General features: G+C 59.5%; 53 protein-coding genes and 1 tRNA gene (1 of these 54 cut by a window edge). 24 read left to right on the forward strand and 30 right to left on the reverse strand.

What is annotated here, in order from left to right; all coding sequences use genetic code 11:
* Positions 1-76: 76 nt before the first annotated feature.
* Both CO671_RS08495 and gmd read right to left on the reverse strand, forming a co-directional pair.
* Entirely contained in the window at positions 77-1,030 is a 954-nt protein-coding gene (locus CO671_RS08495) for a GDP-L-fucose synthase (protein ID WP_097605567.1), read from the reverse strand.
* On the reverse strand, positions 1,031-2,092 hold the full coding sequence (gmd, locus tag CO671_RS08500; RefSeq protein ID WP_097605568.1) for a GDP-mannose 4,6-dehydratase: 1,062 nt from the start codon (positions 2,090-2,092) through the stop codon (positions 1,031-1,033).
* 650 nt (positions 2,093-2,742) lie between these two features.
* On the opposite strand from gmd, the gene CO671_RS08505 reads away from it, so the two are divergent.
* The 7 genes from CO671_RS08505 (at position 2,743) to CO671_RS08535 (ending at position 9,561) form a co-directional block, all read left to right on the forward strand.
* Entirely contained in the window at positions 2,743-3,942 is a 1,200-nt protein-coding gene (locus tag CO671_RS08505; protein WP_097605569.1) for a glycosyltransferase family 1 protein, read from the forward strand.
* Positions 3,930-4,880: a glycosyltransferase family 2 protein gene (locus tag CO671_RS08510; RefSeq protein ID WP_245424958.1), complete on the forward strand. Its 951-nt coding sequence runs from the start codon at positions 3,930-3,932 to the stop codon at positions 4,878-4,880. Before CO671_RS08505 ends, CO671_RS08510 begins: the two co-directional genes overlap by 13 nt.
* Before the next feature lie 28 nt (positions 4,881-4,908).
* Complete coding sequence (locus CO671_RS08515) at positions 4,909-5,343, forward strand: hypothetical protein (RefSeq protein WP_016734708.1); 435 nt, start codon at positions 4,909-4,911, stop codon at positions 5,341-5,343.
* The gene (locus CO671_RS08520; RefSeq protein WP_097605571.1) at positions 5,340-6,449 is read left to right on the forward strand and encodes a DegT/DnrJ/EryC1/StrS family aminotransferase; all 1,110 of its coding nucleotides are present in this window, start codon (positions 5,340-5,342) and stop codon (positions 6,447-6,449) included. Before CO671_RS08515 ends, CO671_RS08520 begins: the two co-directional genes overlap by 4 nt.
* Positions 6,446-7,216, forward strand: a complete 771-nt coding sequence (locus CO671_RS08525) for a class I SAM-dependent methyltransferase (RefSeq protein ID WP_097605572.1) — start codon at positions 6,446-6,448, stop codon at positions 7,214-7,216. The genes CO671_RS08520 and CO671_RS08525 overlap by 4 nt, the downstream gene beginning before the upstream one ends.
* A gap of 3 nt (positions 7,217-7,219) precedes the next feature.
* On the forward strand, positions 7,220-8,428 hold the full coding sequence (locus CO671_RS08530) for a glycosyltransferase family 1 protein (protein ID WP_245424959.1): 1,209 nt from the start codon (positions 7,220-7,222) through the stop codon (positions 8,426-8,428).
* 167 nt (positions 8,429-8,595) lie between these two features.
* A complete protein-coding gene (locus CO671_RS08535; RefSeq protein WP_245424960.1) occupies positions 8,596-9,561 on the forward strand; it encodes a glycosyltransferase family 2 protein in 966 nt (321 codons plus the stop codon).
* A gap of 330 nt (positions 9,562-9,891) precedes the next feature.
* On the opposite strand, the gene CO671_RS34145 is transcribed toward CO671_RS08535, so the two are convergent.
* Positions 9,892-10,251, reverse strand: a complete 360-nt coding sequence (locus tag CO671_RS34145; RefSeq protein ID WP_245424961.1) for a hypothetical protein — start codon at positions 10,249-10,251, stop codon at positions 9,892-9,894.
* A 919-nt stretch (positions 10,252-11,170) separates the two neighbouring features.
* On the reverse strand, positions 11,171-12,058 hold the full coding sequence (locus CO671_RS08545) for a class I SAM-dependent methyltransferase (RefSeq protein ID WP_245424964.1): 888 nt from the start codon (positions 12,056-12,058) through the stop codon (positions 11,171-11,173).
* A 239-nt stretch (positions 12,059-12,297) separates the two neighbouring features.
* Between CO671_RS08545 and CO671_RS08550 the strand changes: the two genes are divergently transcribed.
* The 6 genes from CO671_RS08550 to CO671_RS08575 all read left to right on the forward strand — a co-directional run bounded on the left by CO671_RS08550 (position 12,298) and on the right by CO671_RS08575 (position 18,949).
* A complete protein-coding gene (locus CO671_RS08550) occupies positions 12,298-13,176 on the forward strand; it encodes an ABC transporter permease (RefSeq protein WP_097605735.1) in 879 nt (292 codons plus the stop codon).
* Entirely contained in the window at positions 13,176-14,459 is a 1,284-nt protein-coding gene (locus tag CO671_RS08555) for an ABC transporter ATP-binding protein (RefSeq protein ID WP_097605577.1), read from the forward strand. Before CO671_RS08550 ends, CO671_RS08555 begins: the two co-directional genes overlap by 1 nt.
* A gap of 44 nt (positions 14,460-14,503) precedes the next feature.
* On the forward strand, positions 14,504-15,898 hold the full coding sequence (locus CO671_RS08560) for an FkbM family methyltransferase (protein ID WP_097605578.1): 1,395 nt from the start codon (positions 14,504-14,506) through the stop codon (positions 15,896-15,898).
* A 104-nt stretch (positions 15,899-16,002) separates the two neighbouring features.
* Entirely contained in the window at positions 16,003-16,842 is an 840-nt protein-coding gene (locus tag CO671_RS08565; RefSeq protein ID WP_280953323.1) for a glycosyltransferase family 2 protein, read from the forward strand.
* The gene (locus CO671_RS08570; protein ID WP_097605580.1) at positions 16,839-17,864 is read left to right on the forward strand and encodes a class I SAM-dependent methyltransferase; all 1,026 of its coding nucleotides are present in this window, start codon (positions 16,839-16,841) and stop codon (positions 17,862-17,864) included. Before CO671_RS08565 ends, CO671_RS08570 begins: the two co-directional genes overlap by 4 nt.
* Before the next feature lie 296 nt (positions 17,865-18,160).
* Positions 18,161-18,949 carry a glycosyltransferase family 2 protein gene (locus CO671_RS08575; protein ID WP_097605581.1) on the forward strand — a complete coding sequence of 263 codons (789 nt, stop codon included), beginning with the start codon at positions 18,161-18,163 and terminating at the stop codon, positions 18,947-18,949.
* A 42-nt stretch (positions 18,950-18,991) separates the two neighbouring features.
* On the opposite strand, the gene CO671_RS08580 is transcribed toward CO671_RS08575, so the two are convergent.
* Genes CO671_RS08580 through CO671_RS08590 form a run of 3 tightly spaced genes read right to left on the reverse strand, consistent with a single transcriptional unit; the run spans position 18,992 to position 20,973 of the window.
* Positions 18,992-19,792: a Fis family transcriptional regulator gene (locus tag CO671_RS08580; protein WP_097605582.1), complete on the reverse strand. Its 801-nt coding sequence runs from the start codon at positions 19,790-19,792 to the stop codon at positions 18,992-18,994.
* Positions 19,789-20,394, reverse strand: coding sequence for an RNA polymerase sigma factor (locus tag CO671_RS08585; protein WP_097605583.1), 606 nt, complete (start codon positions 20,392-20,394; stop codon positions 19,789-19,791). The genes CO671_RS08580 and CO671_RS08585 overlap by 4 nt, the downstream gene beginning before the upstream one ends.
* A 42-nt stretch (positions 20,395-20,436) precedes the next feature.
* Positions 20,437-20,973, reverse strand: a complete 537-nt coding sequence (locus tag CO671_RS08590) for a tetratricopeptide repeat protein (protein WP_097605584.1) — start codon at positions 20,971-20,973, stop codon at positions 20,437-20,439.
* 167 nt (positions 20,974-21,140) lie between these two features.
* Between CO671_RS08590 and CO671_RS08595 the strand changes: the two genes are divergently transcribed.
* From CO671_RS08595 to CO671_RS08605, 3 genes are all read left to right on the forward strand, one after another.
* Positions 21,141-22,193 (forward strand): type III polyketide synthase, encoded by a 1,053-nt coding sequence (locus tag CO671_RS08595; protein WP_097605585.1) that lies wholly within the window; start codon positions 21,141-21,143, stop codon positions 22,191-22,193.
* Positions 22,190-22,678 (forward strand): isoprenylcysteine carboxylmethyltransferase family protein, encoded by a 489-nt coding sequence (locus CO671_RS08600; RefSeq protein WP_097605586.1) that lies wholly within the window; start codon positions 22,190-22,192, stop codon positions 22,676-22,678. Before CO671_RS08595 ends, CO671_RS08600 begins: the two co-directional genes overlap by 4 nt.
* A 78-nt stretch (positions 22,679-22,756) precedes the next feature.
* Positions 22,757-24,004, forward strand: a complete 1,248-nt coding sequence (locus CO671_RS08605) for an FAD-binding oxidoreductase (RefSeq protein WP_097605587.1) — start codon at positions 22,757-22,759, stop codon at positions 24,002-24,004.
* Here the strand turns inward: CO671_RS08605 and CO671_RS08610 are convergent.
* From CO671_RS08610 to CO671_RS08635, 6 genes are all read right to left on the reverse strand, one after another.
* The gene (locus CO671_RS08610; protein ID WP_097605588.1) at positions 23,994-24,533 is read right to left on the reverse strand and encodes a gluconokinase; all 540 of its coding nucleotides are present in this window, start codon (positions 24,531-24,533) and stop codon (positions 23,994-23,996) included. The two genes, CO671_RS08605 and CO671_RS08610, sit on opposite strands and share 11 nt — an antisense overlap.
* A gap of 27 nt (positions 24,534-24,560) precedes the next feature.
* Positions 24,561-25,514 carry a peptide ABC transporter ATP-binding protein gene (locus CO671_RS08615; RefSeq protein ID WP_097605589.1) on the reverse strand — a complete coding sequence of 318 codons (954 nt, stop codon included), beginning with the start codon at positions 25,512-25,514 and terminating at the stop codon, positions 24,561-24,563.
* Positions 25,511-26,527 (reverse strand): ABC transporter ATP-binding protein, encoded by a 1,017-nt coding sequence (locus tag CO671_RS08620; RefSeq protein ID WP_097605590.1) that lies wholly within the window; start codon positions 26,525-26,527, stop codon positions 25,511-25,513. Before CO671_RS08620 ends, CO671_RS08615 begins: the two co-directional genes overlap by 4 nt.
* Positions 26,527-27,417: an ABC transporter permease subunit gene (locus CO671_RS08625; RefSeq protein ID WP_097605591.1), complete on the reverse strand. Its 891-nt coding sequence runs from the start codon at positions 27,415-27,417 to the stop codon at positions 26,527-26,529. Before CO671_RS08625 ends, CO671_RS08620 begins: the two co-directional genes overlap by 1 nt.
* 9 nt (positions 27,418-27,426) lie before the next feature.
* Positions 27,427-28,431 carry an ABC transporter permease subunit gene (locus CO671_RS08630; protein WP_097605592.1) on the reverse strand — a complete coding sequence of 335 codons (1,005 nt, stop codon included), beginning with the start codon at positions 28,429-28,431 and terminating at the stop codon, positions 27,427-27,429.
* A gap of 87 nt (positions 28,432-28,518) precedes the next feature.
* Entirely contained in the window at positions 28,519-30,114 is a 1,596-nt protein-coding gene (locus CO671_RS08635) for an ABC transporter substrate-binding protein (protein WP_097605736.1), read from the reverse strand.
* Here CO671_RS08635 and CO671_RS33320 point away from each other — a divergent pair.
* Positions 30,113-30,445: a hypothetical protein gene (locus tag CO671_RS33320; protein ID WP_141514459.1), complete on the forward strand. Its 333-nt coding sequence runs from the start codon at positions 30,113-30,115 to the stop codon at positions 30,443-30,445. The genes CO671_RS08635 and CO671_RS33320 overlap by 2 nt on opposite strands.
* Before the next feature lie 2 nt (positions 30,446-30,447).
* On the opposite strand, the gene rirA is transcribed toward CO671_RS33320, so the two are convergent.
* The 4 genes from rirA to CO671_RS08655 all read right to left on the reverse strand — a co-directional run bounded on the left by rirA (position 30,448) and on the right by CO671_RS08655 (position 34,814).
* A complete protein-coding gene (rirA, locus tag CO671_RS08640) occupies positions 30,448-30,930 on the reverse strand; it encodes an iron-responsive transcriptional regulator RirA (protein ID WP_097605593.1) in 483 nt (160 codons plus the stop codon).
* 110 nt (positions 30,931-31,040) lie between these two features.
* Positions 31,041-32,090 carry a M48 family metallopeptidase gene (locus tag CO671_RS08645; protein ID WP_097605594.1) on the reverse strand — a complete coding sequence of 350 codons (1,050 nt, stop codon included), beginning with the start codon at positions 32,088-32,090 and terminating at the stop codon, positions 31,041-31,043.
* Positions 32,080-33,162, reverse strand: a complete 1,083-nt coding sequence (locus CO671_RS08650; protein ID WP_097605595.1) for a DUF898 family protein — start codon at positions 33,160-33,162, stop codon at positions 32,080-32,082. The genes CO671_RS08645 and CO671_RS08650 overlap by 11 nt, the downstream gene beginning before the upstream one ends.
* A 155-nt stretch (positions 33,163-33,317) precedes the next feature.
* Positions 33,318-34,814 (reverse strand): CoA-acylating methylmalonate-semialdehyde dehydrogenase, encoded by a 1,497-nt coding sequence (locus CO671_RS08655; protein WP_097605596.1) that lies wholly within the window; start codon positions 34,812-34,814, stop codon positions 33,318-33,320.
* Between the two features lie 173 nt (positions 34,815-34,987).
* Between CO671_RS08655 and CO671_RS08660 the strand changes: the two genes are divergently transcribed.
* Complete coding sequence (locus tag CO671_RS08660) at positions 34,988-35,302, forward strand: putative quinol monooxygenase (protein WP_010034625.1); 315 nt, start codon at positions 34,988-34,990, stop codon at positions 35,300-35,302.
* Positions 35,299-36,180, forward strand: a complete 882-nt coding sequence (locus CO671_RS08665; RefSeq protein ID WP_097605597.1) for a LysR family transcriptional regulator — start codon at positions 35,299-35,301, stop codon at positions 36,178-36,180. The genes CO671_RS08660 and CO671_RS08665 overlap by 4 nt, the downstream gene beginning before the upstream one ends.
* On the opposite strand, the gene CO671_RS33685 is transcribed toward CO671_RS08665, so the two are convergent.
* The 4 genes from CO671_RS33685 to CO671_RS08685 all read right to left on the reverse strand — a co-directional run bounded on the left by CO671_RS33685 (position 36,177) and on the right by CO671_RS08685 (position 37,567).
* Positions 36,177-36,344, reverse strand: a complete 168-nt coding sequence (locus CO671_RS33685; RefSeq protein ID WP_097605598.1) for a hypothetical protein — start codon at positions 36,342-36,344, stop codon at positions 36,177-36,179. The genes CO671_RS08665 and CO671_RS33685 overlap by 4 nt on opposite strands.
* A 35-nt stretch (positions 36,345-36,379) precedes the next feature.
* Positions 36,380-36,817, reverse strand: a complete 438-nt coding sequence (locus tag CO671_RS08675) for a DUF4174 domain-containing protein (protein ID WP_097605599.1) — start codon at positions 36,815-36,817, stop codon at positions 36,380-36,382.
* A gap of 92 nt (positions 36,818-36,909) precedes the next feature.
* Positions 36,910-36,986 (reverse strand) — tRNA-His (locus CO671_RS08680).
* A gap of 131 nt (positions 36,987-37,117) precedes the next feature.
* On the reverse strand, positions 37,118-37,567 hold the full coding sequence (locus CO671_RS08685) for a phasin (protein WP_097605737.1): 450 nt from the start codon (positions 37,565-37,567) through the stop codon (positions 37,118-37,120).
* A 211-nt stretch (positions 37,568-37,778) separates the two neighbouring features.
* Here CO671_RS08685 and CO671_RS08690 point away from each other — a divergent pair, with 211 nt between their 5' ends.
* Entirely contained in the window at positions 37,779-41,600 is a 3,822-nt protein-coding gene (locus tag CO671_RS08690) for an ATP-binding protein (RefSeq protein WP_097605600.1), read from the forward strand.
* 288 nt (positions 41,601-41,888) lie between these two features.
* Here CO671_RS08690 and CO671_RS08695 read toward each other — a convergent pair whose 3' ends face one another.
* A complete protein-coding gene (locus CO671_RS08695; protein WP_097605601.1) occupies positions 41,889-43,841 on the reverse strand; it encodes an acetoacetate--CoA ligase in 1,953 nt (650 codons plus the stop codon).
* A 233-nt stretch (positions 43,842-44,074) separates the two neighbouring features.
* Here CO671_RS08695 and CO671_RS08700 point away from each other — a divergent pair, with 233 nt between their 5' ends.
* Positions 44,075-45,967, forward strand: a complete 1,893-nt coding sequence (locus CO671_RS08700; RefSeq protein ID WP_097605602.1) for an AsmA-like C-terminal region-containing protein — start codon at positions 44,075-44,077, stop codon at positions 45,965-45,967.
* A gap of 1 nt (position 45,968) precedes the next feature.
* On the opposite strand, the gene CO671_RS08705 is transcribed toward CO671_RS08700, so the two are convergent.
* From CO671_RS08705 to CO671_RS08725, 5 genes are all read right to left on the reverse strand, one after another.
* On the reverse strand, positions 45,969-46,787 hold the full coding sequence (locus tag CO671_RS08705; RefSeq protein WP_097605603.1) for an ABC transporter permease subunit: 819 nt from the start codon (positions 46,785-46,787) through the stop codon (positions 45,969-45,971).
* Between the two features lie 2 nt (positions 46,788-46,789).
* Positions 46,790-47,701 (reverse strand): ABC transporter permease subunit, encoded by a 912-nt coding sequence (locus tag CO671_RS08710; RefSeq protein WP_097605604.1) that lies wholly within the window; start codon positions 47,699-47,701, stop codon positions 46,790-46,792.
* Positions 47,702-47,705: 4 nt separating this feature from the next.
* Positions 47,706-48,851 carry an ABC transporter ATP-binding protein gene (locus tag CO671_RS08715; RefSeq protein ID WP_097605738.1) on the reverse strand — a complete coding sequence of 382 codons (1,146 nt, stop codon included), beginning with the start codon at positions 48,849-48,851 and terminating at the stop codon, positions 47,706-47,708.
* A 76-nt stretch (positions 48,852-48,927) separates the two neighbouring features.
* On the reverse strand, positions 48,928-50,025 hold the full coding sequence (locus CO671_RS08720) for a polyamine ABC transporter substrate-binding protein (protein ID WP_097605605.1): 1,098 nt from the start codon (positions 50,023-50,025) through the stop codon (positions 48,928-48,930).
* 124 nt (positions 50,026-50,149) lie between these two features.
* A complete protein-coding gene (locus CO671_RS08725) occupies positions 50,150-51,559 on the reverse strand; it encodes an XRE family transcriptional regulator (protein ID WP_097605606.1) in 1,410 nt (469 codons plus the stop codon).
* Between the two features lie 192 nt (positions 51,560-51,751).
* Between CO671_RS08725 and aceA the strand changes: the two genes are divergently transcribed.
* A complete protein-coding gene (gene aceA, locus CO671_RS08730) occupies positions 51,752-53,041 on the forward strand; it encodes an isocitrate lyase (protein ID WP_097605607.1) in 1,290 nt (429 codons plus the stop codon).
* A gap of 21 nt (positions 53,042-53,062) precedes the next feature.
* The gene (locus CO671_RS08735; protein WP_039617955.1) at positions 53,063-53,299 is read left to right on the forward strand and encodes a hypothetical protein; all 237 of its coding nucleotides are present in this window, start codon (positions 53,063-53,065) and stop codon (positions 53,297-53,299) included.
* An 86-nt stretch (positions 53,300-53,385) separates the two neighbouring features.
* On the opposite strand, the gene CO671_RS08740 is transcribed toward CO671_RS08735, so the two are convergent.
* Positions 53,386-54,255, reverse strand: a complete 870-nt coding sequence (locus CO671_RS08740; RefSeq protein WP_097605608.1) for a LysR family transcriptional regulator — start codon at positions 54,253-54,255, stop codon at positions 53,386-53,388.
* Between the two features lie 91 nt (positions 54,256-54,346).
* Here CO671_RS08740 and CO671_RS08745 point away from each other — a divergent pair, with 91 nt between their 5' ends.
* Positions 54,347-54,601 carry a hypothetical protein gene (locus tag CO671_RS08745; protein ID WP_097605739.1) on the forward strand — a complete coding sequence of 85 codons (255 nt, stop codon included), beginning with the start codon at positions 54,347-54,349 and terminating at the stop codon, positions 54,599-54,601.
* Here CO671_RS08745 and CO671_RS08750 read toward each other — a convergent pair.
* Both CO671_RS08750 and CO671_RS08755 read right to left on the reverse strand, forming a co-directional pair.
* A complete protein-coding gene (locus tag CO671_RS08750) occupies positions 54,574-56,421 on the reverse strand; it encodes a methyl-accepting chemotaxis protein (protein WP_097605609.1) in 1,848 nt (615 codons plus the stop codon). The genes CO671_RS08745 and CO671_RS08750 overlap by 28 nt on opposite strands.
* A gap of 204 nt (positions 56,422-56,625) precedes the next feature.
* A protein-coding gene (locus CO671_RS08755; RefSeq protein ID WP_097605610.1) for a methyl-accepting chemotaxis protein crosses the window boundary here: on the reverse strand, positions 56,626-56,953 show its 3' portion. 2,204 nt of this gene lie beyond the right edge of the window; 328 of the gene's 2,532 nt are visible here — the last part of the coding sequence; the start codon falls outside the window, past its right edge — the gene reads right to left on this strand; its stop codon occupies positions 56,626-56,628.

The raw sequence follows: 56,953 nt of genomic DNA on the forward strand, positions 1-56,953 counted from the left end.
ATGCTGACGGCACGCGGATTGCCGCGCCGACGGATCGGCGACGTCATCATCGACGCGATTCAAAACGGCTCGACCGCTACTGTCGCACCGCGCCGGCGTTGCCCTCGAACTGCAGAAACCAGTCATACACGGCGCGGATGCCGTCCTCCAGCGAGATACGCGGCTTCCAGCCCATGCTCTTCAGCTTGTCTGTGCTCATGAGCTTGCGCGGTGTACCGTCCGGCTTGGAGAGGTCGTGGGCGATTGTTCCTTCATAACCGACCACGCGGCAAACCAAGCGCGCCAGTTCGACGATTTCGATATCCTCTCCCGAACCGACATTGACATGTTGCGCGTCGGAATAATTCCTCAACAGGAAAACGAGCGCATCGGCACAATCGTCGACGTGAAGAAATTCCCGTCGCGGCGTTCCAGTTCCCCAGATGGTAATTTCGGGTGCCCCTGTCACCTTTGCGACGTGGGCTTTGCGAATGAGCGCGGGCAGGACGTGACTGGATTGCAGATCGAAATTATCGCCCGGACCATAAAGATTGGTGGGCATGGCAGAAATATAATCGCGCCCGTGCTGCTTGCGGTAGGCTTCCGCCAGCTTGATGCCGGCAATCTTGGCGACGGCATACCATTCGTTGGTCGGCTCGAGCGGGCCGGTCAGAAGCGCATCTTCAGAAATCGGCTGCGGCGCAAATTTGGGGTAAATGCAACTCGACCCCAGAAACAGAAGCCTGTCGACGCCACAGCGGTGCGCGGCTTCGAAGATATTGGCCTCGATGATCAGATTGTCGTAGAGAAAATCGGCCGGAAGGGTGTCGTTCGCCAGAATACCGCCAACCTTCGCAGCCGCGAGGATGATCGCATCCGGTCTGTTGGTCTGGACGAATCTTTCGACCTCGTCCTGCCGCTTCAGATCGAGCTCTTGCCGTGTTGCCGTAACGACAGTGCAATTTTCTGAGTGAAGCCTGCGCACAAGGGCGCCGCCCACCATGCCCCGATGACCGGCCACCCAGATTTTCTTGTTCGACAAGTCGGACACTCAGCTATCTTTCCTGCTGTTCAGGGCCTTCCAGTGCTTGATGTCTTCACGCACCATTTCGGCGGCGAGTTCGCGAACCGGCGTCTTGTGGTGCCAGCCCAAATTCTGACGTGCTTTGGTCGGATCGCCAAGCAAAAGGTCGACTTCCGTCGGACGAAAATACCGAGGATCGATTTCGACGAGGCATCGGCCGGAGGCAGCATCATAGCCCTTCTCATCAACGCCGGATCCCTTCCATTCCAAAGTAATGCCCACGTCGGCAAAGGCCCACTGGACGAACTGGCGCACGCTGGTCGTCTCGCCCGTCGCCAATACATAGTCCTCCGGCTTGTCCTGCTGCAGCATCAGCCACATGCCTTCGACATATTCGCGCGCGTGGCCCCAGTCGCGCTTGGCGTCGAGATTGCCGAGGAAGAGCTTATCCTGGAGGCCGAGATGGATGGCAGCCACCGCCATCGTGATCTTGCGGGTGACGAAGGTTTCGCCGCGAAGCGGGCTTTCGTGGTTGAATAGAATGCCATTGGACGCATGCATGCCGTAGGCCTCGCGATAATTCACGACGATCCAATAGGCATAGAGCTTGGCGGCGGCATAGGGAGAGCGCGGATAAAACGGCGTCTTCTCGTTCTGCGGCACTTGCTGCACAAGACCGTAGAGCTCCGATGTCGATGCCTGGTAGAACCGGGTCCTTTTCTCAAGACCCAGGATACGGATCGCCTCAAGCAGTCTCAGCGTCCCAATGCCATCGGCATCCGCCGTATATTCAGGCGTTTCGAAACTGACGCCAACATGGCTTTGTGCGGCGAGGTTGTAAATTTCGTCAGGCTGCGTCTGCTGCACGATCCGCAGGAGATTGGTCGAGTCGATCATATCGCCATAATGGAGGATGAAGCGCGGATGTGTCTCATGCGGATCCTGATAGATATGTTCGATGCGGCCGGTATTAAAAGACGACGACCGCCGCTTGATACCGTGCACCGTATAGCCCTTGCTCAGAAGCAATTCGGCCAGGTAGGCACCATCCTGCCCAGTCACCCCAGTAATAAGCGCAGTTTTTGTCATTTTTCACATCGTCTTTCGATACAATCTTCAGGTCGTGTTTATGGAAACGGCCGAACGAGTGCAACCCCCATGTAACTGCGGGCGGGCCGGCGAAATCCGGATCGTCGGTCTCTTCGGTTAACGTGAGACTAGCACAATGAGACTAGAGCTTTCCATTTGTCGGGTTTGGCGACGGTAGGAGCCGCCTGCACTTGACTGTCCTCATCGGGCAAAAGGTCATTTGCCCTTCGGTTTTTTGCTTTCCCGCCCCAGGTTTTGATGGCCATTGAAGCACCATAGAAGAAATTGTCGATCACTGTCTCAAGATTGCAACGACCCCCTCCAAACACGTCCAACTTTGCTCGTGACCGGGCCGTTGTAGGTGTTGTCGTGATCGCAGTATATGCTAAGGCAAATACCAAGAATTAATCGGGTACAACGGAATGGATGACGCTGATCACCCCTCGCGCTAATTGGTGAGAGTGCCCTTTTGCGGATATCCGTCACGATCAATTCGCGACGGCACCCGCTGGGTGTGACCCTTTCAAAAAAGGGACGAGAAATTGGGGACGAGGTCCGCTGTGTCAGGTTACCTGTGAAAAACGACGCGGTTCTCCGGCCTGTTCGAAATGTGAAGTAGGCGTCTGGTGGACGCTGAGGTTAGTTAAAGCATGAAAATTGGCATTTTGTTAGAAAACCCTATTCATGTCGGTGGCGGATTCAACCAAGCAATCAATGCGATCGTACAACTCCAGCGTATCATTGGAAAACAGCATGAGGTCGTGGCTTTCACGACAATCAAAGCCAATCTGCAGCATCTAATGCGGCTTGGAGTTCATGCACGGCATCTGCCTATAAGCGGGCCAACGGGACTGCCTCGATTTGCACGCGCCGTGTTGCGTCGCTTGGGTAAGGAACGTGGCAATACGCGGATAGCAAGTACGATAGAAAAAGCATTGCTCGAAGCGGGAATGGATCTGGCATATTTCGTTACCCACTCCTCGACTCCGAACTACTTCCGCAAGCTCAACTACATCACAACCGTCCTTGACCTCTGTCATCGAGACGATCTCGAATTCCCCGAAGTGAGTTCCGACGGAAAATTCGAAGAACGCGAGTGGCATTTTTCCACATGCCTGCCGCGCGCTGTCGCCGTCATCGTGGCTTCACGTCAGCTCCTGAAAAGGATTGTGATCCGCTACGGTATCGACGAAGAGCGCATGATTGCGATGCCCTTCGAACCATCGCCCTTCTTGACCGAAGCGCATTCGATCGACCGCGCCGCCGTGCTCGAAAATTACGGATTGAAGGATGGTTATTATTTCTATCCGGCGCAGTTCTGGCCACACAAGAATCACATACGCATTCTCGAAGCGATCTCGTTATTAAAACAAAAGACCGCCGCTAATTCGGACATACGCGTGGTCTTTTCAGGTGCGGATCATGGTAATTTAGCCTGGATCAAGCAGCAGGCGCGCCAGCTGGGCGTGTCCGACAACGTGACATTTCTTGGCTTCGTGCCGGTCGATCATATGCGCGCGCTCTACGAAGGTGCGCTGGCCGTCGTGATGTCGACTTATTTTGGCCCGACTAATCTACCGCCGTTGGAAGCCTGGGCGGTCGGTCGGCCGTTGATCTATTCGGCGCACCTCGATGAACAGGTCGGCGATGCGGCTTTGTTTGCCGACACTAGCGACGCAGAGCAGTGGGCCGATGCAATGTTGCGCATTCGGGATCCTGCGGTGGCAGTTGATCTGATCGAAAAAGGGCGTAAGCAGCTAAAAGCGATCGACACGGAGCGGCTCGAAGCCGAGACCTTATTCGTACACAGACTCGAGCAATTTGCGCAACGCAGGAAATGCTGGGAATAATCATGGAATGCGCACCAGTCATACTTTTTGTCTTCAATCGTCCCATGCATATGGCACGGACCGTCGCTGCATTGCAGGCAAACGAATTGGCGGAACAGACGCCGCTGTTCATTTTTTGCGACGGTCAGCGCAATGAAAAAGAAGCGGAGCGCGTGCGCCAGGTCCGTGAACAGGCAAGGACGGTAACAGGTTTCAAATCGGTCACCGTCGTCGAGCGTGAAAAAAACTATGGTCTTGCCGGATCCATCATCGATGGCGTGGGACGTCTGTGCGAGCAATATGGCCGCGTCATCGTCGTCGAAGATGATCTGATAACCTCGCCCGACTTCCTGCGCTACATGAACCAGGGGCTCGACCTCTATGCTAGCGAGGAGCGCGTCGCCAGCATTCACGGTTACGCCTATCCGGTTCCGAATGACGATGCTCCTGAGAGCTACTTCCTACGTGGTGCGGACTGTTGGGGATGGGCAACCTGGGCCCGGGCGTGGAAACACTTCGAACCCAATGGGGCTAAGCTTCTGACGGCCCTGAAGGAGAAGGGCCTCGCCAAAGCTTTCGACCACGGCGGGAACGCCTTCTTCGTTAGGATGCTGCGCAATCAAATCAACGGCAAGAATCAATCTTGGGCGATCAGGTGGCATGCTAGTGCTTATCTCGACAACATGTTGACCCTCTACCCCCGCCAGAGCCTCGTGGTGAACGCAGGGTTTGATGACAGCGGGGTCCATTGCAGCGATGTAGACTATTACGAGAGCAGTCTCGGGCAGGCGCCAAAGAAATTGCAAAAAATCCGCATAGAAGTTAACGAACAAATGCGGCTGCGGGTGGTCGGCTTTTTCGAGAAAATGCGCCGTCAGCGGATGAAGGATTTTTACAAACTTGTCTTCTCGGCCGGGGTTAGGCGCATACGCAAAGTAGCCGGTCTGGCGGCATCCTGACGCATCCTTCGATTTAGGAAAGAGCAACATGATAGAAAAGATCACGAACGGTGGCGAACTGCAGGCCATAATATTGCGGTCGAACTACACGTTCGATGGTATCCAATTTTTTACGCCGGACGAATTTTCGCAGCAACTCGCCTATATGAAGCGGCCGACGGGCTATGTCATCCAGCCGCACGTCCACAACGCCGTCGCGCGTGAGGTTCTCTACACGAAGGAGGTCCTGCTCATAAAGTCGGGCGTCGTTCGTGTGGACTTCTATTCCGACGCGCAGGAATACTACGAAAGTGCAATCCTCCGCGCTGGCGACGTCATACTGCTTGCCTTTGGCGGTCATGGCTTCGAAATCATCGAAGAAGCCGAAATCATCGAAGTTAAACAGGGTCCTTATGCCGGGGAATCCGATAAGACGCGATTTGTGCCGTCGGCGCGGGAGCTCAAGATAAAGGGTGCCGAATGATCCCCGTCAATGAACCCCTCCTAAACGGCAACGAGAGCAAGTATCTGCTGGAATGCATCGAGACCGGCTGGATTTCCTCCGAAGGCCCCTTCATCACGCGGTTTGAACGCGAGTTTGCTGCATCTGTCAGCCGCGGGCACGCGATCGCTGTCGCCAACGGTTCGATGGCTCTCGATGCAGGCATGATGGCGCTTGGTCTGGAGGAAGGCTCCGAGGTCATATTGCCATCCTTCACGATCATTTCCTGCGCCGCAGCCATCGTGCGAGCTGGCTGTGTGCCGGTTGCGGTAGACTCGGATCCTCTGACCTGGAATATCGATCCGACGAAAATCGAAGCGGCAATCACTCGAAAGACGCGCGCCATCATGGTGGTGCATATCTATGGCCTGCCCTGCGATATGGCCGCCATCAACGAGATCGCCGGCCGCCATAACCTCAAGATCATTGAGGACGCGGCAGAAATGCATGGCCAGTCATATAACGGCCAGCCTTGCGGCAGCTTCGGTGATGTCAGCATTTTCAGCTTCTATCCGAACAAGCACATTACCACAGGCGAAGGTGGCATGATCGTCACCGATTCCGACGCTATTGCCGATCGATGCCGCGGCCTGCGTAATCTCTGCTTCCTTCCTGCCCGCCGCTTTGTTCATGAGGAGCTGGGCTGGAATATGCGCATGACGAATATGCAGGCGGCTCTCGGTTGCGCGCAGCTTGAGCGCCTGCCGGAATTCGTCGAGCGCAAGCGGGCGATGGGCAGCCTCTATACGGAACTGCTTCAGGATCTGCCGGGCATTCAATTGCCGTTGGCCGAGACATCCTACGCTCGAAATATCTATTGGGTTTACGGCATTGTGTTGAAGGACGAGATCGATTTCGACGCGGCCGAAGCGATGAAGCGACTGGCTGCGAAGGGCGTAGGCTGCCGTCCATTTTTCTGGCCGATGCATGAGCAGCCCGTTCTGCAGAAAATGGGCTTCTTCAAGGATGTCGATCTTCCGGTTGCGGCGAGGATTGCGCGACGCGGCTTTTATATTCCAAGCGGTCTCGCACTCAGGGAAGAGCAAATTCGCGAAGTCGCGAGCATCGTCGCGGAGGTCATCCGTTGACGACCAGTTTCGGTTTATATTCCCAGTATTATGACCTTCTCTACAAAGACAAGGACTATGAGGGCGAAACAGCCTATGTGAAAGCTCTGCTGGATCGCCACGCCACCAGACCCGTTACCCGGATTTTGGAGCTGGGATCCGGCACCGGCATCCATGCCGGCATGATCGCCGAAGCTGGATATGAGGTGCTGGGGGTCGAGCTGTCAGAAACCATGCTTGCCGCAGCCATGCCGAAGGCGGCAAAGGCGAACGGCAAACTTGATTTCTCGCTGGGCGACGCACGTAGCTTCCGGACGGATCGGCGATTTCAAGCAGTGATTTCGCTGTTCCACGTTCTGAGCTATCAGATCTCGGACGCCGATCTGGAAGCAATGATGGAGACTGTTTCCTATCACCTTGAGGATGGTGGGATATTCATCTTCGACTTCTGGTACGGGCCTGCAGTGCTGTGGCAACGACCTAGCACGCGGACCAAACGCCTCGAAAATGATGAGGTTTCCATCGTCCGTATCGCGGAATCGGTCGTGCACGACGCTGAAAGCGTCGTGGATGTCAATTACACGATTTTCGCGACGGAGAAGCCGAGTGCCAAAACCGAGATGGTTTGCGAAACCCACCGCATGCGTTACCTCTTCCTCACCGAGATTGATCGCCTGCTCGCAAATGCGGGGATGAGCCGTGTCGTTGCCGAGGAATGGATGTCCGGCGCGGCCCCGGGGACTGAGACCTGGGGCGTCTGTGTCGTAGCCCGCAAGAACGTGATCTGACCATTGACGACATATTTTAGCCGCCGAGATACCTCGCGTCGAACAAGGATTGGTTTCTATCTCGGAGTAGGTCGCCATGCCGGCGGCATGTTTCAATATGCGCAGAGCGTCGTTCACGCCTTGTCGTCAATGGATGGCACCGAAGCCGATGTCATCGTCGCCTATGGCGATGAAGCATGGCGCCCCCAGTTCGAAGCCAACGGCCTCAAGGCTGTTCCATTGCGTCACTGGAAGCGTGGTGAGTTGCTCGCCAAGATCTTCATGGTTCTGCCCGGCTCCGTCGCGCGTGCCCTCGCCGGCTGGTTAAATCCGCTCGTTCGCGAATTGTCGTCCCTGCAGTGCGATTTATGGATTTTCCCAGCTCAGGACGCACTGACCTGGCAGATCAACGAACCCTCGGTCGCAACCATCCACGACTTAATGCACCGATACGAGCGCGGCTTTCCAGAAGCTGGAAGCTGGTTGCGCTTTCAACTGAGAGAAAGCCGCTTCCGCAACCTCGCAAATAAAAGCGCTGCCGTACTTGTCGATTCGGAGATGGGGCGACGCCATGTCGTGGAAAGTTACGGGACAAGGGAAGACCACATCCATCCGCTGCCTTATGTTGCTCCGAGCTATCTGACAGGCTCCGTTGAGACCGCAGACTTCGCAGAACGCTACCGGCTTCCGAAAAAATTCTATTTTTATCCGGCACAATTCTGGCCTCACAAGAACCACGCGCGGCTCATAAGAGCGCTCGCATCAGCGCGAACGATCCATCCAGATATGGAGCTGGTATTGGCGGGCAGCACAACGCGCCAATATGACACTGTCAAAACCATGGTGGGCGAGCTTGGTCTCTCCCAGGCAATTCATTTCGTCGGTTATGTTCCCGACTCGGACCTTGCTGGATTTTATCATCGTGCCCGAGGACTGGTCATGCCGACTTTCTTCGGCCCAACCAATATTCCGCCTCTTGAAGCGATGGCGTGCGGTTGTCCCGTTCTGATATCGGACAAGTATGGTATGCGGGAACAGTGCGGTGACGCAGCGCTCTATTTCGCGCCGCAATCCATCGAGGCAATTCAAGGTGCCATGAACCGTTTGTGGGAAGACGAAGACCTGCATTGCTCCTTGATCAAGAAGGGGCTTGAAAGAGCTTCGTTATGGAAGCAAGAGGATTTTGACCGCCGCCTGAAAGTTATTTTGGAGCGTGTCTTGACTGTTATGTGACGGATCGATGGAGCCCCGTCCTTCTTTGCGAAACAGAGATCGTATTTCAAGAGCCGACAAAGCGAACCGAGTGAAAAAATACCTTAAAAGCCAACCAATCGACAACTGGCAACGTATGTCTTTCCTGACGATGCCGTTTGTGAATCTTGATGCGCAGGTGCCTCCTAATGATTAGAGAATCCGAACCATTTGCGCCCGTTGCTCTATTTGTTTTTAATCGCCCAAGACACATGGAAGTAGCTGTTTCTGCATTGGCATCCAATGAACTTGCAGCGCAGACACCACTCTTTGTTTTCTCGGATGGGGCACGAAATCCCGAGGAGCAAAGGAAGGTCGATCAGGTTCGCCAACAGGCCAAAAATATTGCCGGCTTCAAATCATTAACTGTTGTCGAACGAAGCGAAAACATGGGTTTGGCTGCTTCTATAATAGATGGTGTCTCCCATCTTTGTGAACAATATGGGCAAGTTATTGTACTGGAAGACGACCTAATTACGTCGCCCGACTTCTTAAGGTTTATGAACCAGGGACTGCGACTGTATGCCGACAATTCCAAGGTGGCGAGCATCCATGGGTACGCCTATCCCGTTGCCGAAGGGAATATTCCCGAGAGTTACTTTTTGAGAGGAGCTGACTGCTGGGGATGGGCGACTTGGGCGCGCGCCTGGCAGCACTTTGAGTCGGATGGCGCAAAGTTGCTAAAATTATTGCACGACCGCGGACTCGCCGCCGAATTTGACCATGGCGGCGCCGCATATTTTTTAAGAATTTTGTCGGATCAAGTAGAACGCAAAAACAACTCATGGGCGATTCGCTGGCACGCCAGTGCTTACCTAGCCGACATGCTGACGTTATATCCGCGGACAAGTCTGGTTGCAAATTGTGGGTTCGATGGTAGTGGCACTCATAGTGGATCTAACCGTGTCTATGAGACTCTAGTCGGCTCAGCGCCCCAAGAGCTGAAGCCGATAGACGTAGTGGAAAATGAATTCATGAAGGCCAAAGTGGCCGATTTTTTACGGAAGATTACGAAGCCCAATGAGCACAGCAGTAACAAGGTTGTGCGGATTTCAATACGAATTGCGGGGGACGCGTTACGAAAATTGAGGTCCCTACGAAACCGACCGAGGTAAATTTGAGACCTTCGTCACAAGAGCCTTCTCTCACACCCACCTGACAAGTCGCAACAATGTTTGCGATTCACCTGGTTCCGCTGATGGGATGACTCACACGCTAGCTCATCAGCGTGTTTTATCCCTGGTAGCCTTCCTCTTCAGGTGTCCAGATCGGCGTTCAGTGTCGAGAACCAGCACCATTTACCCGGGAGAACCGGGCCGTGCTTTATTGACCATGCTGCCAGGACGGGCGAGAGCAGATAGGCTAGGCCGACGAGGAGGAAGTTGATCGGGAGGCAAAGGAGGTAGCGGAGGATCATAGTTGCCCCATGGGGCGACAATGCGCCCTCAGATGCGACGGAATAGAAGGTCGGCGCCATACATGTCAGCGGCTCCCTGAGCCAAGCCTGAGTTCCTGTCAGGAAACCGTTGGGCTAGCTCAAAGCCGTTTTCTTCTGCAATTTGCACCAATTTGCCTTCAGAGATTGTTCGATGCGGATATCTTGTCACGGCGTTCTCAAACCCTTCAGGAATAGGGCCTGCGCCATTGTCGAACAGCATAGAGTGCTGGACTCTAAAACTTTGCGTTTCTGAGAAAGCGTTTCTTGCCAGGAATGCGTAACCAATGGTTTTGCGCAGGGCTTCTGCCCATAGGCCGTAGGGATCTTCAAGGTACTGAAGCGTGCCGCTGCTATAGAAAACAGTCATGCTATCCGGAAGAGTTTCCGAAAAGGTAATCTCGGGCCTCATGGACGCTGCAGATTTCGCGATCGACGGCGTCTCGACGACTGTAAAAGACCACATTGGAAAGCGTCTCTTCAGAACTGCGGACGCCTCCCCTGCCGAACCTCCAAAATCGACGAAGTCACCTTCTCCACTCGTGAGAATTTCAGAAATCTCAACCGGCGGATTAACGTATCGTTCCTCCTCGCCAAGGATTCCTTTTGATCGTTCTATTCTGAACCGTGTGAGCCGGTCATATTCATAGTTAGTCTTCGCCGCTCGAACTGCGGCATTCCAGGAGGAGTATCGTCGCCTCTCTGGGGTCTTCCTCACCATATCGTTGAGGAAATTACGGATTATGATGCGTACGTGTATGGGTCTCAAAGAAAGCCCCTCATCTTTCCTAGCGCCCTCAATATCACGAACCTGGCTGGAAGAAATACCGAAAGGTGTAAAGAGTGTAGGATGTCAGCGAAGAACCGCTAGTATTGACTGCAGGTTGTCGATCTGCGCGCTGGTGTTAATGACGACGTCAACCACGCCATCCATGGATTGCGCTACGGGTTGATCAGGACGTGGCCGACGCCGACTCGTCCTGATACTCGAGGTATGACTTGGTCGGGGCGAAAAAATCCCAATAATGCGTCCCAGGCTCATATGAAAACCGCACGATCGACGCGCTCGCCCGGATGATCGGGTAAAGCCTGCGCTTCCTCCTCAGTCAACACGGACAGCTAACTGCACGCGCCGTCCGGCATGATATGGCTGAACTACCGGTGCCCCTCCGGCCACCGCCTACGCCCCGACGCGCCCTGCATCAGACCGGATTTCCTTACCGGCAGGGGGTGCCGCTTCTCCTATAAGCTGGCGCGGCCTCTCTTCCCAACCAGCCTTGATTGACTAGTCAAGGTCCCTCGTAGAGCCTTCCGTAAATTTCCTGGCCATAATGGGGACCTGTTTCGCCGGGCTCACGAGTACGCAAATAGATGGCGCGATACTCCCTGTCCCAATCGGTCCGCGATATTATCACGTCTTCGACGCCTCGCGCCGTCATCGATGGCAACGCCCCCTGGAGAACAAACGAGAGATAATAATTCAAATACCTCTTTCTACACAAATAGGCCTTTACATCAGTCACCATGAATACGACCAAATCCGTGTTGGCCGTGTACATGTATTTGTATATGGCTGGGAGAACCTGGGAATAATTCAAATTCGTATAATCGTCAAAAACCGCAACGCCTCCGGGCGACAGGAGCGCATCGCATATCTTCATTTCTTGAAATGTAGTTCTATAGGCGTGATTAGAATCGACGTGAACAAACCGACAATTCTTCCGGAGCTGCTTGTAGTCTGGGTAGCGCGAGCAAAACTCCTCCGATCCGCAGCGAACAAATTCCGTATTGGCATGTATTGCTCGTATTTTCTCTACCTCTAGATAATCGGCAACATCCACAAGCACGAGCTTCTCTGATGGTCTGATGTGGGGCGCCATTATCGCGGCTGAGCGTCCTTTGTAGGTCCCAAATTCGACCACGTTCCCTGAGATTTCCGGATTTGACGCCTGCAGTGATAGCACACTATCCATTGCGGCCATTGAAAATGGGGAGAGCATGCCATCTATCTGATCTGCTACGATTCGCGAGGATAGGAACCGCTCCGCGTCGGACTGAACCGACGTGCCATCCCACGCGAGCAAATGCTTACGGTCAGGCCTTCTGTGGCTTTTAATTGTCTCAACAAAATGCTCGGGCAGCAGCGTTGTGGCCGCCAGTATAATGCGTTGTTTCATAGACACCCAGGATGCTCCAAATCTACTGTGGTAAGTCGCACGAAAATTCGATTTAGCCCAAGTTAGCGAACGAGGCAAAAGCGTTCACGAAACTCTCCGCCTAAAAATCAACCCTCTAAGTCTGCTTATTGTAGCTATTGACAATGAGCAACCGGCTATGGTGAGTGCTCCCCTCACAGGACCGGCGGGCACGTCTTGCTAAATTTATGCCGCTCCGCGTCAAGATTGAATTTGCCGGAATGAGTGATCAATCAATGCAGCACGGGCAAACCGACAAAGATGAATCATGGGACCTGCTCATAAAAAGCTCGCAAGGTTCAACGGTCGATATTTCGTCTGTCTGGAAATATCGCAGCTTAGCTTGGATGTTTTTCAAACGCGATTACACAACCCTATACAAGCAGACCGTGCTGGGGCCGCTTTGGTACATCATTCAACCAACCCTTATATCCCTCACTTATTATGTCGTATTCGGGAAAATCGCTAATCTTTCGACCGACGGGCTTCCTCCGTTTCCCTTTTATATGTCTGGCGCGATCATCTGGAATTTTTTCTCAACTTGCCTTGTGAGCAATGCTGAAACCTTTTCGAAAAATGCGAGTATTTTTGGAAAAGTATATTTCCCGAGGCTTGTAATGCCAATTTCCGTCGCGATGAGCGGGGCATTAGTTTTTGTCATACAGACCCTTGTTCTTTTGACCGTCTCAGTTTCAATCATATTGAGCGGTCAAGAGATGGCTTTCGATTACCGTTTTGTGTTTTTTATCCCGGTACTACTTATTTACATTTTTCTCGCAGGAGTTGGCGCCGGATTAATTGTATCAGCTCTAACGATTAGATACCGCGACTTAGTCTATGTCGTCGGCTTTCTCGCCCAGATATGGATGTATGGGACGCCGATCGTCTATGCATTCAGCCAAATTCCGGAAAATTATCGTTGGATATACTATATAAATCCGATGACTACGCCTGTTCAACTCTTTCGCCAGGTGATGTTTGGCACTCCTGGAATCCCGCTCCAGCTAATCGCCGCGAACAGTGCAATAGCGATATTTATATTCGTAGCTGGGCTTAAGCTTTTCTCGCGCGCTGAAGCCAATGCCATGGATACGGTTTGATGAACGATATCGTTATAAGCGTTGAAAACGTCAGCAAACTTTATCAGCTGGGCGTAATTAATCACGGCACGCTCTATCGCGACCTTCAGAGCTGGTGGGCAAAGCTTCGGGGGAAGGCTGACCCAAATAGTCCAATCGATTCGCCGCAAATTACCTCTGCCGTCCAATCCGAGCAGTGGTTCAGAGCATTGGACGGGATCAATTTTGAGGTTACCCGCGGAGAAGTCCTCGGCCTAATAGGAGGCAACGGAGCGGGAAAATCGACCCTCTTAAAAATCCTATCGAGAATTACTGCACCTAGTTCCGGTGAAGTCCGGATGAAGGGAAGGATTGCAAGTCTTCTCGAGGTTGGTACCGGCTTTCATCCCGAACTTACCGGGCGAGAGAACGTGTTTCTAAATGGCGCTCTCTTGGGTATGGCACCAAAGGAAGTGAGCAAAAAATTCGACGAAATAGTAGATTTTGCAGGGGTCGAGAATTTCATCGACACTCCGGTAAAGCGCTACTCCTCGGGCATGTATGTCCGCCTTGCTTTCGCGGTTGCCGCGCATTTGGAATCCGAAGTGTTGCTGGTCGACGAGGTGCTTGCCGTCGGTGACACCGCTTTCCAGAAGAAATGCTTGGGTAAGATGGAGGATATTGGCGCATCAGGCAGAACGATTTTGTTTGTCAGCCACAACATGGCGGCGATCGAGAATCTGTGTCAGAAAGTTCTCGTCCTCGACCGGGGCAAGGTCGACTTCTTTGGTGACACGCCGAGCGGCGTTGAGCACTACTACTCAAAGGTCAATTCGAACGTCATCGGACATTTGGATGCGCTGCCTCGAACCGGCGACGGACGACTACGCCTCAAAGAAGTCTGGCTGTCAGACACCCAAGGGAACAAGCTGGCGATTATACGCACCGGATCGACGGTCAAAATAAATGTTAAAATCGAACGTATGGAACCGGGCCGTGAAGACCTGTCGCTTGCGATAGGTGTGAAAACCTTAAAGGGCGAGGGCGTTATCCACCTCTCAACCGAAACCTTGGCATTCAATCCGCAAGTAAGCGAGCAATTCATCACTCTCTCGTGCGAATTGAAACGGTTCAATTTGCGCGGCGGCATATACAGCTTGAATTTCTACCTCAGCACATCGGGGGTTGTGTCGGATTGGGTTCAAGATGGTTTCCGCATCCAGGTTGAGGATGGCGACTACTATGGGACGGGAAAGCTCCCCCCCGAGGGATATTCCCATTATTTGGCAGACTATTCTTGGTCCGTAGCAAACGACGGCTCTTAGAAAGAACACTCTAAGATGATGCCACTGGATATGAGGAAATAAGAATGCCGAACTATGTTACAAAACATCTGAGTAAGTGGCAGAACCGCTTTCGATTGCTAAAGTTATATGTCGGCTTTACTTATCCTCTTGTGCGGTATCGGCGCGACATTTTCACGCCGCAGGACGCCTTGCGCTACTTTCCGAGATGGATTCGATCAAAGGAATCCGGCAAGGGCTCACTTCGAGACGAATTGCCTTGGATGGCATATCCGGCAATAGACTTCTTAAGCAGCGTTTTGGAAAGGTCGCATAAGGTTTTCGAATATGGAGCTGGGGGGTCGAGCGTATACTTCATTCGCAGAGTAGCAGAGCTTGTCAGCGTAGAACATGACGAGCGCTGGTTCGAAGAAACACGCAGGGTTGTGACTAGTCTCTCGGCCGAGTTGGGAGCAACCTGGAAAGGTTTTTTTGCTCCAGCCAAGCTCGTGGATAAGCCAGCAGTCACAGACCCATCTGATCCTCTTTCCTATGCGTCATCTGACGCTGAATACGCCGGTATGACTTTTGAGGATTATTGCTCGGCGATTGATTCATATCCAAATGAATATTTCGACGTTATCTTGATTGATGGTCGCGCTAGGCCAGGGTGTTTTTTGCACTGCATAAATAAGGTTAAATTTAATGGTTACGTTGTTCTGGATAATGCGGAACGAGAAACCTACGCGTATATTGAACGAACCGCTCAAACATTTGGGTTTGAAGTCAGAGAGTTTTGGGGTCCTGGCCCTTATAACGATTACCCTTGGCGAACGATATTCCTGCAGCGAAAACGACAATATTTTGGGCTAGATGAACTCGACAAAAAGCTTGAGAAATACTTGAGTTATGACGGCGGTTTTTTTGTAGAGGCGGGCGGCAACGATGGCGTTAGGCAGAGCAATACTCTTTATTATGAGATGCGCCGCGGGTGGCGCGGATTATTAGTCGAAGCTGTTCCTGAGCTTTACGAAGAATGCCGCCGGAATCGTCCCAGCGCACAGGTGGTATGGGGAGCTTTAACCGATAACACTGAGGTTCCCAGCACAGTTACGATTCGATATGCCGGACTTATGTCAGTCGCTAAGGGCGGAATGAAATCCGATCAGGAAGAATTAGCTCACGTTGAAGCTGGCTGCACAATCCAGAAAGTGGATACCTACGAGGTCGAAGTTCCCTGCCTAACACTGGCTGATATTATTGCAGAATACAAACTGCCCCAGATCCACCTACTTTCCCTAGATATCGAGGGAATGGAATTGAAAGCCCTGAAGGGGTTGAACCTGGCTATCAACAAGCCCCTGAATATTCTTGTCGAGGCGAGATACCGCAAGGAAGTAGAGGAAGAGCTTGGAGATCAGTACGAATTTGTCGCGCAATTATCACATCACGACATTCTGTTTAGTCTAAAGAGAAACTGACCGAGCATCATCGCTGGCGCAGACGTTGCAAAACGCGTTAGGCCGGGGCGACACACAAACAACTCCCTCAACGTTGGAGATATAGAATTAAGATTTTTACCCTCATCCCGGTCTTCAACCGACTTGAGCATACTCGCAAAGTTATCGCGGCCTTGAGGGCCCAAACCGTGGCCGACAATATTCGAATTGTCATCATCGATGACGGTTCCACCGACGGCACGGCTGAATTCCTCGCGGCGCAACCAGATGTGACGAGCATAAGGGCCGATGGCAATCTATGGTGGGGCGGAGCCATGGATGTCGGCCTGAGGCGGGTTCTGCCCGACTGCGGCCCCGAAGATTATATCCTTTTCGTCAACAATGACACGTGGTTCGGCCCGACTTACATTGAAACTCTGATACGGTGCTCGCGCGAGAATGGAGATGCGGTTGTAGGCAGCGTCGTTCACGAGGAGGAGAGCAATCCTCCTCTGACCGGCGTGGGGCCGCGCTTAAACATCAATCGCATTGCGGTGTGGGACATTCTCGCCGAATTGAGTGAAGAGGAACGCCGCAATCCCAAGCCGCTCTATAAAGCCGACGCCTTGAGCGGCCGTGGAACATTGTTCCCCGCGGAACTCTTCAAGCAGCATGGGACAATGCGTCCACACCTCCTGCCCCATTATATGGCCGATTACGAAGTCTCCATGCGCTTTGCACGTGCAGGTGCGCCGCTTCTTGTTTCCAGCGAAGCTATCGTTTATTCACCGCCTGTCTACGGCGCGCATGTTTCGAATATATCGCCGTGGAGGAAGCATTTTGGTCGGCGCTCGCCCCACAATGTATTCCAGCGGATCGCGTTCTACTCTTTGATCGGCACACCTCTGCAACGGCTCACAGCGCCATTGCGCATGGCAGCTTTCATGGTTATCCGGACGATATCCGTCCTGCGGGCAAAGAAATGAAAATAACGGACAGCAACGACGCGATGAACAACGATCATCAGATGCAGTGTATGGCCTGCGGCTCGAATATGGAAACATTCATTGAGCGTATATCCGACGACCGATACGGTTGCCCCGGTGTATATTCGATCAAGAGGTGTGTGTCTTGCGGCCATATGACGACGACACCGCCGCTGACGGAAGAAGATCTACCTGGGCTCTACAGCACCTATTACCCTCGCCGGGCGGTTGATTTCTCGGCCATAGAGCAAGAAGCCGCGTTGGTAATCCAGCCTTTCGCCGCTTTCAAGCGCTGGATAAACGGCACCGATCACCAGGGTCACTATCTTGCGAAGCCTGGCGAGAAGGTGCTGGATGTCGGTTGCGGCTCGTGCATTTCGCTGCTCGAAATGAAGAACAAGGGTATCGAAAGCTGGGGGATTGAGGCCGATCCGAATGTACGGTCGATTGCCGATCACTTCGGTTTGCAAGTCCATATCGGCAACATTTACGATCTGCCGTTTCCCGACATGAAGTTCGACCTGATCGTATTGAATCAGGTGCTCGAACATGTGCCGGATCCCTCGGCCATGCTGCAGGCGGTAAGAGAACGTCTCACCCCTCAGGGCCGCGTGATCATGGCTTTTCCCAATACCGGCTCGTTTCATCGCAAGATCTGGAAAGACCGCTGGATCAATTGGCACATTCCCTATCACCAAAATCATTTCAACCGCACCTCTTTTACGAAACTCGCCGGCAAGTTTGGTTACAAGGTCGAAAACGTCAGAACGGTTACGCCCAATCTCTGGTCGGTCCTGCAATTGCGCACCGCACGCGAGCGGAAGCAGGAGGGCAAGTCATCATCCACCTGGACGCACAATGCTGATGCAATCCAAGTCAGGCCGCCGTTCTTCACTCGGCTGAAGAACGTCGCCCTATCGCGTGGCGCACGTGGGGCCGGGATGGTGATGGGATTGGGCAATCGAATTCTGGATGCCGCAGGCAAGGGCGACAGCCTTCTCTTCGTGCTGAGGCCGATCTAGAAATTCCACCCCGCTCTCCTACAAGGTCAGGCGATCGCACGTAGGAGAGTTCAACGGAACGCTCCGACTTCCTAGGAGCAGATATGCAGGTACGGGTGCAGCTCAAGCGCATGCCGCCAGCCTGGATACAATGAGGTATGGCGTGTCAAGAACCGGAAGTAGTTGCTTCGAAATGGCGAGGGACTTCCTGCATTGATCAAGGATAATCTGCAGTACTGGATTGCGACGCCGCCTTTCCGTCTGCTACGGGTTGGCCAGATTTCGCCCCCTGGAATTTGAGCAAGACACTCGTCAAAATGGCCGCAGACACTGTCGATCCACGCCCTCCCCGGATAAGCCTCATCACTGTTTGCTGGAACGCCGAGCGGACCATTGCCGATACGTTGCGATCCATCGACGCTCAGACCTACCGCAATTTCGAGCACATCATCATCGACGGTGGCTCGAGCGATTCCACACTCGCGATCATTGCTTCGGCGCCGGCGGAGAACCGCCGCGTACTTTCGGGGCGGGACGGAGGCATCTATGAGGCCATGAACAAGGGGATTGGTCTTGCGAGCGGCGACATTATCGGATTCTTGAATGCGGATGACACCTTTGAGAGCAGCGACTCTCTCGAAACCGTGGCCGCCGCGCTGGAAGACGAGGCATATGACGGCTGCTATGGCGATCTCATCTATGTTTCCAACCAGAATACCGACCGCAAAGTCCGCTATTGGAAATCCTGTGCGTTCGAACCCGGTTCCTTTGGACGCGGCTGGTGCCCGCCGCATCCGACATTCTATGTCCGGCGTCGCATCTATGACCGGTTTGGGACGTTCGATCTACGTTATCGACTGGCAGCCGACGTCGAGCTGATGATGAGATTTCTGGAAGTCGCGCGGATCAGAACCATCTATATCCCCCGCGTGTTGGTCAGGATGCGCTTGGGGGGCGCCACAAACAAAAACGTCCAGAACATATCGCGTCAGAACAAGGAAGTGCTGCGGGCGCTTGCCGACCACGGCTTCAGGGTCTCGACCCCTCTATTCTGGGCATCGAAGCTTGTGAACCGCCTCGGCCAGTTCCTCACCCGAAATCGATAGCAGGGCGCATCAGGTCAGATTTGACGCGAGGGCAATCGCTGGTCAGGCAGCCACCCTCCCGCGCACCCCATCCGCAATCGCTGCCATCCTGTCGGCCGGCGCATGGCCGATCAGCATGAAGGCGTGTCTCCCGTTCGACCAGTAGACGACATTCATGCCTTTACGGTGTTCGAGGTCAGGCGCTTTGGGGCCGGCATCGGACCGGACGATGCAAAGCGCCATCGGCCCGGTTTCAGGGTCGAGATAGGCGATCTGGGCGAGCGGCTTGCCGTCATATTGCAGCAGCAGAGCGCGTTTGAAATCGACGCCCGGAAGCGAAACGGCTTCGGGAGAGAGCGACAGGCCGAGTTTTTCGTCGAAGGGGGCAAGCTGGGCGGCCTGAGACTCCCTGGCGGGCGACGGGCCGGCCAGGGTTTCCGCGGTATAGAGCGAGATGTAATCGGCGACCACGGCGCGCCATTCGCTGTTTTCGTCCTTTGCCGAAAAGCCTCTACCGAGGCCCAGGATGGCGCGATCGATGGCGATGCCGGCGACGAGTGAAGCGGCGAGCGCGGCGAAGAAGCGGCGACGGCTGGCAGCGGGCGCCGAGACAGCTTTTGCATCCTCCCGCGCAGGGGTGGCTTCGAGCATTCTCTCCAGTTTTTCACGCGGCGCTTCCTGGAGCAGCGGCGCAAAGGCCTGCTCGAACGGCAGGCTGGCGCGCGCGAGGAACTCCAGCCGTTCGGCGACGTGCTCGTCTTTTTTCACGATGGCCTCAATGCGGGCGGCATCTTCGGCCGTCAGTTCGCCGTCGATGAAGGCGGTGAGGTCCTCGTCGGAGGGAGTGGTGTATTTCGTATTCATTGCCGTCCCCCTTCCCGCTCGTCGCCGGAGAGCTTGGCGCGGGCTGCCGCCAGCCGGCTCATCACGGTGCCGATCGGGATATCCAGTATGCCTGCAACCTCGCGATAGGAAAGTCCCTCGACATAGGCGAGGAAAACCACCGTTCTCTGCGCCTCGGGCAGCGCATTCACCCGTTTCAGCACCTGGCCCGCCATCACATGGGTTTCGGTGTCGTGTGCGCCGTCGAAGGTCAGCACGTCGCCAGCATCGACGAAGCCCTGGCCCTGGCGCACCCGGCGCGAGCGGATCTCGTTCAGCCAGATCGAATGCAAGATCGAAAACAGCCAGCGGTCGAGCCGGGTGCCGGGGACGAATTGATCGGCGCGCTCCAGCGCGCGAAGGCAGGTCGCCTGCACCAGATCGTCGGCGACATCGCGCTGATGCGAGAGAACAAGACCATAACGCCAGAGCCTTGCCAGATTTTCCGTCAGGCCGTTCCTGATATCCGCTGCGCTGGCGATGGCCGCCTCCGACGATCCTGCGTTTTTCGGGACCGCCGGATGAACCGGCGATTCCGTTGTTGCGCGACTATAGGCAGGAAATGAGGCGCGCGCGACCGACATTCTCACCTGCCTTTCTGGTTCCGTCTTCCCGCCCATACCGGCTCAGATCTTCGACGGATCGAGGATGGCTGCATTCAGGTCCTGATATTCCTCGCAGGTCGTGCCGCAGATCGCCTTGATGGTCGTCAACTGCTCCTTGGCGAGATCGAGCCGGCCCTTGATGACATAGGCTTCGCCGAGATATTCGCGCACCTTGGCATATTGCGGGTCCATCTTCACCGACTGGAGGTAATAGGAGATGCCTTCGTCGGTGCGGCCGAGTTTACGGGTGGCATAACCGCGATAATTCAGCACTTCGGCGCTGTTCTGGTCCTTGACCGTGTCGAGCATGGCAAGCGCCTCCTCATAACGGCCGGCTTTGGCCAGCGAATAGGCATAGTCGGTGCGGTTCTCGTCCGAGACGTTGGCGCTCTGCTGCTTGACGCATTTCTTGGTCTTCTGGTCGTAGATCTCGCCCTTCTTGCAGGTCGGCATCGTGCTGTTGTCATCGCCGACCGCAAAGACAGGGCCGGAGAAGAGGGAAGCGGCAAGGCAGCCGCCGAGAAGGATGGAAGCAAAACGGGCTGTCATGATCGTCATGGGAAACTCCTCGAAAGTGACGTTGCGAGGAGAAAACACCGCTGCCCCGGGCTTTATTCGCCGGCCTCCTATTTTCTCCATAACGGCTTCGTGAAGCCACCGAAGCCGAATAAATCATCGTGACCGGGTGTTCTCAGCGTTGCGCCGGGAACGACAAGGAGAACTCCGTGACCGATACTGTAAAACTCGTCAGCCTCGCCGTCGCCGCACCCGAACATGTCATTTTCCAGAAGCAAGCGCTCGAAGCCTCCGCCCGGCTGTTTGCCGACCGTTTCGAGGACTTTCGCCATCTTGCCCGCGTCTTCGACAGTGCCGGTATCCAAAAGCGCCATGCCGCGCGCCCGCTTGCCTGGTTCGACGAAGCCCATGGCTGGCAGGAACGGATGCAGGCCTATGCAGAGGTGGCAGGCGAGCTCTTCGTCGAGACCGCGAGCTCAGCCCTTCAGCAGGCCGGGCTTGAGGCCGGCGATGTCGACTGTGTGGTGACGGTTTCCTCCACCGGTTTTACCACACCGAGCCTCGATGCGCAGATGGCCCACCGGATGGGTTTCAGGGCCGATATCGAACGGGTGCCGGTGTTTGGGCTCGGCTGTGCGGCCGGCGTATCGGGTTTTGCGATCGCCGCGCGACTGGCGCGAAGCCGGCCGGGCGCCGTCGTGCTCTTCGTCTCGATCGAGCTTTGCACGCTGGCCTTCCGCCTCGACGAGCTGACGCGGCCGAACATCATCGCGACGGCCCTTTTCGGCGACGGCGCCGCCGCCTGCGTGTTGCGATCGGGCGACGGCGGGCTGGCGGAAGTGGAATCGACCGGCGAGCATCTCTTTCCCGACACGCTCGATATCATGGGCTGGAAAATCGATGATGGCGGTTTCGGCATCGTGCTGGCGCAAGCCCTGCCGCCCTTTGCCGAGCAGGAGCTCGGTCCGGCGGTGACGGCAATTCTGGCACGGAACGGGCTGGCACCAGACGATATCGGCCGCTTCATCTGCCACCCCGGCGGCACGAAAGTGCTGGCCGCGATGGAGAGCGCGCTGTCGCTGACGCCGGGCGCTCTCGATCACGAGCGTGGCGTGCTTGCCGACTACGGCAATATGTCGTCGCCGACCGTTCTCTTCGTGCTGGAGCGGGCGATCCGCGCCGGATTGCCGGAGCGCGCCGCGATGATCGCCATGGGGCCGGGCTTTTCAGCGAGCTGCGTGACGCTCAAGAGGACGGCATGATGTGGCCGTCGATCGCGCTGCTCACCTTCGTGACGCTGCAACGGCTTGGCGAACTCGTGCTCGCCCGGCGCAACACCGCCGCCCTTCTCGCCAGAGGCGGCAAGGAGGTGGCGCCGGAGCACTATCCCGCCATGGTGGCGCTGCATGCCGGCTGGATCATCGGCCTCTGGCTGCTGGCGCCGGGTAGGCCGGTCGATCTCTTCTGGTTTGCGGTGTTCATGGGGCTGCAGGCACTGCGGCTCTGGGTGCTGGCGACCTTGAAAGACCGCTGGACGACGCGCATTATCATCCTGCCCGGCGCGCCGCTCGTGACATCAGGTCCCTATCGCTTCCTGCGGCATCCTAACTACGCAATCGTCGTCGGCGAGATCTTCGCCCTTCCTCTCGTCTTCGGGCTGACGCTTTACGCGATCGGCTTTTCGCTTCTCAACGCTTGCGTCCTCCTTGTCCGCATGAAGGCCGAAAATGCCGCACTGAAATTGTGAAATGAATGCGATTTTTCGTTTGCGCAGCACTATCGGCGGGAGCATTTTCACCCCGACAACAAAGCGGAATGCAGGGGAATGACGAAAAACGCGATTGTGCTCGGCGCCGGTATCGTCGGTGTGTCAGCGGCCATCCATCTTCAGCGGCGCGGCCGGCAGGTGACGCTGATCGACCGCAAGGATCCGGGCAGCGAAACCTCCTTCGGCAATGCCGGCCTGATCCAGCGCGAAGGTGTCGCGCCCTACGGCTTTCCCCAGCAGCTCGGCCTGTTGCTGCGCTATGCGCTGAATAACCGCATCGATGCGCATTATCACCTCAGCACGTTGCCGAGCCAGCTCGCCTTTCTCGCCCGTTACTGGTGGAATTCCAATGCCCGGCGCCACGCGATCATCACCCGTGCCTACGCGCCGCTGATCGAACATTCGATCGCCGAGCACAAGGATCTGATCGAGGCGGCAGAGGCGCAAGCGCTGATCCGCAGGGATGGCTGGATGAAGATCTTCCGGACCGAGGCCAAACGCGATCAGGCCTTGGCGGAGGCCGCACTCTGGCAAAGTGAATTCGGGGTGGACTATGACAGCCTGACCTCGGCCGATATCGCCCGCATGGAGCCTGACATGACAGGCGATTTCGCCGGCGGCATCCGCTGGCGCGATCCCTGGTCGGTGCTTGACCCGCATGCGCTGACATCGGCCTATCGCCGTTATTTCGAAAGCCTCGGCGGCCGCTTCGTCACAGGCGACGCCGCCTCCTTCGGCCCGTTCGGCTCGGGCTGGAAGGTCATGACGGCGGAAGGCGCGCTCGAAGCCGACGATGCGGTGATCGCGCTCGGCCCCTGGTCGGCGCTCGCAACACGCCGGCTCGGCTATTCCTTGCCCCTCGGCGTCAAGCGCGGTTATCACATGCATTATGCCGCCAAGGGCAATGCCGTGCTCAACAACTGGGTGCTCGATGCCGAACGCGGCTATCTCCTGGCGCCGATGCGCCGCGGCATCCGCCTGACGACGGGAGCGGAGTTCGCAACGCTCGACGCGCCGAAGACGCCGGTCCAGCTCGACCGGGCCGAAGCCGTGGCCCGAACGATCTTCCCGCTCGGCGACAGGCTCGATGCCGAGCCATGGATGGGCGCGCGGCCGTGCACGCCCGACATGATGCCTGTTATCGGCAAAGCGCCGCGCCATCAGGGCCTGTGGTTCGCCTTCGGCCATGCCCATCACGGGCTGACGCTCGGGCCGGTGACCGGGCGCGTGCTGGCGGAGCTGATCACCGGCGAAAAACCGTTCATCGATATTGCGGCCTATTCGCCGCAGCGTTTCAACCCGTGACGCCGAGAGCGGCAAGCCCTTTCAGGGCCGTCGCCGCGATGCCTTCCACCGTGTCGTCAATATCGACGGTGACGACGCCTTGCTCGCCTGTCGGCACCTCGAGCGTCGCCAGCTGGCTTTCGAGCAGCGAGACCGGCATGAAATGGCCCTTGCGCTCGCCCATCCGTTTGGTCAGCAAGCCCCTGGAGCCTTCGAGATAAACGAAAAACAGGTTGCCGCCGGCCGCAGCCCGCAGCCTGTCGCGATAGATGCGCTTCAGCGCCGAGCAGGAGACGATGATGCCCTCGCCTTTCTCCAGCGAAGCCTTGATGTCTTCGCCGATGCGGTCGAGCCAGGGCATCCTGTCCTCATCGGTCAGCGGAATGCCCTTCGACATCTTCTCGACATTGGCGGCCGGATGCAGCGCATCGCCTTCGACGAAGGCGATGTGCAGGGCTTCCGCCAGCTTTTCGCCGACCGAGGATTTGCCACAGCCGCTGACCCCCATGACGATAATCGCATGGGGTCTTTTCCTCCGCTCACCCGGCATAATCCCTCCGAGACTCCGGCTTCCCGCTCAATCGAGTGGGAAGTGACAGGCATATTTTTGCGCACCTTCTCCACTTAGTTCGGGAGAAACCTGACGGCAATAGTCCTGCGCCTTCCAGCAGCGCGGATTGAAGTGACAGCCGGACGGGGGCTTCAGCGGCGACGGCAGCTCGCCTTGCAGCCGGATGCGGTTCTTGGCGCGCTCGGGGTCGGCGATCGGTGTCGCCGACAGCAAGGCTGCCGTATAAGGATGGCGCGGCCGGGCGAAGACCTCGGCGGCGGGACCGGTTTCGACGGGACGGCCGAGATACATCACCATCACCTCGTCGGCGATGTGGTGGACGACGGAGAGGCCGTGCGAGATGAAGAGATAGGCAAGGCCCATCTCCTTCTGCAGGTCCATCAATAGGTTCAGCACCTGCGCCTGGATCGACAGGTCGAGAGCCGAAACCGGTTCGTCGAGCACCAGCACCTTCGGCCGCAGCATCAGGGCGCGGGCGATGGCGATGCGCTGGCGCTGGCCGCCGGAGAACATATGGGGATAGCGGCCATAGTGTTCCGGACGCAGGCCGACACGGGCCATCATCTCCTCCACCTTGCGGCGGCGGGCGGCGGCATTGAGATCGGTGTTGATCTTCAGCGGCTCTTCGAGGATCGAGCCGACCTTCTGGCGCGGGTTGAGCGAGCCGTAGGGGTTCTGGAAGACGATCTGCACCTGGCTGCGCAGGCTGCGGTCGCCGATGCGCGCAGGCTTGCCGTCGATCAGCAGTTCCCCGGCCGTGGGATCCTCGATCATGGTGACCAGGCGGGCCAGCGTCGACTTGCCGCAGCCGGATTCGCCGACGACGGCGAGCGTCTTGCCGGAATGGAGGCTGAAGCTGACGCCGTTCAGCGCCTTGACGGTGGCGTCGGCTTTGAAGAGACCGCGGTTGACGGTGTAGAAGCGGGCGAGATCCCTGCCCTCGAGAACAGCGCCTGTCATACCAGGTCTCCTGCAGTTTCAGTGGCCATGACGCCGGGATGCCCGAGCGGCTTGCCGTCCTTTAAAGGATAGTTGCACAGTGCCAGCCCGAGCTCCGGCCCCTGGCGCACGACACCGCGATCGCATTCGACCGTGGCATAGCCGCAGCGCGGCGCGAACAGACAGCCTGTCGGGCGGCCATGCTGGCCGGGCACGACGCCGGCGATCGAAGGAAGACGCTGGCCGACTTTGGCCCGTTCCGGCAGGGCGGCGAGCAGGGCTGCGGTATAGGGGTGGTGCGGATCGCGGAAGAGCGCCCTTACCGGCTGCTCCTCGACCTTCTGGCCGGCATATTGCACCTGCACGCGCTCGGCGGTTTCGGCAACGACACCCATGTCATGGGTGATCAGCACCAGCGCCATGCCCTGCTCTTTCTGCAGGCGCACGAGCAGATCGAGGATCTGGGCCTGGATCGTCACGTCGAGCGCGGTCGTCGGCTCGTCGGCGATCAAGAGCTTCGGATTGCAGGCGAGCGCCATGGCGATCATCACGCGCTGGCTCATGCCGCCCGACATCTGGTGCGGGAAGTTCGACAGCCGGTCTTCCGGCGCCGGAATGCCGACGAGGTTCAGAAGCTCGATCGAGCGTTCGCGGCGCTCCTTCCGGTTGAGGCCCATATGGACGCGCAAGGTCTCGCCGAGCTGGAAGCCGACGGTAAAGCACGGATTGAGGCTCGACATCGGCTCCTGGAAGATCATCGCCATGTCCTTGCCGACGATCCTGCGGCGCTGGCGGCCGGAAATGCCGCGCAGATCCTGGCCATCGAACTGCATGCGGTCGGCGGTGATCTTCGCCGTCCAGGGCAAAAGCCCCATCAGAGCCAGCATGGCGACGGATTTGCCCGAGCCGGATTCGCCGACGACCGAGAGGATCTCACCCTTGTCGCAGGTGAGCGAGACGCCGTCGACGGCGCGGAAAAGACCGGATGAAGTTTGGAACTCGACGGTCAGATTTTCGATTTCGAGGAGCGGCATCACGACCTCTTCAGCTTGGGGTCAAGCGCATCGCGCAGGCCGTCACCCATCAGGTTGATGGCGAGAACGGTGATGAGGATGGCAAGGCCCGGGAACGTTACGACCCACCAGGCGCGCGAGATGAACTCGCGGGATTCGGCGAGCATCGTGCCCCATTCGGGCGTCGGCGGCTGGGCGCCCATGCCGAGAAAGCCGAGGGCTGCCGCATCGAGGATCGCCGCCGAGAAGGCGAGCGTCGCCTGGACGATCAGCGGCCCAAGACAGTTCGGCAGGATCGTCTTGAACATCAGGCGCAGGGTGCCGGCGCCGGCAACACGCGAGGCGATCACATATTCCTTCTCACGTTCCGTAATGACCGAGGCGCGCGTCAACCGCACGAAATGCGGCTGGTTGACCAGCGAAATCGCGATCATCGCGTTGGTCAGGCCAGGCCCCAGCACGGCGACCAGCACGAGGGCGAGCAGCAGTGACGGGAAGGCCAGGATGATGTCCATCAGGCGCATGATCGCCGTATCGATCTTGCCGCGGAAATAGCCGGCGACGAGGCCGATCAGAACCCCGCAAACGACCGAAAGTGTGACGACCACGACGCCGATGAACAGCGAGAAGCGTGCGCCATAGATCAGCCGCGAGAGGATGTCACGGCCGACGGCATCCGTTCCGAGCGGAAAGGAGGCGCGGCCGGCCTCCATCCAGGCCGGCACGGCGAGCAGCACCTCACGGTTCTGCTCGTTCGGCGCATGCGGCGCGAAGACCGGAGCGAAAACCGCAACGACGAGAATGATGACGAAAACAACGAGGCCGATGACGGCGCCCTTGTTGCGGGAGAAGTAATGCCAGAACTCCGCAAGAGCGGATGGCTGGCCGGTTTTGACGGTGACCGTGCTCATGGGCCGCTCCTAGTGACGAATACGCGGATTGATGAAGCCGTAAAGAACATCAACAATCAGATTGACCAGCATGATGACGCCGGCGATCAGCAGAAGACCGCCCTGAACCACGGCGTAGTCCCGCTTGAAGACCGAATCCACCATCCACTTGCCGATACCCGGCCAGGAGAAGATCGTTTCGGTGAGGATGGCGCCGGCAAGGAGAACGCCGATCTGCAGGCCGATCGTGGTGATGACGGGGATCATCGCGTTGCGCAGCGCATGCACGCCGACGACGCGCAACGGCTTCAAACCTTTCGAGCGCGCCGTGCGGACGTAGTCCTCGCCCAGAACCTCGAGCATCGCCGAGCGCGTCTGGCGCGCGATGACGGCAAGCGGGATGGTTGCGAGCACGATGGTCGGCAGGATGAGATAGCTGACGGCCGAGGCGAAGGCGCCCTTCTGGCCCGACAACAGGCTGTCGATCAGCATGAAGCCGGTCACCGGCTTGAAGAAATACATCAGCGAGATGCGCCCGGACACCGGCGTCCAGCCGAGATAGCCGGAGAAGAAGATGATGAGCAGCAGGCCCCACCAGAAAATCGGCATGGAATAGCCGACGAGAGCGATGCCCATCACGCTTTGATCGAACCACGTGCCTCGCTTGACGGCTGCAAAGACGCCGGCGGGCACGCCAAGACCGACCGCGAGGATGATGGCGCAGAAGGAAAGTTCTAGCGTTGCCGGAAACAGCGTCAGAAACTCGCCGAGCACCGGGCGCTTGGTGACGATCGAGGTACCGAGATCGCCTTGCAGCACTTTTCCGAGATAATCGAAATACTGCACATACATGGGCCGGTCAAAACCGAGATCGTGCATGATCTGGGCGTGCCGCTCCGGCGCCATGACACGTTCACCCGACAGCAGCATGACGGGGTCGCCCGGAATCAGGCGGATGAACGAAAAGGCTATCAGGGAAACGCCGAGGAATGTCGGTATCAGCACCGCGAGGCGGCCGAAGAAAAAACGCAACATGGCAGATGTCCAATAGTTTCCGGCGGTCAGGGGGTGCCTGACCGCCGGCTGCGCCCAGCTCTGCCGGGCATTCTTACATTATTCTTGTTATTCGGATACGTCGACGCCGTCGAAGCGGTGAATGCCGAGCGGATCCATATGGAAGCCGGAGACCTTCTTGCTCATCGGAACGAAGACGAGCGAGTGATCGAGGGTCGCCCACGGGGCTTCCTTCTTGAAGATCAGCTGGGCCTGCTCATAGGCCTTGGTGCGCTCGCCGACATCGGCGGTCATCTTGGCCTTGGTCATCAGGTCGTCGTATTCCTTGTTGCACCACTGGGCGCGGTTGTTGCCGCCGACGGCATCGCAGCCGAGCAGCGTGTCCATGAAGTTGTCAGGGTCGCCGTTGTCGCCGGTCCAGCCGAGAATGACGGCGCCGTCGCGCTTCACGTCAGAGGAGAGCTTCAGATATTCGGCCCATTCATGGGTGACGATCTCGACCTTGACGCCGACCTTGGCGAAGTCGGCCTGGATCAGTTCGGCGGCGCGGCGCGCGTTCAGCATGTAGGGACGCGACACCGGCATCGCCCAGACCTTCATGCTGAGATCCTTGACGCCGGCATCGGCAAGAGCCTTCTTGGCTGCATCAGGATCGTATTTTTCGTCCTGAACGGCGTCGTTATAGGACCACATGGTCGGCGGGATCGGGTTCTTGGCAACGGTGGCCGCACCCTGGAAGACGGCGTCGACGATCGCCTGCTTGTTGATCGCCATGTTGAGTGCGCGGCGAACCTCCGGCTTGTCGAAGGGCGCCATCTGGGTGTTGTAGGCGAGATAGCTGACGTTGAGGCCGGCCTGCTCCTGAACGACCAGATTTTCATCCTTCTTCAGTTCCGGAACGTCGGCGGCATTCGGATAGGGGATCAGGTGGCATTCGCCGGCCTTCAGCTTCTGAGCGCGGACGGCCGCATCAGAGGTGATGGCGAAAACCAGATCGTCGATCTTTTCCTTGCCCTTGAAATAGGTTTCGTTCGCCTTGTAGCGGATGACGGCATCCGGCTGGTAGGCAACGAAGGTGAAGGGGCCGGTGCCGAGCGGCTGCTGGTTCAGCTGCGCCATCTTGCCGTCGGCGGCAAGCTTGTCGGCATATTCCTTGGAAACGATCGAAGCGAAGTCCATGGCGAGGTCGGCCAGGAACGGCGCTTCCGGGTGGTTGAGCGTGAACTTGACGGTCAGGTCGTCGACCTTTTCAACCGACTTGATCAGCTCAGGGAAGCCCATGCCGGCGGCGTATTCGTAGGAGCCGCCCTCGACATACTTGTTCCAGGGATTGTCGGACTTCAGCTGGCGCTCGAAGGAGAACACGACGTCGTCGGCGTTGAAATCGCGCGTCGGCGTGAAGAAGTCGGTGGTCTGGAACTTGACGCCGGGATGAAGCTTGAAGGTGTATTCCTTGCCATCGTCCGAAACGCTCCAGCTATCGGCCAGACCGGGTTCGATCTCGGTGCCGCCGTGCTTGAATTCGACGAGGCGGCTGTAGACGGTGCGCGACGACGCGTCGAAGGTCGTCCCTGCCGTGTAGAGGCTCGGGTCAAAGCCTTCCGGCGAGCCCTCGGAGCAATAGACAAGGGTCTTGGACCAGGCCGACGTCGCCATGACCGAAATCAGGGCCGTCGCTGCCAGCATGACAGAGATCTTTTTCATGATATTTGTTTCCCGGTTGTTCTTTTTTGATGTCTGGAGACCGCAGATAGGCATCCCGATCGACGGTCGATGGAACGACATTTATCTACTGAAAGCAACGGGCTACGGAGAAAATTTTTCCAATTGGACAATTTTAGAAATTTTTGGTCAAAAATCAGCCTCAATTGGAAATATTTGGATAAAAATCAGCGGAATTTCGGCGCATTTTGGATATTGCACCTCCTCAGCTGCGCATTATGACCATTTCCTGCATCCGCGCCGGCGAAAACGCCGCAAACAAAAACCGCGGCTGCCGGGGCAACCGCGGTTTTACAAGTCTGCTCTGCTGTGAATTCAGGCGGCTGGGACGACGATCGCGGGCTTGCGGTATTCCTGCTCGCCGGTCAGTCCAAGAAGGAAATTGATCTGCGGACGCGCCTTGACGAGATCGTCGATGGTATATTCCGAAAGCACGGCAAAAAAGGCATTGAGCGCCTTGCGCAACGCCGAATTCAGGCCGCAGCTGTCGACCAACGGGCATTCGACCATGCCGTCATCCTCGAAGCATTCGGCCATGGCGAAACTGTCTTCCGTCACCCTGACGACGTCGAAGAGGGTGATATCGGCCGCCGGCTTGCCGAGCCGCACGCCGCCATTGCGACCGCGCACCGTCTCGACCAGTCCCGCCTTGTTCAGCGGCTGGAGGATCTTGAAAAGAAAGAGCTCGGAAACGCCGTAAGCCTTGGCGATTTCCGGGATGCGGCTCAGCTGCCCGTCGTTGGCAGCACAATACATCAACATGCGAACCGCATAGTTGGTCTGCTTCGTCAACCGCATGCCATTCTCCTGACTCGTGCCTGTTCAGACCTATATAGGCGGTTTGGTAGTTTTGAACAATTCCAAAATATGAAATTCGCATTCAGCTTATGAGGCCATTTGCCGCGACGTCAATCCCGCTCAAAGATCTCATTATAGTCGAGGATGGCCTGTTTGCGCTCAGGCGTGCCTGGATGGGTCGAGAGCATGCTGGTGCGGGAATGATCGCCGAGCTTGGTTTCCAGGAGATCGAAAAAACGGGCGATCGCAACAGGATCCATGCCGGCCTTGCGCATCAGTTCCACCGAGCGCCGATCGGCCTCGGCCTCAGCACTGCGTGAATAGGACAATGCAAGCAGGCCGCCGCCCTGTGTCAGGATATCCTCGACGCCAGAGCCGACATCGCCGGCAATCAGCATGACGAGGCCGGCCACACCTGCGGCGCGATAAAGCTGCCGGAGGCTGTGCTTGTATTCGACATGACCGACCTCGTGAGCGAGAACGCCTGATATCATCTCATGGTCGCCGCCCGCCAGCTCCACAAGCTCGTCGGTGATGACGATATTGCCGTCGGGAAGCGCGAAAGCATTGGGCCCGATCAGACCGCCATCGCGGAAATTCAGCACATAACGGTTGGCACCGCCTTCGGCATTGGCAGCCACCTGGTTAAAGCGGCCGACGATTTCGGCCTGCCGGGCGGGCGTCAGGTGGCTGGGGGAGAGCGCCGTCGTATCCAGCGTATTGAGCGCGCCACGGGACATCGCTTCGGAGACCACAGGCGGCGTCACGAAGATGGCGACTTCGACGAGCGCCGGCAGCGCGTAGCGATAGATTGCGACGGCGAGCAGAACGACCGCGATCGCGAAGACGAAGATGCGAGGATGAAATTCCTCCAGCCGATGCACCCAGCCGCTTCTTCCGCCGCCGCCAAGAAAGGCGTCGATGGCATCATTCTCGCCACTCTCGAAGATCGAGCCGTCGGCAAAGACGGCGCGTCGAGGGATCGACCCGACGCGCGGTGTGAAGGAGACCTCTCCGGCCGCACTATCCGAAAGAGCGACATCCTCTTCGGTTACGGCGAGCAGGCGCCCCCCACGCGACAGCAGGCGGGCGGGAACGGAGCCGCTCGAGTGCGGCGGATACCATTCCCCTCTCGCAATGATTTCTGCGTCAGAAACCAAAATCGATCCCTTCCATGCTCATATATTCCGCACCAACGGCGGCGCCAGCCGTTTGAAACTGCGTAAAGACCTCGCCGATTTCGCCGTCGATGCGAATCGCCGTGTGCTCGGCGACATAACGCGCCAGGCGAACCGCCGCCCAGGGGCGCATCAGGCCGAGGGTGAGCATCGTCACCACGACGTTCGATATGGCGATCCAGGCATAACGCGCCCGGGAAAGATCGCTTCTCAGGAGATGCCGGCCGTCGATGCGGGTCGACGACCAGACGATGTTATGGACGGCTGCCCGATAGATGAGGCCTGCAAGGCCATAGACGATGATGAGGCCGAAAACGACAAGATACATTCCCGACACTATCATTAACATAGCGGCGTCATGCTCGATTGCGCCGGGGTCATTGGCCTGAATCCCGACGACCGCGATCGCAACCAAGCCGGCGAGAACGACTAGGCCCAGCACGACCATCAGGGCCGGGATGAGGAGGGCGCGGTAAAGCGCGCCGATCTTGGGATCGGTCTCGAAAGGCCGATTGCCGTAGCGCAGATTGTTGAAAACATAGCGGTTGAGCCACCGGCTGGCGAAGGGTGCAAGCAGTCCCAGCGACAGGAAAGCGACGAGGCTTCCGAGCATCACGCAGACGAAGGCGCCGCCGGCGGTGCCGGTGAAATCAAATCGCACGTTGCGGTAGCTGGTCACGCGGGCATTGAAGCGAAGGCCTCTGACGATCAGCCAGGGGAGCGCGATGAGCACAAGGATCGTGGTCACAACCGAGAACAGCGGATGGATTGCCGCCAGAATGTTGGCCACCACGATGAAGGCGAACACGATCAGGCGGCCGATGAATATCTGCATGCCGCTCGCGTGATATTCGAAAGCGCGGCCGAGCACGACGGTGTTGCCGTAGAAATAGCGGTTGCGCCGCACTTTCGCCCAGGCTGAATAAATGCCGAGCGTTACGATCGTCAAAAGGACGTTGACGATCCAGATGCCGAAATATTCCGAAGCCGTGCCGGTGAACCGGGCACGCTCGAACGCATTTGCCGCGGCGCCCGCGGACACTCTGTTATCCATGATCTTTGTTCCCCCAGCACATTGCCCAACACATCATGATGAGAATCAGCTGTCGGACGCACCAACAGAAAAGCAAAGAGCGAAGAAATCAACAACCTGAAATCGAAAACGGGGGCCGAAAGGCCCCCGAATTGCAGTTCGATTGTTCGCGCGGATCACTTCATCGTCGGCATGACGAATTCGGCGCCGCTCTTGATGCCGGAGGGCCAGCGGGCGGTGACGGTCTTGGTCTTGGTCCAGAACTTGATCGAGTCGGTGCCGTGCTGGTTGAGGTCGCCGAAGCTCGATGCCTTCCAGCCGCCGAAGGAGTGGTAGGCGAGCGGAACCGGGATCGGAACGTTGATGCCGATCATGCCGATATTGACACGCGAGGCGAAATCGCGGGCGGCATCGCCGTCACGCGTATAGATCGCGACGCCGTTACCGTATTCATGCTTCATCGGCAGCGACAGGGCTTCTTCGTAATTCTGGGCGCGCACGACGGAGAGAACCGGTCCGAAGATTTCGGTCTTGTAGATGTCCATCTCGGGCGTCACATGATCGAACAGGCAGCCGCCGACGAAATAACCGTCTTCATAACCCTGGAGCTTGAAATCGCGGCCATCGACGACGAGCTTGGCGCCTTCCTCGACGCCGCGGTCGATCAGGCCGCGAACGCGGGTATAGGCGTCCTTGGTGACGAGCGGGCCCATGTCGGCCTTGTCGTCAGTGTAGGGGCCGATGCGCAGCGATTCGATCTTCGGCGTCAGCTTCTCGACGAGGCGGTTGGCGGTGTCCTCGCCGACCGGGACGGCCACCGAGATCGCCATGCAGCGTTCGCCGGCCGAACCGTAGCCTGCGCCCATCAGCGCGTTGACGGCCTGATCCATATCGGCGTCCGGCATGATGATCATGTGGTTCTTGGCACCGCCGAAGCACTGGGCGCGCTTGCCGTTCATCGCTGCCGTGCCGTAGACGTAGCGGGCGATCGGCGTCGAGCCGACGAAGGAGACGGCGCCGATATCGGGATCGGTGAGGATCGCGTCGACCGCGCCCTTGTCGCCGTTGACGACATTGAGGATGCCGGCCGGCAATCCGGCCTCGATCATCAGTTCGGCGAGACGGATCGGCAAGGACGGATCACGCTCGGACGGCTTCAGGATGAAGGCGTTGCCGCAAGCGATCGCCGGCGCGAACATCCACATCGGGATCATGCCGGGGAAATTGAAGGGGGTGATGCCGGCGCCGATGCCGACCGGCTGGCGGATCGAATACATGTCGATCGCCGGACCCGCGCCTTCGGTGAACTCGCCCTTGGCGAGATGCGGAATGCCGCAGACGAATTCGCAGACTTCGAGGCCGCGGATGACGTCGCCCTTGGCGTCCTCGATCGTCTTGCCGTGCTCCTTGGAGAGCATTTCGGCCAGTTCATCCATGTGCTTGTTCAAGAGTTCGACAAACTTGAAGAAGACGCGGGCGCGGCGCTGGGGATTGGTGGCAGCCCATTTCGGCTGCGCAGCCTTGGCGTTTTCGACGGCGGCGCGCAATTCCTCGACGCTTGCGAGCGCGACGGTCGCCTGCACTTCGCCGGTTGCCGGATTGTAGACGTTGCTGACACGGCCGCTGGTGCCGGCGACCTGCTGGCCGCCGATGAAATGTCCGATCTCACGCATGGATGTTCCTCCTGTTTGGATGGCCTACAATCGCACTTCAATTTGCACAAATCAATGCGCTGATATAAGCAACCGTTGTGCGCATATTATAGCTCGATTGTTGCATCGGGTGCTGATATTTTCAAACTTGGCACCCCATTTCGACAAGTCAAACCCAAGGAGAGGTCGAGCCGATGAGCCGGGAACCTGTCGTCAGAATGGCGGAGCTGGAGATCGATCCGGCCAAGCTCGAAGCCTACCGCGCCTTGCTTACAGAAGAAATCGAGGCGTCGCTTGCTCTGGAAGACGGCGTTCTCTCACTCAGCGCCGTTTCCCTCCGGAACAATCCAAACCTGATCCGTATCCTCGAGGTCTACGCCGACCACGAAGCCTATGAGGCCCATCTCAGGACACCACATTTCCTCAAATATAAGCGGGAGACGGCCGGCATGGTGACATCGCTGACGCTCATCGATGTCGATCCGATTGTCATGCGTGCCAAGCCATGAACTGGGACGATGTCCGCATTTTCCTTGCCGTCGCCCGCACCGGGCAGATCCTTGCCGCTTCGAAGCGATTGGGACTCAATCACGCCACGCTTTCACGGCGGCTGACGTCGCTCGAAGAGGCGTTGAAGACGCGGCTTTTCGTCCGCCGCACAAATGGCTGCGAGTTGACGGCCGAAGGCGGGGTCTTCCTGCACGCCGCCGAGCGCATGGAAACCGAAATGCTGGCAGTGCAGGCCAATCTCGGCCACACTGACACGGCAATCGCCGGCACGGTGCGCGTCGGCGCGCCCGACGGCTTCGGCGTGTCGTTTCTGGCGCCGCGCATGGGCAAGCTGATCGAGCGCCATCCGGCGTTAAAAATCCAGCTGGTGCCGGTGCCGCGGTCCTTCTCGCTGTCGCAGCGCGAGGCGGATATCGCCATCACGCTGGAACGTCCCGAACAGGGCCGTCTCGTTTCCTCCAAGCTCACGGACTATACGCTCGGCCTCTATGCCTCGCGCGACTATCTCGCCCACCACGGCAGGCCTGGCGATGTCGAGGCGCTGAAGGCGCATCCGCGCATCGGCTATGTCGAGGACCTGCTCTTCACCGCCTCGCTGAATTTCTCCGGCGAGGTGATGCGCAGCTGGGACGCCGGTTTCGAAATCTCGACGGCGATCGGCCAGACCGAGGCGGTGCGATCCGGCGCCGGCATCGGCATCCTGCACGATTACATCGCCCGGCAATATCCGGAACTTCAACGCATTCTGCCTGACATCTCGATCCGGCGCGCCTATTGGACGACCTATCACGAAACGGCGCGCGACCTCGTGCGCGTCCGCAGTGTCGTCGACTTCCTGCAGGAACTCGTCAGCGCCGAGCGGCAGATCTTCCTTTAACGCCCGGAAACATGTTTGGCCGGCTCGTCATTCTCATCCGGATTGGGAACAGGCGCTTCATCCGGAAGCCGGTCCGGCTCCGGTTCAGTGATCGGCGGCACCGGCTTCCAGCCGGGTGCCGGCATCGGCGGCTGATCGGGAATGGGTTCGTTGGGCACGGACATGACCGCCTCCCTTCATGTTTGCGATGTTCGTCGGGCTATTTGTCCGCCTTCAGCGTCTCGGCAGCGCGCATCGGCATGCTGTCGATAATGGCGAAGAGCTCGCCATTGGTGATCGGCTCGCTGACCTTGAGCTTGACGGTGCCGTCCTTGCCGAGAAGGAAGGCGGCAAATTCACCGACCTCAGGCGCATCCAGATCGCGGCGGATCGCTTCGCCGTCGAGGCCATCGGCAGCGCCGAAAAGCGGCCGGACCTTACCGGCCGACACCTTCACTATCACCATATCGCGCTCATCGAGCGCCGCGCGATCAGAAAGCAGCTGGTTTTCCTGGCGCGCCACGCGGGCATTGTCCCTGTCGGCGAAAAGAACGAAGACACGGTTCTTCCACTGGAAGGCAGCCAAGCTCTCGACCGGCGCATAGGCGCTGTTGGTCTCATCGATTTTCGTCGCACCGTAGAGAAGGGTTTTCGACATGCATATTCTCCCGTTAACCTGGAGAACGGTGCGGCTACGGCATGGGTTCCATCGAAATGACGGGAACCGGATTTTCACTCTGAAGGGAGAAATGGTACGGTTGGGGGGTCTCGAACCTCCGACCTCAGGTGCCACAAACCTGCGCTCTAACCAACTGAGCTACAACCGCATAAACCGCGCCGGGCGCGATGGGGGTCACATACGAGGACTTGGCGATGAATTCAAGCCCCATTCCTCGTCAATATACAAAAAGGCTGGACGCGGGGTCCAGCCTTTTTGTTTGCAATCGGCAAAGACCGATCAGGCAACCTTGAAGGAGGCCATGGCCTTTTCGGCGGCTTCCTTGGAGGGCTTTGCGAGCTTTTCGGCTACCTGCTTGGTGGTTTCCTGCATCGACTTCGCCTGCTCGACGGCGAGCTCGGCCTGCTTGCGCAGGAACGAGGTCTGCAGCTCGAAAAATTCGGCGGGGGACTTGACGCCGAGCAGGGCTTCCATGTGCGAGAGCGAGCTCTCGGCATTGACACGCAGAGCGTCGATCGCCTTCAGGCCGATCTCGACGGTGCCGGCCTGGGCCGTCTGGACGGTGGCTTCGAGCGTCTTGCCGGCTTCCTCGCCAGCGGTCTTCAGCTTGGCATAGGCGTCCTTCGACTGCTGAGCGCCCTTTTCAGCGAAATCACGGAAGGATTCCGCGAACTTGGAGGGGTCGAAAGAAGCGATTGAAAAAACGTCATCGGTCTTTATGGTAGCCATGTCGCATTCCTTTGGGTTGAGGCAGTCGCTGCCTGTGATCATCGAATGACGTCTATATAGGGCATTTCATTGTGCATTGCAACAATTATTGTGCAGCGCACAAGTCGTTAACCCTGTGGGCCGAAACTACCCCGCTGTTCTGGACCGGCATGCGACCTGCAGTTATTAATAAGCCGTTAATTTAGAAGGCCGACAGCGACAAGGTTCGATCATGCCCGCAGTCCAATATCCGTTCATCGATATCGCCGTGCATGCGCGGGTGCGGGAACGCTTTTCACGCGGCGAAGCGATGGTGCTGTTTTCGGCCGATCTCGCCCGGCTGCTCTGGGCGAACGGCGCGGGTGCCGAGCTTTTCGGTCATTCAGCGGTCTATGATCTGCTCGATCAGGGTGTCGACCGTACCGACATCACCTTTCGCCAACTGGAGACGGCGGCGCGCCAGCTCGCCGATATCGGCGACTCCAGAAGCCTGATGATCCGCGTCGCCAAAGGCTTCCAGCGCGCGCAGGTGCAGGCGGCGGCCGAACTGATCCGGCTTTCCCAGGGCGAAAAGGCCATTTTGTTTTCGGTGCCGGTCTCGGCAAGGCCGCTTGCATCGGACGCCTCGGCGGCCCAGATGCTGCAGGGGCTCGACGATCCCGACACGCATATGGCCGTCATCGGCGCCAATGGCGAGGTCATCGCCGCCTCGCCGGGCTTTGCCTCGCTTGCCATCTCCGGCGAAACCGCCAAGACCCTGATCAATCTTGCCAGCGCGCATCCCGACCGATTGGTCAAGCGCCCGGTTGCCACCGGCCGGGGCTACCTCCCGGCAGCTGTCGGCAAACTCAGCGACGAACCGCCGCTCAATCTGCTGTTTGCCGTGGAGACCGCGATCGGTCATCTCGACTCGGTCGATGCGCCCGTGCTCGATCCAGTCGATACACCTGTGCTCGACACGGTCGATGCACCCATCCTCGACGCAGCCGATGCACCCTCGCAGGCAGCTGACGCGCCCGCAGGGGAAGCAAGCGCGCCGCCGGCCGAACTTCCCCCGGAAGAGCCGGTCGCAGCAACCGGCTTCACCGAGATCGTCGACGCGGTGTCTGATATCGAAGAGGTCGAGGAGACCCTCGAAGAGATCGCCGTCGAAAGCGAACAGCCGGCAGAGGCGGCCGCCGCATCCGCCGACGAAACGATTGCGGAGATGCACCGGGGTGAAGACGCGGCGCCGGAAAACGGCGACGGCGTAATCGACAGCGGTGTGGATGAGGCCGACGCGCATGCCGCGCTCGTCGACGACGGTTCGGCCCATTCGGCTGACGCGACCGCGGAAACGAACGGGACGGCAGAACCGGCCGAAGCCGGCCAGACGCCCGCCGAAGAGACGCCGGCGATGGCCAATGAAGCGCCGGCCACTGCGGCGCCCTTGATTTCCGACACGCCCCCTGCCCCGGCGCTTGCACCGGAGCCCGGCTTCGTCTTCCGACCGAACAGCCGCGCCACGCGCTTCGTCTGGAAGATCGATGCGGAAGGCCGGTTCAACGAAGTCAGCCACGAATTTGCCGAGGCCGTCGGTCCGCATGCATCCGCCATCATCGGCTCCGCCTTCAGCGATATTGCCGCTCTTTTCAACCTGGATCCGGACGGCAAGCTCTCCGAGGCGCTCGCGCGCCGCGACACATGGTCGGGCAAGACGATCCTTTGGCCGGTCGAAGGCACCAGCCTTGTCGTTCCGGTCGATCTCGCGGCGCTGCCGACCTATACCCGCAACCGCGACTTCGACGGTTTCCGCGGCTTCGGCGTCGTCAGGCTCTCCGACGCGCAGGAGGATCCGCTGGCGCTTGGCCTGACGCTCGGCCCGGATGGTGTCGGCCATGATGCGGCAAGCCTCGGCCCGATCGCCGAGCCTGCCGCCGACCCCGCGCATGACATGCAAGCCGCGTCCGAGGAGGCCGCGACGGAACCGCCCGCGGCGGACGAGAACGGGATTGAGACGCCGACAGCAGCCGCGCCGCAAGCCGAAGAGACGGTCCCGGAAGCGGAGACCGATGTAGAGACAAGCTTCGAGACACCCGCCCGGGAAAATGCTGCAGACGAACCGCCGGCGCTTCGCATCGTCGAAACACCCAATCGCCGTTTCACTGACAAGGTCGTTCAGCTTCACAGCACGGGCGCCGCACTGACGGCCGCCGAACAGGCGAATTTCCGCGAAATCGCCAAGCGCCTGGAAGCCTTCGGCGCCCGCAACGAAGAGCCTGCCGCTTCGGCGCCGAGGGACGCCGGCGCCACGGAAACGGCGGCTTTCGAAGAGAGCTTGGAACCGGAAGCTTTCAAGGACGAAACGCCGCTTGCCGATACGGCCGACTTCGCTGCGGCCGAGGAGCCGGCGCCGCAGGAAGCGATCTTCGAGAACGCGGCCGAGGCGCTGCGAGAAGAGGCTGAAGCGCCCGCCGCCATAGAAGAGGACGAGGCGACGGAAGGGCTCGAGGAGACGGTGAGCCAGATCGAGGTTCTCACAAGCTTCATCCCGCCGCGGGTCAAGATGACCGACGGGCTGTCGGCCGGAACGGTCGACCAGCTGCCTGTCGCAGTGCTCATCCATGTCGGCGACGCGCTGATGCATGCCAATCCCGAATTCATGCGGCTGACGGGCTATGCCTCCCTCGATGCGCTGCGCGAGGTGGGCGGCATCGAAGCGCTGCTGCAGCGCCGCGAACTCGAGGAGAATGCCACGGGCTCCGGCACCATGATGCTGGTCAAGGCCGACGACACGCTGACGCCGGTTACCGCGCGGCTGCAATCGGTGCGCTGGGAAGATGCCAACGCCCTGATGCTGGCGCTGATGCCGGTGGAAGGCAAGGAAGACGCCCGCGCTGACGCCGGCCGGTCCGAAGCCCGTCCCGAGCGCATGGTCGAGAAGGTGGCCAAGCTTCAGGTCGAAGTGGAGGAATTGCGCTCGATCCTGGAAACGGCGACCGATGGCGTCGTCGTCATCGGCACGGAGGGCGACATCCGCTCGATGAACCGGTCGGCCAGCGCGCTTTTCAATTATGACGAACAGGAGACGCGCGGCAAACCCTTCGTCATGCTGTTTGCCCATGAGAGCCAGAAAGCGGTTCTCGACTATCTGAACGGCCTCTCCGGCCATGGCGTCGCCAGCGTCTTGAACGACGGGCGCGAGGTGATCGGCCGCGAGGCCGCCGGCGGCTTCGTGCCGCTGTTCATGACGATGGGCCGGCTGACCTCCTCGAATGGCTATTGCGCCGTCATCCGCGATATCACCCAATGGAAGCGCACCGAGGACGAGTTGCGCAATGCCAAGGGGGCGGCCGAAACCGCCAATGCCCACAAGACCGATTTCCTCGCCCGCGTCAGCCACGAAATCCGCACGCCGCTCAACGCCATTATCGGCTTTTCCGATATGATGGCCGGCGAGCGTTTCGGTCCGATCGGCCATCCCCGTTATATCGAATATGCCAACGATATCGGCCGCTCCGGCCGGCACGTCCTCGACATCGTCAACGACCTGCTCGATATTTCGAAGATCGAGGCGGGCGAGATGGATCTCGATTTTGCCGCCGTCGGCCTCAACGAGGCGGTCTCGGAGGCGGTGGCGCTGGTCCAGCCGCAGGCGAATGGCCAGCGCGTCATCATCCGCACGGCGCTGTCGCATGCGGTGCCCGATGTCGTGGCCGATCTGCGCTCGATCAAGCAGATTGCGCTCAACATCCTGTCGAACGCCATTCGCTTCACCCCGTCGGGCGGGCAGATCGTCGTCTCCACTTCCTACGAGGCGAATGGCAGCGTCGTCTTGAGGGTCCGCGATACCGGCATCGGCATGACGCGCGCCGAGCTCGACCATGCGATGAAGCCGTTCCGGCAGGTCTCCTCGACCCAGTCGCGCCATCGCGGCGACGGCACCGGGCTTGGCCTGCCGCTGACCAAGGCGATGGTCGATGCCAACCGGGCGACATTCTCGATCAATTCGGCGCCGAACGAAGGCACGCTCGTCGAGATTACCTTCCCGTCGCAGCGCGTGCTGGCCGGCTGATCCTTAATCTCTGGCGCAGCTCTGGCGCAGCGAAAAAAAAGGCAGCCAGAGGCTGCCTTTAAATTTGGTGCTGTTCAACAAGAGCTCAGTCGATCAACGTCATGTTTCGTAAGAAAGTGCTACAGCGTCCTTTGCGCGTCTGAGACACGCGGCGCTGTAGGGCTTCAGGCCGCCTCGTTCATGTGCAGCCCCCCAGTTACTCCAAACCTTTGCCTAACCTTTCTTAACGAAAGGTTTCCATGACAGGGGATTGCTGAATGGTGAAAGCTTGTGGTTTACGATTCCTTATCAGTCCTTCAGTTCGCTCAAGCCCGCAAAGAGCCGCAGCGCCTCGGGATTGGCAAGCGCCTCCTGGTTTTTCACCGGCCGGCCATGCACGACCTCGCGCACCGCAAGCTCGACGATCTTGCCCGACTTGGTGCGGGGAATATCGGCAACGGCGATGACCTTGGCCGGCACATGACGCGGCGAGGCGCCGGTGCGTATCCGTGTCTTGATCGCCTTGACCAGATCCTCGGTCAGCGTCACGCCCGCTGCCAGGCGTACGAACAGGATGACGCGCACGTCATCATCCCATTCCTGGCCGATGCACAGTGCCTCGGCCACCTCCGCCATCTGCTCGACTTGATTGTAGATCTCGGCCGTGCCTATGCGCACGCCGCCGGGATTGAGCGTCGCATCCGAGCGGCCGTGGATGATCAGGCCGCCATGTTCCGTCCATTCGGCGAAATCGCCGTGGCACCAGACATTGTCGAACCGGTCGAAATAGGCAGCGCGATATTTGGCGCCGTCGGGATCGTTCCAGAACATGACCGGCATCGAGGGGAAGGCCTTGGTGCAGACGAGTTCGCCCTTCTCGCCGCGCACCGGCTTGCCGTCATCGTTCCAGACGTCGACGGCAAGGCCGAGGCCCGGCCCCTGGATCTCGCCGCGCCAGACCGACTGCAGCGGATTGCCGAGCACGAAACAGGAGACGATATCGGTGCCGCCGGAGATCGAGGCGAGCTGCACATCTGCCTTGATTCCCTCATAGACGAAGGTGAATCCTTCGGGCGACAGCGGCGAGCCGGTCGAGGTCATCAGCCGCAGGCTGGAGAGATCGTGGCTTTGGCGCGGCGTCAGCCCGCTTTTGCGCACCGCATCGATATATTTCGCCGAAGTGCCGAAGATTGCGAATTTCTCGGCCTCGGCATAGTCGAACAGCACGTTACCGTCGGGCGCAAACGGCGAGCCGTCGAACAGGCAGAGCGTGGCGCCGCTGGCAAGGCCGCTGACCAGCCAGTTCCACATCATCCAGCCGCAGGTGGTGAAGTAGAAGAGCCTCTCGCCGGCCTTAAGGCCGCAATGCAGCCGCTGCTCCTTCAGGTGCTGCAACAGCGTGCCGCCGGCCGAATGGACGATGCATTTCGGCACGCCCGTCGTGCCGGACGAAAACAGGATGTAGAGCGGATGGGCGAAGGCGAGTGGGGTGAATTCGATCTCGCTCGCCGCATAGGGCGCAATGAAGGCTTCCAGCGTCGAAGCGCCGGGCGTTGCGCGCGCCACCGCCTCGGCATCGCCGGCATAGTGGACGACGATCGTCGGGACACCCAGGCTTTTCGTCACCGCGGCGACCTTGGCGCCGACATCCTGCAGCTTACCCGAATACCAATAGGCATCGCAGGCGATGAACAGCTTCGGGCCGATCTGGCCGAAACGGTCGAGCACGCCCTGTTCGCCGAAATCGGGGGAGCAGGACGACCAGATGGCGCCGATCGAGGCGGCCGCCAGCATGGCGGCGACAGTCTCCGGCATGTTCGGCATCATGGCGGCGATGCGATCGCCTTCGCCGATACCCTGCGCCTTGAAGGCCTGCTGCAGCCTCGACACCAGCGCGCGCAGCCGATCCCATGACCAGCGATCCGCAACCTTATCCTCGCCGCAGAAGAGGATGGCGTCGGCCTCGCCGCGGCCGGGCAGCAGGTTTTCGGCGAAGTTCAGCGTCGCCTCGGGAAAGAAGCGGGCGCCGAGCATGCTGTCGCCGTCGATCAGCACTTCCGCGCCGCGTTTTCCCTTCACGCCGCAGAAATCCCAGACGGTCGACCAGAATTTCTCCCGCTCGGCGACAGACCATGCATGCAGGTCCTCAAAGCCCGAAAGCGATAGCCCGAAGTCTCTATTGCAGCGCGCCATGAAGGCATGGATCGGGCTTTTTGCGACGGCTTCGTCCGATGGCACCCAAAGTGGTCTGTTGTCCTGCATTCAATCCTCCTCCCCAATCTCGCCTTTATATCATGCTGCATTGCATTATAAAGGGCAGAACCCGAGCGCATCCGACGTCCGGCGAACAGGACGGAAAGCGCAACCGATCTCAGCGTCAGTTCAAAATACCCGCGCACACGCGGCGCTGGAGGGATTTGCATCTACCCGATATTTCCTATATCCGGCGAAATCAGCGCTTAACGGCTTAACCGGCTGAATGACCGGCGGAGATCATGGGTACGTCAAGACATCGCAGGTGGCGCAGGAAGATCGGACCCGTTTCGCGCTGGCTGCCGGCCTTCGCGCGTGTTTCGACCGTGCTGCTGCTGATTGCGCTTGGGCTTTTCGTGGCGCTGAGGGTGGCGGCGCCCTATCTCATCACGACCGGTTTCGTGCGCTCCGGCATCGAGGACGCGCTGTCGAAATGGACGGGCTATCAGGCCGAGATCGAAGGCAGTCCGGTTCTCGAATTCTGGCCGACGCCACGCATCACGCTGAACGAGGTCACGATCCGCCAGCCGCGCGAAAGCGGCGATAAGCTGCTCGGCAGCATCGAAAGCCTGTCGGCCGATTTCAGCCTCATCGATGCGCTGAGAGGCCGGACGAGTTTCCACGAATTCCATCTGCTGCGCCCCAAGCTGGCGCTGACGCGTGACGAAAAAGGCCTGATCGACTGGAGTTATGCCGGCCTGCTTGCCCGTGCGATCAGCGGCGTGCGCTACGAAAACGGAGCCGAGGTGCTCGATCCTGATCTCGATGCCGAGATCGGCGCGGTGACCGTCGAGGACGGCACGCTTGCCGTCACCGACATCGGGAGCGCCAAGACCTACAATTTCGACAACGTCACGGCCGACATCGCCTGGCCGCGGCTCTCAGGCGCGATCTCGGCCGTCGTCATCGCCCGCATCAACGGCGAGGACCTGAAGGTCGATTTCGCCTCGCGCCAGCCGCTGCTCGTTTTTGCCGGCAAGAGCGCCGAGACGCGGACATCGCTGACGTCGAACCTGCTGACGGCGCGTTTCCAGGGAATTGCCAGCATCGCCCGCCTTTCGGCCGTTTCCGGCAATATCGCCGCCAGCATTCCCGATGTGCCGGCGCTTCTCACATGGTCGGGCAAATCGATTCCCGGCATCGGGACACTGAAGAGCGCATCGCTGGAATCCGACATCATGTCGTCGGGCAGCGGGCTGCGCTTCAACGATCTCAGCCTGTCGCTGAACGAGGCAAGCGCCACCGGCGTGATGGATCTTTCGACCGTGCCCGGCAGACGGCCGAAGATCGGCGGCACGCTTGCATTCGACCAGATGAACCTCAAACCTTTCCTCGATGCCTTTGCGCTGAGGCTCGCCGCCGGCGAGGCAAAGGAAATCTCCAAAGGCATGCGCGAACCGCTGCAGCTGCTTGACATCGACGTCAGGCTTTCGGCGCGCCGCGCGCAGATGGGCCTCTTCGAGCTTTCCGATGTCGGCGCCAGCATGATCGTGACCGGCGGCGAGGCGAAATTCGATATCGGCGACAGCGCCTTCGAAGGCGGCGAGCTGACCGCGCATCTGGAAGCGACGCAGCGTGATTTCGACGGCGGCGGCAAACTGCAGCTGTCGATCCGCGATGCCGACTTCGCCGCTCTTGCCGAGCGCCTGCAGCTCAAAGGGCCGCTGCCGCTTGCGACGGCATCGCTCGATCTCGACCTGCAGTCGCCAAAGGCGATCTGGACGACCGGCCTTGCCGACGTCACCGGCAGGCTGCACTTCTGGACCAAGGAGGGCACGATCCCCGGCATCGACGCCGCAGCGCTGCGGAGCCAGGCCGCCGAAAAGCCGTTCTTTCCGCTGAGTGCTGCGGCAAACGGCGCCTTTGCCTTCAGCCGGCTGGATCTCCGGGCCGATTTCGCCAATGGTTCGGCCGAAATCCACGACGCCGATATCGCCGGGCCTGCACAGACGCTGACACTTTCCGGCGTCATCACCTACCAGTCGAACGGGCTGGCGCTTTCCGGCTCGCTGGAGGCAACCGATCCGGCCAAGGCGGCCGAGCTGCCGCTTTTGCCGTTCTTCATCGGCGGCTCATGGCCAAACCCTGTCATTTCGCCGGTTCCGCTGTTCGGCAATACGCCTCACGCGCAGTAAATCAGGCCCCGGCGGCGGCCGCGCGCTCGTCCCGATCACGCTGGATTTCGCGGCGCTTGGTAATGATCGAGGCGCAGATGACACCGATCGCGACGATGCCGATCAGGATGGTGCAGACCGCATTGATCTCCGGCGTCACGCCGAGGCGCACCTGGCTATAGATCTTCATCGGCAGCGTGGTTGCGCCCGGGCCCGAGGTGAAGCTTGCGATCACCAGGTCATCCAGCGACAGCGTGAACGCCAGGATCCACCCCGAAAACACGGCCGGCGAGATGATCGGCAGGGTAATTTCGAAGAAGGTGCGCACCGGCGGCGCCCCCAGATCCTGCGCCGCTTCCTCGATCGACTGATCGAAGCTTAGGAGCCGTGACTGCACGACGACGGCGACGAAGCACATGGTCAGCGTCGTATGCGCCAGCGTGATCGTCCAGAAGCCGCGGTCGAAGCCGATCGCCACGAAAAGCAGCAGCAGCGACAGGCCGGTGATGACCTCCGGCATGACGAGCGGCGCATAGACCATGCCCGAGAAAAGCATGCGGCCGCGGAAGCGGGTGTAACGCACCAGCGTCAGCGCCGCCATGGTGCCGAGCACGGTGGCGAAGGTGGCCGACAGCAGACCGACGCGGATCGTCACCCAGGCGGCATCGAGCAGGGCCTGGTTCGACAGCAGCGAGACGTACCATTTGGTCGAGAAGCCGCCCCAGACGGTAACGAGCTTCGACTCGTTGAAGGAAAAGATCACCAGCAGCGCGATCGGCAGATAGAGGAAGGCAAAGCCGAGCACGACGGAGATGACGTTGAAACGGGTCCATCGCAGCATGCTTATCTCCCCCGCTCTTCGGCCTTGGCCTGTGCATTCTGAGAGAAGACGATCGGGATCACCAGGATCATGAGCAGGATGGTTGCGACCGCCGAGGAGACCGGCCAGTCGCGATTGGCATTGAACTCGTTCCAGAGCGTCTTGCCGATCATCAGCGTCTGCGACCCGCCGAGAAGATCGGGGATGACGAACTCGCCGACGGCGGGGATGAAGACCAGCATGCAGCCGGCCACCACGCCGGGGATCGACAGCGGGAACGTGACGCGCCAGAAGGCCCGGATCGGCGTGCAGCCGAGATCCTGGGCCGCCTCGATCAGCGTGCCGTCCATCTTTTCGAGCGCCGAATAGAGCGGCAGCACCATGAAGGGCAGATAGGAATAGACGATACCGATATAGACGGCCGTCGGGGTGTTGAGAATGATCAGCGGCGTGTCGATGATATGCAGCGACAAGAGGAGCTGGTTCAGCAATCCTTCCGGCTTCAGGATGGCAATCCACGCATAGACACGGATCAGGAAGCTCGTCCAGAATGGCAGGATGACGAGCATCAGCAGCGTCGGGCGGATGGTGCGCGGCGCCTGCGCCATGCCATAGGCGATCGGATAGGCGATCAGCAACATCAGCAGGGTAGAGATACCGGCGATGGTGACACTCGACAGATAAGCGTTGAAGTAGAGAGGATCGTCGGTGAGATAGCCGTAATTGTCGAAGGAGAAGGTCGCGACCTTGCTCCAGAAACCGCTCCAGCCATCGTCAAAAGAGAAGACCGGCTCATAGGGCGGTATGGCGATCGCCGTCGTCGACAGCGAGATGCGGAAGACGATGAAGAACGGCGCCAGAAAGAAGAGCAGCAGCCAGGCATAGGGAATGACGATGACGAGGCGGTTATAGAAGCGTGATGCCAGCGTTCCCATGATCTCAATCCTTCAGCAGCACGCCGCCGTCTTCATCGAAGGAGACCCAGACGTCCTGATCATAGGTGAAGGGGTCTTCGACGGAGCGCTGCGCGTTGAGGGAAGAGGCTCTGACGAATTTGCCGCTCGGCAGCTTGATGTGGAAGACGGTCATGTCGCCGAGATAGCCGATATCCCAGATCTCGCCCTTGGCCGCGTTGACCGAGGCGTTCGCGGGGGCCGCGCGGCTGACGCGGATCTTCTCGGGGCGGATGGCGAAACCGGCCGTGCTGCCGATCGCCGGAGCGGCGCCTGCGGCGGCGATGCGGATGGTGAAACCGCTGTCGACGGCGATCTCGGTTGGCCCGCTCCCCGATGTCGTCACCTTGCCGTCGAAGATGTTCACGTCGCCGATGAAATCCGCCACGAAGCGGGAATTCGGCGCCTCGTAGATTTCGGCCGGTGTCGCCACCTGCACGACCTTGCCGTGGCTCATGACGGCAATACGGTCGGCCATGGTCATCGCCTCTTCCTGGTCGTGGGTGACGACGACGAAGGTGAGGCCGAGGCTTTGCTGCAGGTCCATCAGTTCGAACTGGGTTTCCTCGCGCAGCTTCTTGTCGAGCGCGCCGAGCGGTTCGTCGAGCAGCAGCACTTTCGGGCGCTTGGCGAGCGAACGGGCGAGCGCCACGCGCTGACGCTGGCCGCCGGAGAGCTGGTTCGGCTTGCGGGAGGCAAATTGCTCGAGCTTGACGAGCTTCAGCATCTGCGCGACGCGCTCGGCCATTTCGTCCTTCGGCATGCCGTCCTGCTTCAGGCCGAAGGCGATGTTCTTCTCGACGGTCATGTGCGGGAAAAGCGCGTAGGACTGGAACATCATATTGACCGGCCGCCTGTAGGGCGGCGTGCCGGCGAGATCGGTGCCGTCGAGAACGATTTCGCCTGATGTCGGCTGCTCGAAGCCGGCGAGCATGCGCAGGAGCGTCGACTTGCCGCAGCCGGACGCGCCGAGCAGCGCGAAAAACTCGCGGTGATAGATGTTCAGCGACAGATCATTGACGGCGGTGAAATCGCCGAAGCGCTTGGTGACATTCTTGAAGGCAATGAAAGGTTTTGCGGACGGGTCGGTCCAAGGCGCGAAAGCGCGGCGGATATTGCCTAAGGATTTCATATTATTCCCCGAAAAATATGCGTATTCGGCCGCCAATTGAAAGGCCCGGACGTTGCCGTCCGGGCCTGGCATTGACTTACTGGCCGGTGACGACCTTCGTCCAGATCCGCGTCGCCGTGCGCTGGGTCTTCGGGTCCCACGGCTTGACGGTGAACAGGTTCTTCATCACCTCTTCGGTCGGATAGACAGCCGGATCGTTCAGCACGTCCTTGCTGACGAACTGCTGCGAGGCCTTGTTGCCGTTGGCATAGAAGGTGTGATCGCTCGCCTTGGCGATGACCTCGGGCTTCATCATGTAGTTCAGGAACTCATGCGCTTCGGCCACATGCTTGGCATCGGCGGGGATCGCCATCATATCGAACCACATCTGGGCGCCCTGTGCGGGGATCGAGTAGTTGACCTCGACGCCGTTCTTGGCTTCGGCCGCACGGTCGCGCGCCTGCAGCATGTCGCCGGAATAGCCGAAGGCGATGCAGATATCGCCGTTGGCAAGGGCGTTGATATATTCGGACGAATGGAACTTGCGGATATAGGGGCGAACCGCCGTCAGCAATTCCTCGACCTTCTTGAAATCCTCGGCCTTGGTGGAGTTCGGATCGAGGCCGAGATAACGCAGCGCCGTGGTCATGACGTCCTTCGGCGTGTCGAGCACGTAGATGCCGCAGTCCTTGAATTTTTCGGCGACCTTCGGATCGAAGATCACTTCGAGGCCGGGTTTGGCATCGGGACCCAGGATTTCAGCGACCTTCTTGACATTGTAGCCGATGCCGTCGGTTCCCCACATGTAATCGACGGCATATTCATTGCCCGGATCGTATGCAGCGGTGCGCTGCTGGATCACGTCCCACATGTTGGAAAGGTTCGGCAGCTTCGACTTGTCGAGCTTCTGGAAGACGCCGGCCTGGATCTGGCGCTGCAGGAAGTCGGCGGTGGGAACGACGACGTCATAACCGGTGCCGCCGGCAAGCAGCTTGGTTTCGACGGTCTCGTTCGAATCGAAGGTGTCGTAGACGACCTTGATGCCGGTTTCCTTGGTGAAGTCGGTTAGGATGCTGTCGTCGATATAATCCGACCAGTTGTAGACGTTGACCACGCGCTCCTGGGCAAAGGCCGGAGCGGCGGCAAAGAGCGCGGCGATGGCGGCGGCCGTCACACTTGCGATGGTTGACCTCATAACTTCTCCTGTTTGTTCAAAGCGTCCGCATCCCCGGACGTCTTTTCCCTCTGGTTTGCCCGCAGACTAAGAAGGAATTTCTAAGCCCACAAGCGCAAAAACTGCGCTGTCGACGATTTCACAATCACTGGAAGTCGAAGGCGCTGAGCCCCGCCACCATCTCGTCGAGCCCGAGCGGTCTCGTCACCGGCGGCTCGGCGCGGGAAAGGCAACCGCGCCGCTCGCAAAGGCGACAGGCCGGGCCGATCGCGACCGGATCGACCGCCGTCATCTGCCCGTAGGCCAGGCCGTCTGAAAGGGCGGCATCACAGCCGATCAGGATCGCCGTGCGCCTGACCCTTTCGCCGAACTCGACGCTCGGCCCTTCGAGCGTGCGGGCGACCGTCAGGAAGGATGCTCCATCCGGCATGACCACCGTCTCGGCGAGAATCTGGCCCGGCTGCAGGAAGGCGGCGTGGATATTGAGCTTCGGACAGCCGCCGCCGAAGCGGGCCTGCGGAAAGCCCTGGGCGCCGCCGCGCCGCAGCCGGTGGCCGGCGGCATCGATCTCCATCATGAAGAAGGGGATGGCTGCCGCCCCCGGCCGCTGCAGCATGGTCAGACGCGTCGCGGCATGCCCGAAGGAGACGCCGAAGCGGGCGCGCAGAATGTCGATATCGTAGCGCGTCGCCTTCGCCGCCGCCAGGAAGGCCTCATAGGGCATGGCGAGCGCCAGGGCCGCGATGCGGGCCAGCTCGAAGCGGGCAATGCGGCGCGCCTCGGCGGAGGAGAGCGAGAGATCGTCGAGCTCGGCATCGATCGCCGGCAGCAAAGCGAGGTTGGCCGCCTCGATAGCGATCTCATGCGCACGGTCGGCCGGCGACAGCCGCTCGGAAATGAAAAGCCGCATCGAATGCCGGTCGAAACGGCGACGCAGATCCGGCATGACATGCACCGGCAGGACGCGCACCGCAATGCCGCGCTCGGCGCGCAGCCAGTCCTTCAGCCCGGCGGCAAGGTCGGCGCCTCCGGGAAGCGTCGCGGCAAAGGCTTCCGCCGCCGTCTCGATCCGTCCGAAATAGGCCGATCTGCGCTCCAGCGTCTCGCGCAGCTCGTCGAGCGGCAACCGGCCGGCGGCGACGGGTGCGTGCCCTTCGGCCGCCATCAGCGCCGTCAGGTCCGACAGCCGGGCGGCCTGTTCACGATAGGCGCGATAGAGCTTGATCATGCCGGCCGCGGCATTGGGTGCGGCCTCGGCCACTTCCACCAGTTCCTGGTCGCCGGGCAATTCGCCCGCAAGCAGCGGATCGGCAAAGACCTCCTTGAGCTGGCCGAGGCTGCCGCCGGTCTGGCCGCGCAACTCCTCCAGATCGACCCGATAGACGGCCGCAAGCTTCAAGAGCAGCTGCACCGTCAACGGCCGCTGGTTGCGCTCGATCAGGTTGAGGTAAGAGGGCGATATTTCGAGCGCCTCGGCCATGGCGGTCTGCGTCAGCGCCAGCGCATTGCGGATGCGGCGCAATTTCGGGCCTGCGAATATCTTCCGTTCCGCCATTGTCACACCCTTTGACAGGCAAGCGGCGCCAATATTTACAAAATTTTACAAATTCACAGCACCACTCTGTCAATCCTCGTCATCTTAACCTCTTTCCGCCCAGGAAATCAAAGGTTTTTCTGGCCATTCCGCGCGATATTGTCAATCTTGTCATCAACACCCCTGATATCGATTTTTAGTGAGGAGATCAGCATGACCGATTTTTACAAACTTGTTCCCAATGCACCGGCGGGCCGCTTCGACGGCATCGAAAGGCCCTATTCGGCCGCCGACGTGCAGCGGCTCAGAGGCTCGGTGGCGCTGACCCACACGCTGGCCGAAATGGGGGCGGACCGATTGTGGCGGCTGCTGCGCCAGGAGGATTTCGTCAATGCGCTCGGCGCCCTTTCCGGCAACCAGGCCATGCAGATGGTGCGCGCCGGATTGAAGGCGATCTATCTCTCCGGCTGGCAGGTGGCGGCCGACGCCAATACGGCATCGGCGATGTATCCCGACCAGTCGCTCTATCCCGCCAATGCCGGGCCGGAGCTTGCCAAGCGCATCAACCGCACGCTGCAGCGTGCCGATCAGATCGAGACATCAGAAGGCAACGGGCTTTCGGTCGAGACCTGGTTCGCGCCGATCGTCGCCGATGCGGAAGCCGGTTTCGGCGGGCCGCTCAACGCCTTCGAGATCATGAAGGCCTATATCGAGGCAGGCGCTGCCGGCGTCCATTTCGAGGACCAGCTCGCCTCGGAAAAGAAATGCGGCCATCTCGGCGGCAAGGTGCTGATCCCCACGGCCGCCCATATCCGCAATCTCGACGCCGCACGGCTTGCCGCCGACGTCATGGGCGTGGCGACGCTGGTGATTGCCCGCACCGACGCGGAAGCGGCAAAGCTGCTGACCTCCGATATCGACGAGCGCGACCAGCCCTTCGTCGATTACGAGGCCGGGCGAACGGTCGAGGGCTTCTACCAGGTCAGGAACGGCATCGAGCCGTGCATCGCCCGGGCCGTCGCTTATGCGCCGCATTGCGACCTGATCTGGTGCGAGACTTCCAAACCGGATCTCGAGCAGGCGCGCCGCTTTGCCGAGGGTGTGCACAAGGTCCATCCCGGCAAGCTGCTCGCCTATAATTGCTCGCCTTCGTTCAATTGGAAGAAGAACCTCGACGAGGCGACGATCGCCAAGTTCCAGCGTGAACTCGGCGCGATGGGCTACAAGTTCCAGTTCATCACGCTCGCCGGCTTCCACCAGCTGAACTACGGCATGTACGAACTGGCGCGCGGCTATCGGCAGCGGCAGATGTCGGCCTATTCCGAGCTGCAGGAGGCGGAATTCGCCGCAGAGGACTACGGCTATACCGCCACCAAACATCAGCGCGAGGTCGGCACCGGCTATTTCGACGCCGTGTCGCTCGCAATCACCGGCGGCCGGTCGTCGACCACCGCCATGCACGATTCAACCGAACATGCGCAGTTCAAACCGGCTGCGGAATAAGGCGAACAGGAGGACAAGACCATGGCATCGATTTCACGCGTCCGGGAACGGGCCGAAGAGCAGACGTCCAGCATGAGCGAGGATCAGCAGACGACGATCCGCATGCTCGCCAATGACCTGCACCGGCTGAACCAGTCGGTCATGAAAGCCGTCGAGGCCGGTGTCTCGGTCGAACTGGTGCGCTCGGCCCGTCATCACGGCGGCGACGGCAACTGGGGCGACCTGCTCATTCCGGTCGTCGTCACCAACCGGCATTGACAAGCATAGCCTGTCGACCTCGGGTCGCCGCCCTTCATCTGAACGCCCGCGTGTCCCGGAGATGCGCGGGCGTTTCATCGTAAACTTCAACCGCGGCTCGGCCGTTTTCCGGCGAAGAGATCGGCATAGCTTCGGATAAGCTTGGTCATTCGGTCGGCGACCGTGCGGATTTCGGGGCGATGGCGGTCCTCGGCATTCATGACGATCCATTGGCGGTGACGCAGTTCCGGTAGTTCGCCGCCCTGGCGCTGCAATTCCGGATGAAGATCGCCGACGAAACAGGGAAGCACGGTCTTGCCGGCGCCGGCGCGCACCAGATCCGGCAGCGAACGCGGCCGGTTGACGGTGGCGACGATCCCGGATGCGGCATGGGCGTGCGGCCAGCGCAGATAGGCCGAGATCGCTTCCTCCTCGCCGACCGCAATCCAGCGCTCGTCGGTCTCGGCGGCGTTGCGTCTGGCATAGACGGCATAGGCCACCTCCCCGAGCAGGCGTGCGGCCAGGTTGGCTTCCGCCGGCTCGAAAGCGCGAATGCCGATATCGCTCTCGCGATAGGCAAGGCTTGCCCGCGCCTCGCCGATGCTGAGCGCAATGGCGAAGGCATCGCCCGGCATGCGGATTGCAGTGAAATTCTCCGTCAGCAGCCAGGCGACCCAGGTGCCGGCGGTGATCCTGACGGTTGTACCGCCCTCACCGGATTGCCGCCAGGCTTCCACCTTGCGGGCGGCGGCTTCCATCTCCTGAAGATGATCGAGCAGCGCCTGGCCATCCTGCGTCAGCCGATAACCGGTCTGGCTGCGCGAAAACAGGGCGCGGCCGACCTCCTGCTCGAGCTCGAGCATGCGCCGGCCGACCGTGGCGGGGCTGAGTCCGCTGGTAGCGCTGGCTCCCGTCAGGCCGCCGAGCCGGGCGACCTGCAGGAAAAGTTGATAGGAATCCCAATTCGCGTTTTTCATCGATGAAAAACATAGCGGGATTTTTCCTGTTTATGAAGCGAATTTTGACGCCTAAATGAAGTGATGTCTAAACATGAGAAAGGACATCGCCATGATCGACATGATCACCATCGTTGGCGTCCACGGATACCGGCATTTCTCCCAGCCAAGCGGTTCCAAAGCGGATGAAGAGCGGTTCTATGCCGAGTACGGAGACAGCAGCATCATCCGCTTCGCCGCCTGGCTGACCTCGCTCGACCTCATGTTAAAGCGGGTCGCAGCGAACGGAAAACGCCGCGGCGTTGCGGCGCAATCCTGCGGCCGTCACGGCCGTGCTCCTCAGGCGACTTTCCTTGCGCCGAGGTGAGCGGCTACCGGTTCTGCGCCGATGCGGAAACGCTCGATGAGCGCCATCAGCGTATCGGCTTCGCCGGCAAGCAGACGGCTGGCCTGCGTCGTCTCGGCAACCATCGAGGCGTTCTTCTGGGTCATCTGGTCCATGGCGTTGACGGAACCGTTGACCTCCTGCAGCGCCGCCGACTGATCGCGGCTGGCGGTGGCGATGGTCTCGACATGGCCGCTGATCGCGATGATCTCGTGGCTGATAGAGGCAAGGACGCTGCCGGTCTTCTGGACGAGTTCGGAGCCGGCCGTCACTTCCCGGCTCGACGTCTCGATCAGCGACTTGATCTCGCGTGCTGCGTCGGCCGAACGCTGGGCGAGTTCGCGCACCTCCTGGGCGACGACGGCAAAACCCTTGCCCGCCTCGCCGGCCCGCGCCGCCTCGATGCCGGCATTGAGCGCCAGAAGATTGGTCTGGAAGGCGATATCATCAATCACCTCGATGATCTGCTCGATCCGCTGCGAGGCCTCTTCGATGCGTTCCATGGCAGCGACGGCATCGCCGACGACGGCGCCGGAATTGTCGGCGGTCTTCTTGGTGGCGGCGACGACGCTGTTGGCTTCACGGGCGCGCTCGGCGGAAGAGCGAACCGTGACGGTGATCTCTTCGACCGCGGCGGCGGTCTCCTCGAGGTTTGCCGCCTGCGCTTCGGTGCGTTTCGAAAGTTCGTCGGCGGAAGCCGAGACGGCGCCGCTGTTGCGCTGGATCGTCGAGGCGCTGTCGCGGATGCCGGAGAGCGTATCCTGCAGCCGCAGAAGCGAGGCGTTGAAATCGACGCGCAGCTGCTCCAGCCGGCCGACGAAAGGTGTGCCGATCGTCTGCGAGACGTCGCCCTGGGACAGGCGGCCGAGGCCGGCCGCAAGCTGGTTGACGGCAAAATCGATCTGGCCGTCGAGCGAGCGCTTGTCGGCATCGTTCCTGGCGCGTTCGGCATCGCTCAAGGCGCGCTGTTCGGCCGCCTCGGTTTCCAGGTCGCGGCGGGCGCGGGCGCTGTCGCGGAAGAGCGAGAGGGCGCGGCCGATCTCGCCGAACTCGTTTTTCTTCTCAAGACATGGGATTGCCTCGTCGAGATCGCCCGAGGAGATCGAGTGAACGCTGGCGGTCAGCGCCTGCAAAGGCTTCACCGACTGGCGGATCGCATAGAAGGCGAGAACGCCGACGAGCAGCATGACGACGGCGCCGATGCCGAGGACCAGGATCAGCAGCTCATTCATGCGCTGATAATAGAATTCCATCGGAATGCCGATGAAGAGAATGCCGACATTGGCGTTCGATGCGTTCTTGATCGGGAAATAACCGGTCATGAACTTGCGGCCGAACAGTTCGGCCGGGCCGAAATAGGCTTCGCCCCGGGCGAGAACCGGTTGGGCCGGATGTTCGGCCACAAGCTTGGTGCCGACGGCGCGGTCGCCGTTTTCCTTCTTGACGTTGGTGGATATGCGGACGTAGTCGCCGCCCTGCTTCTGGAAGATCGTCGCAACGCCGGCGATCGACTGGGCGGTGCGGTCGACCAGCGAATGATCGGCAAGGGCCGGAATGGCCTCTTCGGTGACGGCGGTGAGCTGGTTGTCCTTGACCTCGACCTTGGCGGCCTGATCGGCCGCGCCGTAGAGGACGGCCATGGCGCGGGCGGCGTCCCTCGCGTCGGAGACGGCGCCATCCATCACATGGCCACTCAGATTGTAATAGGTCACGCCGACAATGGCCGCCGTGCTGATCGCCAGCAGAAACAGCGTGATCGCAACGATCTGGCGGACGATGGATGTAGAGAAAAGGCGCAGCATCAGAACCCCCGGCGGCACAACAAGAGCTAAATTAGAGGAAAAGCGTTAAGGAAAATTTTCCGTAAATCTGAATTGGCCGGGATAATCAACCGCCCCGTTTTCGGACATTCCGATCGGCCTGCCAAGGCGGCCGATAGCGCCTTACCAATACGCAAACGGCCCCGGAAAACCGGGGCCGTCGAAACAATGGAAATCAAGCGCTGATCAGGCGGCGCGGTAGACCCGCGCTTCACCCACCCCGCCGTCAATCTTGAACTGCTGGATGAGGCGGCGCAGCGCATCGGCCTCGTCGGCCAGTTCGCGGCTGGCGGCGGTCGTCTCCTCGACCATGGCGGCGTTCTTCTGCGTCATCTGGTCCATCTGGTTGACGGTCGAGTTGACGCTCTGCAGCGCGTTGGACTGGTCGTGGCTGGCGCGGGCGATCATCTCGACATGCTGGCTGATCGTGACGATCTGGGCGCTGATCTTGGCGAGCACCGTGCCGGTCTCCTGCACGAATTGCGAGCCGGAGCTGACCTCGTTGGTCGACTTG

The organism is Rhizobium sp. M10, from assembly GCF_002531955.1.
Lineage (GTDB): Bacteria > Pseudomonadota > Alphaproteobacteria > Rhizobiales > Rhizobiaceae > Rhizobium > Rhizobium etli_C.

Coding starts and splice junctions, on each gene's coding strand:
- gmd (WP_097605568.1), bottom strand. CDS start 2,092: ATGACAAAAACTGCGCTTATTACTGGGGTGACTGGGCAGGATGGTGCC.
- CO671_RS08505 (WP_097605569.1), top strand. CDS start 2,743: ATGAAAATTGGCATTTTGTTAGAAAACCCTATTCATGTCGGTGGCGGA.
- CO671_RS08510 (WP_245424958.1), top strand. CDS start 3,930: ATGCTGGGAATAATCATGGAATGCGCACCAGTCATACTTTTTGTCTTC.
- CO671_RS08515 (WP_016734708.1), top strand. CDS start 4,909: ATGATAGAAAAGATCACGAACGGTGGCGAACTGCAGGCCATAATATTG.
- CO671_RS08520 (WP_097605571.1), top strand. CDS start 5,340: ATGATCCCCGTCAATGAACCCCTCCTAAACGGCAACGAGAGCAAGTAT.
- CO671_RS08535 (WP_245424960.1), top strand. CDS start 8,596: ATGATTAGAGAATCCGAACCATTTGCGCCCGTTGCTCTATTTGTTTTT.
- CO671_RS34145 (WP_245424961.1), bottom strand. CDS start 10,251: ATGACTGTTTTCTATAGCAGCGGCACGCTTCAGTACCTTGAAGATCCC.
- CO671_RS08545 (WP_245424964.1), bottom strand. CDS start 12,058: ATGAAACAACGCATTATACTGGCGGCCACAACGCTGCTGCCCGAGCAT.
- CO671_RS08550 (WP_097605735.1), top strand. CDS start 12,298: ATGAGTGATCAATCAATGCAGCACGGGCAAACCGACAAAGATGAATCA.
- CO671_RS08555 (WP_097605577.1), top strand. CDS start 13,176: ATGAACGATATCGTTATAAGCGTTGAAAACGTCAGCAAACTTTATCAG.
- CO671_RS08560 (WP_097605578.1), top strand. CDS start 14,504: ATGCCGAACTATGTTACAAAACATCTGAGTAAGTGGCAGAACCGCTTT.
- CO671_RS08570 (WP_097605580.1), top strand. CDS start 16,839: ATGAAAATAACGGACAGCAACGACGCGATGAACAACGATCATCAGATG.
- CO671_RS08575 (WP_097605581.1), top strand. CDS start 18,161: ATGGCCGCAGACACTGTCGATCCACGCCCTCCCCGGATAAGCCTCATC.
- CO671_RS08580 (WP_097605582.1), bottom strand. CDS start 19,792: ATGAATACGAAATACACCACTCCCTCCGACGAGGACCTCACCGCCTTC.
- CO671_RS08585 (WP_097605583.1), bottom strand. CDS start 20,394: ATGTCGGTCGCGCGCGCCTCATTTCCTGCCTATAGTCGCGCAACAACG.
- CO671_RS08590 (WP_097605584.1), bottom strand. CDS start 20,973: ATGACGATCATGACAGCCCGTTTTGCTTCCATCCTTCTCGGCGGCTGC.
- CO671_RS08600 (WP_097605586.1), top strand. CDS start 22,190: ATGATGTGGCCGTCGATCGCGCTGCTCACCTTCGTGACGCTGCAACGG.
- CO671_RS08605 (WP_097605587.1), top strand. CDS start 22,757: ATGACGAAAAACGCGATTGTGCTCGGCGCCGGTATCGTCGGTGTGTCA.
- CO671_RS08610 (WP_097605588.1), bottom strand. CDS start 24,533: ATGCCGGGTGAGCGGAGGAAAAGACCCCATGCGATTATCGTCATGGGG.
- CO671_RS08615 (WP_097605589.1), bottom strand. CDS start 25,514: ATGACAGGCGCTGTTCTCGAGGGCAGGGATCTCGCCCGCTTCTACACC.
- CO671_RS08620 (WP_097605590.1), bottom strand. CDS start 26,527: ATGCCGCTCCTCGAAATCGAAAATCTGACCGTCGAGTTCCAAACTTCA.
- CO671_RS08625 (WP_097605591.1), bottom strand. CDS start 27,417: ATGAGCACGGTCACCGTCAAAACCGGCCAGCCATCCGCTCTTGCGGAG.
- CO671_RS08630 (WP_097605592.1), bottom strand. CDS start 28,431: ATGTTGCGTTTTTTCTTCGGCCGCCTCGCGGTGCTGATACCGACATTC.
- CO671_RS33320 (WP_141514459.1), top strand. CDS start 30,113: ATGATATTTGTTTCCCGGTTGTTCTTTTTTGATGTCTGGAGACCGCAG.
- CO671_RS08635 (WP_097605736.1), bottom strand. CDS start 30,114: ATGAAAAAGATCTCTGTCATGCTGGCAGCGACGGCCCTGATTTCGGTC.
- rirA (WP_097605593.1), bottom strand. CDS start 30,930: ATGCGGTTGACGAAGCAGACCAACTATGCGGTTCGCATGTTGATGTAT.
- CO671_RS08650 (WP_097605595.1), bottom strand. CDS start 33,162: ATGGATAACAGAGTGTCCGCGGGCGCCGCGGCAAATGCGTTCGAGCGT.
- CO671_RS08655 (WP_097605596.1), bottom strand. CDS start 34,814: ATGCGTGAGATCGGACATTTCATCGGCGGCCAGCAGGTCGCCGGCACC.
- CO671_RS08660 (WP_010034625.1), top strand. CDS start 34,988: ATGAGCCGGGAACCTGTCGTCAGAATGGCGGAGCTGGAGATCGATCCG.
- CO671_RS08665 (WP_097605597.1), top strand. CDS start 35,299: ATGAACTGGGACGATGTCCGCATTTTCCTTGCCGTCGCCCGCACCGGG.
- CO671_RS33685 (WP_097605598.1), bottom strand. CDS start 36,344: ATGTCCGTGCCCAACGAACCCATTCCCGATCAGCCGCCGATGCCGGCA.
- CO671_RS08675 (WP_097605599.1), bottom strand. CDS start 36,817: ATGTCGAAAACCCTTCTCTACGGTGCGACGAAAATCGATGAGACCAAC.
- CO671_RS08685 (WP_097605737.1), bottom strand. CDS start 37,567: ATGGCTACCATAAAGACCGATGACGTTTTTTCAATCGCTTCTTTCGAC.
- CO671_RS08690 (WP_097605600.1), top strand. CDS start 37,779: ATGCCCGCAGTCCAATATCCGTTCATCGATATCGCCGTGCATGCGCGG.
- CO671_RS08695 (WP_097605601.1), bottom strand. CDS start 43,841: ATGCAGGACAACAGACCACTTTGGGTGCCATCGGACGAAGCCGTCGCA.
- CO671_RS08700 (WP_097605602.1), top strand. CDS start 44,075: ATGGGTACGTCAAGACATCGCAGGTGGCGCAGGAAGATCGGACCCGTT.
- CO671_RS08705 (WP_097605603.1), bottom strand. CDS start 46,787: ATGCTGCGATGGACCCGTTTCAACGTCATCTCCGTCGTGCTCGGCTTT.
- CO671_RS08710 (WP_097605604.1), bottom strand. CDS start 47,701: ATGGGAACGCTGGCATCACGCTTCTATAACCGCCTCGTCATCGTCATT.
- CO671_RS08715 (WP_097605738.1), bottom strand. CDS start 48,851: ATGAAATCCTTAGGCAATATCCGCCGCGCTTTCGCGCCTTGGACCGAC.
- CO671_RS08720 (WP_097605605.1), bottom strand. CDS start 50,025: ATGAGGTCAACCATCGCAAGTGTGACGGCCGCCGCCATCGCCGCGCTC.
- CO671_RS08725 (WP_097605606.1), bottom strand. CDS start 51,559: ATGGCGGAACGGAAGATATTCGCAGGCCCGAAATTGCGCCGCATCCGC.
- aceA (WP_097605607.1), top strand. CDS start 51,752: ATGACCGATTTTTACAAACTTGTTCCCAATGCACCGGCGGGCCGCTTC.
- CO671_RS08735 (WP_039617955.1), top strand. CDS start 53,063: ATGGCATCGATTTCACGCGTCCGGGAACGGGCCGAAGAGCAGACGTCC.
- CO671_RS08740 (WP_097605608.1), bottom strand. CDS start 54,255: ATGAAAAACGCGAATTGGGATTCCTATCAACTTTTCCTGCAGGTCGCC.
- CO671_RS08745 (WP_097605739.1), top strand. CDS start 54,347: ATGATCGACATGATCACCATCGTTGGCGTCCACGGATACCGGCATTTC.
- CO671_RS08750 (WP_097605609.1), bottom strand. CDS start 56,421: ATGCTGCGCCTTTTCTCTACATCCATCGTCCGCCAGATCGTTGCGATC.